The organism is Neorhizobium descurainiae (genome assembly GCF_051400715.1).
Classification (GTDB): domain Bacteria; phylum Pseudomonadota; class Alphaproteobacteria; order Rhizobiales; family Rhizobiaceae; genus Neorhizobium.
Window position 1 is genome coordinate 55666 of record NZ_JBLFFK010000016.1, and the last position, 56043, is coordinate 111708.

General features: G+C 62.8%; 53 protein-coding genes and 1 tRNA gene (2 of these 54 cut by a window edge). 21 read left to right on the forward strand and 33 right to left on the reverse strand.

Features of this window, described 5'->3' with window-relative positions; translation table 11 throughout:
* Positions 1-1422, forward strand: the 3' portion of a protein-coding gene (locus ACMGE0_RS23370; RefSeq protein ID WP_436818295.1) for an ASKHA domain-containing protein. It extends 615 nt beyond the left edge of the window; 1422 of the gene's 2037 nt are visible here — the last part of the coding sequence; its start codon lies off the left edge, out of view; its stop codon occupies positions 1420-1422.
* 4 nt (positions 1423-1426) lie between these two features.
* On the opposite strand, the gene ACMGE0_RS23375 is transcribed toward ACMGE0_RS23370, so the two are convergent.
* Positions 1427-2365, reverse strand: a complete 939-nt coding sequence (locus ACMGE0_RS23375; RefSeq protein ID WP_436818296.1) for a LysR family transcriptional regulator — start codon at positions 2363-2365, stop codon at positions 1427-1429.
* A 169-nt stretch (positions 2366-2534) separates the two neighbouring features.
* On the opposite strand from ACMGE0_RS23375, the gene ACMGE0_RS23380 reads away from it, so the two are divergent.
* Both ACMGE0_RS23380 and ACMGE0_RS23385 read left to right on the forward strand, forming a co-directional pair.
* Positions 2535-2744, forward strand: a complete 210-nt coding sequence (locus ACMGE0_RS23380; protein ID WP_436818297.1) for a hypothetical protein — start codon at positions 2535-2537, stop codon at positions 2742-2744.
* Between the two features lie 226 nt (positions 2745-2970).
* Positions 2971-3999 carry a GlxA family transcriptional regulator gene (locus ACMGE0_RS23385; RefSeq protein ID WP_436818298.1) on the forward strand — a complete coding sequence of 343 codons (1029 nt, stop codon included), beginning with the start codon at positions 2971-2973 and terminating at the stop codon, positions 3997-3999.
* A gap of 22 nt (positions 4000-4021) precedes the next feature.
* On the opposite strand, the gene ACMGE0_RS23390 is transcribed toward ACMGE0_RS23385, so the two are convergent.
* From ACMGE0_RS23390 to ACMGE0_RS23405, 4 genes are all read right to left on the reverse strand, one after another.
* A complete protein-coding gene (locus tag ACMGE0_RS23390) occupies positions 4022-4630 on the reverse strand; it encodes a GGDEF domain-containing protein (RefSeq protein WP_436818299.1) in 609 nt (202 codons plus the stop codon).
* 17 nt (positions 4631-4647) lie between these two features.
* Positions 4648-5496 carry a response regulator gene (locus ACMGE0_RS23395; RefSeq protein ID WP_436818300.1) on the reverse strand — a complete coding sequence of 283 codons (849 nt, stop codon included), beginning with the start codon at positions 5494-5496 and terminating at the stop codon, positions 4648-4650.
* A gap of 155 nt (positions 5497-5651) precedes the next feature.
* Complete coding sequence (locus ACMGE0_RS23400) at positions 5652-8165, reverse strand: GcvT family protein (protein WP_436818301.1); 2514 nt, start codon at positions 8163-8165, stop codon at positions 5652-5654.
* A 145-nt stretch (positions 8166-8310) separates the two neighbouring features.
* Positions 8311-10773, reverse strand: a complete 2463-nt coding sequence (locus tag ACMGE0_RS23405; RefSeq protein ID WP_436818302.1) for a mechanosensitive ion channel domain-containing protein — start codon at positions 10771-10773, stop codon at positions 8311-8313.
* A 164-nt stretch (positions 10774-10937) separates the two neighbouring features.
* Between ACMGE0_RS23405 and ACMGE0_RS23410 the strand changes: the two genes are divergently transcribed.
* Complete coding sequence (locus tag ACMGE0_RS23410; RefSeq protein WP_436818303.1) at positions 10938-11189, forward strand: GlsB/YeaQ/YmgE family stress response membrane protein; 252 nt, start codon at positions 10938-10940, stop codon at positions 11187-11189.
* Between the two features lie 12 nt (positions 11190-11201).
* On the opposite strand, the gene ACMGE0_RS23415 is transcribed toward ACMGE0_RS23410, so the two are convergent.
* The 6 genes from ACMGE0_RS23415 to ACMGE0_RS23440 all read right to left on the reverse strand — a co-directional run bounded on the left by ACMGE0_RS23415 (position 11202) and on the right by ACMGE0_RS23440 (position 15272).
* Positions 11202-11759, reverse strand: a complete 558-nt coding sequence (locus ACMGE0_RS23415) for a DUF924 family protein (RefSeq protein WP_436818304.1) — start codon at positions 11757-11759, stop codon at positions 11202-11204.
* Positions 11760-11769: 10 nt separating this feature from the next.
* Positions 11770-12261, reverse strand: coding sequence for a heme-degrading domain-containing protein (locus ACMGE0_RS23420; RefSeq protein WP_436818305.1), 492 nt, complete (start codon positions 12259-12261; stop codon positions 11770-11772).
* A gap of 71 nt (positions 12262-12332) precedes the next feature.
* Positions 12333-12884 (reverse strand): FMN reductase, encoded by a 552-nt coding sequence (gene msuE / locus ACMGE0_RS23425; RefSeq protein ID WP_436818306.1) that lies wholly within the window; start codon positions 12882-12884, stop codon positions 12333-12335.
* Between the two features lie 117 nt (positions 12885-13001).
* Entirely contained in the window at positions 13002-14387 is a 1386-nt protein-coding gene (locus tag ACMGE0_RS23430) for an FAD/NAD(P)-binding protein (RefSeq protein WP_436818307.1), read from the reverse strand.
* A gap of 149 nt (positions 14388-14536) precedes the next feature.
* Entirely contained in the window at positions 14537-14833 is a 297-nt protein-coding gene (locus tag ACMGE0_RS23435) for a hypothetical protein (protein WP_436818308.1), read from the reverse strand.
* A 76-nt stretch (positions 14834-14909) separates the two neighbouring features.
* Positions 14910-15272: a response regulator gene (locus ACMGE0_RS23440; RefSeq protein ID WP_436818309.1), complete on the reverse strand. Its 363-nt coding sequence runs from the start codon at positions 15270-15272 to the stop codon at positions 14910-14912.
* 308 nt (positions 15273-15580) lie between these two features.
* Here ACMGE0_RS23440 and ACMGE0_RS23445 point away from each other — a divergent pair, with 308 nt between their 5' ends.
* From ACMGE0_RS23445 to ACMGE0_RS23480, 8 genes are all read left to right on the forward strand, one after another.
* Positions 15581-16204 carry a TerC family protein gene (locus ACMGE0_RS23445; protein WP_436818378.1) on the forward strand — a complete coding sequence of 208 codons (624 nt, stop codon included), beginning with the start codon at positions 15581-15583 and terminating at the stop codon, positions 16202-16204.
* 165 nt (positions 16205-16369) lie between these two features.
* The gene (locus ACMGE0_RS23450; RefSeq protein ID WP_436818310.1) at positions 16370-17761 is read left to right on the forward strand and encodes a c-type cytochrome; all 1392 of its coding nucleotides are present in this window, start codon (positions 16370-16372) and stop codon (positions 17759-17761) included.
* A gap of 2 nt (positions 17762-17763) precedes the next feature.
* Positions 17764-18264: a (2Fe-2S)-binding protein gene (locus tag ACMGE0_RS23455; protein ID WP_436818311.1), complete on the forward strand. Its 501-nt coding sequence runs from the start codon at positions 17764-17766 to the stop codon at positions 18262-18264.
* Positions 18264-20516: a xanthine dehydrogenase family protein molybdopterin-binding subunit gene (locus ACMGE0_RS23460; protein WP_436818312.1), complete on the forward strand. Its 2253-nt coding sequence runs from the start codon at positions 18264-18266 to the stop codon at positions 20514-20516. The genes ACMGE0_RS23455 and ACMGE0_RS23460 overlap by 1 nt, the downstream gene beginning before the upstream one ends.
* A gap of 191 nt (positions 20517-20707) precedes the next feature.
* The gene (locus tag ACMGE0_RS23465; RefSeq protein ID WP_436818313.1) at positions 20708-21205 is read left to right on the forward strand and encodes a cupin domain-containing protein; all 498 of its coding nucleotides are present in this window, start codon (positions 20708-20710) and stop codon (positions 21203-21205) included.
* A gap of 237 nt (positions 21206-21442) precedes the next feature.
* Complete coding sequence (locus ACMGE0_RS23470) at positions 21443-21823, forward strand: hypothetical protein (protein ID WP_436818314.1); 381 nt, start codon at positions 21443-21445, stop codon at positions 21821-21823.
* Positions 21824-21911: 88 nt separating this feature from the next.
* Entirely contained in the window at positions 21912-24452 is a 2541-nt protein-coding gene (secD, locus tag ACMGE0_RS23475) for a protein translocase subunit SecD (RefSeq protein ID WP_436818315.1), read from the forward strand.
* Positions 24453-24526: 74 nt separating this feature from the next.
* A complete protein-coding gene (locus ACMGE0_RS23480) occupies positions 24527-24964 on the forward strand; it encodes a YqaA family protein (RefSeq protein WP_436818316.1) in 438 nt (145 codons plus the stop codon).
* On the opposite strand, the gene ACMGE0_RS23485 is transcribed toward ACMGE0_RS23480, so the two are convergent.
* Both ACMGE0_RS23485 and ACMGE0_RS23490 read right to left on the reverse strand, forming a co-directional pair.
* Complete coding sequence (locus ACMGE0_RS23485; RefSeq protein WP_436818317.1) at positions 24951-25604, reverse strand: TetR family transcriptional regulator; 654 nt, start codon at positions 25602-25604, stop codon at positions 24951-24953. The genes ACMGE0_RS23480 and ACMGE0_RS23485 overlap by 14 nt on opposite strands.
* A gap of 15 nt (positions 25605-25619) precedes the next feature.
* The gene (locus tag ACMGE0_RS23490; protein ID WP_436818318.1) at positions 25620-26285 is read right to left on the reverse strand and encodes a class I SAM-dependent methyltransferase; all 666 of its coding nucleotides are present in this window, start codon (positions 26283-26285) and stop codon (positions 25620-25622) included.
* 314 nt (positions 26286-26599) lie between these two features.
* Between ACMGE0_RS23490 and ACMGE0_RS23495 the strand changes: the two genes are divergently transcribed.
* Positions 26600-27961: an APC family permease gene (locus ACMGE0_RS23495; RefSeq protein WP_436818319.1), complete on the forward strand. Its 1362-nt coding sequence runs from the start codon at positions 26600-26602 to the stop codon at positions 27959-27961.
* Positions 27962-27964: 3 nt separating this feature from the next.
* Here the strand turns inward: ACMGE0_RS23495 and ACMGE0_RS23500 are convergent, their stop codons facing one another.
* Together ACMGE0_RS23500 and ACMGE0_RS23505 are read right to left on the reverse strand one after the other, a co-directional pair.
* Entirely contained in the window at positions 27965-28582 is a 618-nt protein-coding gene (locus ACMGE0_RS23500; protein ID WP_436818379.1) for an HAD-IA family hydrolase, read from the reverse strand.
* A 197-nt stretch (positions 28583-28779) separates the two neighbouring features.
* Positions 28780-28926 carry a glycine zipper domain-containing protein gene (locus tag ACMGE0_RS23505; protein ID WP_436818320.1) on the reverse strand — a complete coding sequence of 49 codons (147 nt, stop codon included), beginning with the start codon at positions 28924-28926 and terminating at the stop codon, positions 28780-28782.
* 105 nt (positions 28927-29031) lie between these two features.
* Between ACMGE0_RS23505 and ACMGE0_RS23510 the strand changes: the two genes are divergently transcribed.
* Positions 29032-29802 (forward strand): SDR family NAD(P)-dependent oxidoreductase, encoded by a 771-nt coding sequence (locus ACMGE0_RS23510; RefSeq protein WP_436818321.1) that lies wholly within the window; start codon positions 29032-29034, stop codon positions 29800-29802.
* A gap of 120 nt (positions 29803-29922) precedes the next feature.
* Here the strand turns inward: ACMGE0_RS23510 and ACMGE0_RS23515 are convergent, their stop codons facing one another.
* The 3 genes from ACMGE0_RS23515 to ACMGE0_RS23525 all read right to left on the reverse strand — a co-directional run bounded on the left by ACMGE0_RS23515 (position 29923) and on the right by ACMGE0_RS23525 (position 35270).
* Complete coding sequence (locus tag ACMGE0_RS23515) at positions 29923-33105, reverse strand: efflux RND transporter permease subunit (protein WP_436818322.1); 3183 nt, start codon at positions 33103-33105, stop codon at positions 29923-29925.
* Between the two features lie 128 nt (positions 33106-33233).
* On the reverse strand, positions 33234-34415 hold the full coding sequence (locus tag ACMGE0_RS23520; protein WP_436818323.1) for an efflux RND transporter periplasmic adaptor subunit: 1182 nt from the start codon (positions 34413-34415) through the stop codon (positions 33234-33236).
* A gap of 57 nt (positions 34416-34472) precedes the next feature.
* A complete protein-coding gene (locus ACMGE0_RS23525; protein ID WP_436818324.1) occupies positions 34473-35270 on the reverse strand; it encodes an alpha/beta hydrolase fold domain-containing protein in 798 nt (265 codons plus the stop codon).
* A gap of 155 nt (positions 35271-35425) precedes the next feature.
* Between ACMGE0_RS23525 and ACMGE0_RS23530 the strand changes: the two genes are divergently transcribed.
* From ACMGE0_RS23530 to ACMGE0_RS23540, 3 genes are all read left to right on the forward strand, one after another.
* The gene (locus tag ACMGE0_RS23530) at positions 35426-36361 is read left to right on the forward strand and encodes a LysR family transcriptional regulator (protein WP_436818325.1); all 936 of its coding nucleotides are present in this window, start codon (positions 35426-35428) and stop codon (positions 36359-36361) included.
* A gap of 109 nt (positions 36362-36470) precedes the next feature.
* A complete protein-coding gene (locus ACMGE0_RS23535; protein WP_436818326.1) occupies positions 36471-37667 on the forward strand; it encodes an MFS transporter in 1197 nt (398 codons plus the stop codon).
* Between the two features lie 60 nt (positions 37668-37727).
* Positions 37728-38693, forward strand: a complete 966-nt coding sequence (locus tag ACMGE0_RS23540; protein WP_436818380.1) for an acetamidase/formamidase family protein — start codon at positions 37728-37730, stop codon at positions 38691-38693.
* Here the strand turns inward: ACMGE0_RS23540 and ACMGE0_RS23545 are convergent.
* The 14 genes from ACMGE0_RS23545 to ACMGE0_RS23610 form a co-directional block, all read right to left on the reverse strand.
* The gene (locus tag ACMGE0_RS23545; protein ID WP_436818327.1) at positions 38679-39458 is read right to left on the reverse strand and encodes a BA14K family protein; all 780 of its coding nucleotides are present in this window, start codon (positions 39456-39458) and stop codon (positions 38679-38681) included. The genes ACMGE0_RS23540 and ACMGE0_RS23545 overlap by 15 nt on opposite strands.
* Before the next feature lie 139 nt (positions 39459-39597).
* Positions 39598-39673: transfer RNA gene (locus ACMGE0_RS23550), tRNA-Lys, on the reverse strand.
* Between the two features lie 231 nt (positions 39674-39904).
* A complete protein-coding gene (locus ACMGE0_RS23555) occupies positions 39905-40822 on the reverse strand; it encodes a PhzF family phenazine biosynthesis protein (protein ID WP_436818328.1) in 918 nt (305 codons plus the stop codon).
* 66 nt (positions 40823-40888) lie between these two features.
* On the reverse strand, positions 40889-41638 hold the full coding sequence (locus ACMGE0_RS23560; protein WP_436818329.1) for an NUDIX hydrolase: 750 nt from the start codon (positions 41636-41638) through the stop codon (positions 40889-40891).
* Entirely contained in the window at positions 41635-42744 is a 1110-nt protein-coding gene (locus ACMGE0_RS23565; protein ID WP_436818330.1) for an endonuclease/exonuclease/phosphatase family protein, read from the reverse strand. Before ACMGE0_RS23565 ends, ACMGE0_RS23560 begins: the two co-directional genes overlap by 4 nt.
* 51 nt (positions 42745-42795) lie before the next feature.
* On the reverse strand, positions 42796-43824 hold the full coding sequence (locus tag ACMGE0_RS23570) for an ABC transporter ATP-binding protein (protein ID WP_436818331.1): 1029 nt from the start codon (positions 43822-43824) through the stop codon (positions 42796-42798).
* Complete coding sequence (locus ACMGE0_RS23575) at positions 43812-45506, reverse strand: ABC transporter permease (protein ID WP_436818332.1); 1695 nt, start codon at positions 45504-45506, stop codon at positions 43812-43814. Before ACMGE0_RS23575 ends, ACMGE0_RS23570 begins: the two co-directional genes overlap by 13 nt.
* Positions 45507-45518: 12 nt before the next feature.
* Complete coding sequence (locus tag ACMGE0_RS23580; protein ID WP_436818333.1) at positions 45519-46502, reverse strand: ABC transporter substrate-binding protein; 984 nt, start codon at positions 46500-46502, stop codon at positions 45519-45521.
* Between the two features lie 151 nt (positions 46503-46653).
* A complete protein-coding gene (locus tag ACMGE0_RS23585; protein WP_436818334.1) occupies positions 46654-47877 on the reverse strand; it encodes an aminotransferase-like domain-containing protein in 1224 nt (407 codons plus the stop codon).
* A gap of 97 nt (positions 47878-47974) precedes the next feature.
* Positions 47975-48385 (reverse strand): type II toxin-antitoxin system VapC family toxin, encoded by a 411-nt coding sequence (locus tag ACMGE0_RS23590; protein WP_436818335.1) that lies wholly within the window; start codon positions 48383-48385, stop codon positions 47975-47977.
* A 6-nt stretch (positions 48386-48391) separates the two neighbouring features.
* Positions 48392-48652: a type II toxin-antitoxin system Phd/YefM family antitoxin gene (locus tag ACMGE0_RS23595; RefSeq protein WP_436818336.1), complete on the reverse strand. Its 261-nt coding sequence runs from the start codon at positions 48650-48652 to the stop codon at positions 48392-48394.
* A 114-nt stretch (positions 48653-48766) separates the two neighbouring features.
* Positions 48767-49786 (reverse strand): ketol-acid reductoisomerase, encoded by a 1020-nt coding sequence (ilvC, locus tag ACMGE0_RS23600; protein ID WP_436818337.1) that lies wholly within the window; start codon positions 49784-49786, stop codon positions 48767-48769.
* A 38-nt stretch (positions 49787-49824) separates the two neighbouring features.
* Entirely contained in the window at positions 49825-50463 is a 639-nt protein-coding gene (locus ACMGE0_RS23605) for a TetR/AcrR family transcriptional regulator C-terminal domain-containing protein (protein ID WP_436818381.1), read from the reverse strand.
* Between the two features lie 151 nt (positions 50464-50614).
* Positions 50615-51523: an AraC family transcriptional regulator gene (locus ACMGE0_RS23610; RefSeq protein ID WP_436818338.1), complete on the reverse strand. Its 909-nt coding sequence runs from the start codon at positions 51521-51523 to the stop codon at positions 50615-50617.
* A 203-nt stretch (positions 51524-51726) separates the two neighbouring features.
* On the opposite strand from ACMGE0_RS23610, the gene ACMGE0_RS23615 reads away from it, so the two are divergent.
* Together ACMGE0_RS23615 and ACMGE0_RS23620 are read left to right on the forward strand one after the other, a co-directional pair.
* Positions 51727-52773, forward strand: a complete 1047-nt coding sequence (locus tag ACMGE0_RS23615) for an NAD(P)-dependent alcohol dehydrogenase (protein ID WP_436818339.1) — start codon at positions 51727-51729, stop codon at positions 52771-52773.
* A 177-nt stretch (positions 52774-52950) separates the two neighbouring features.
* Positions 52951-53841, forward strand: coding sequence for an alpha/beta fold hydrolase (locus ACMGE0_RS23620; RefSeq protein WP_436818382.1), 891 nt, complete (start codon positions 52951-52953; stop codon positions 53839-53841).
* 26 nt (positions 53842-53867) lie between these two features.
* Here ACMGE0_RS23620 and ACMGE0_RS23625 read toward each other — a convergent pair whose 3' ends face one another.
* Positions 53868-54278 carry a winged helix-turn-helix transcriptional regulator gene (locus ACMGE0_RS23625; RefSeq protein WP_436818340.1) on the reverse strand — a complete coding sequence of 137 codons (411 nt, stop codon included), beginning with the start codon at positions 54276-54278 and terminating at the stop codon, positions 53868-53870.
* A 146-nt stretch (positions 54279-54424) separates the two neighbouring features.
* Here ACMGE0_RS23625 and ACMGE0_RS23630 point away from each other — a divergent pair, with 146 nt between their 5' ends.
* Together ACMGE0_RS23630 and ACMGE0_RS23635 are read left to right on the forward strand one after the other, a co-directional pair.
* On the forward strand, positions 54425-55309 hold the full coding sequence (locus tag ACMGE0_RS23630; protein ID WP_436818341.1) for an SDR family oxidoreductase: 885 nt from the start codon (positions 54425-54427) through the stop codon (positions 55307-55309).
* Positions 55310-55397: 88 nt separating this feature from the next.
* Positions 55398-56043, forward strand: partial view of an aspartate/glutamate racemase family protein gene (locus tag ACMGE0_RS23635; protein ID WP_436818342.1) — the 5' portion only. It continues 71 nt past the right edge of the window; 646 of the gene's 717 nt are visible here — the first part of the coding sequence; it begins with the start codon at positions 55398-55400; its stop codon lies off the right edge, out of view.

The following is a 56043-nucleotide window of genomic DNA, read 5'->3' on the forward strand; positions in this document are numbered from 1 at the left end:
ATCGCGCTCTATCCAGGCCTCAAGAACGAGGCCTATGGGATCGCCTGCGACATCGGCTCGACGACGATCGCCATGCATTTGTCGTCGCTGCTCTCCGGCCGCACCGTTGCGTCCGCCGGCACGTCCAACCCGCAGATCCGCTTCGGCGAAGACCTGATGAGCCGCGTCTCCTATGTGATGATGAACCCCGACGGCCGTGAGGCGATGACGGTTGCCGTGCGCGAGGCGCTGAACGGACTGATCGACAAGGTTTGCGCTGAAGGTGGCGTGTCGCGCGCGGACATCCTCGATAGCGTCTTCGTCGGCAATCCGATCATGCACCACCTCTTCCTCGGCATCGATCCGACCGAGCTCGGCGGCGCGCCCTTCGCGCTGGCTGTCTCCGGTGCCGTAGAGGTGAAGTCGTCCGAGATCGGTCTGTCGATGAACGAGGGCACTCGCACCTACGTGCTTCCCTGTATCGCCGGCCATGTGGGCGCTGATGCCGCGGCCGCGACGCTCTCCGAAGGCCCGCACCGTCAGGATGAAATGATGCTGCTGGTCGATATCGGCACCAACGCTGAAATCCTGCTCGGCAACAGGACCCGGGTCGTCGCCGCCTCCTCGCCGACCGGCCCGGCCTTCGAAGGCGCGGAGATTTCGTCCGGCCAGCGCGCAGCACCCGGCGCCATCGAACGCGTCCGCATCGATCCGGCAACGCTGGAGCCCCGCTTCCGGGTGATCGGCGTCGAGCAATGGTCTGACGAGCCGGGTTTTGCCGAAGCGGCGGCCGCGACCGGTGTCAACGGCATCTGCGGCTCCGGCATCATCGAGGTGATCGCCGAAATGTATCTCGCCGGCATCATTTCCGAGGACGGCGTGGTGGACGGTTCGCTCGCCGCGCGTTCGCCGCGCATCCTGCCGAACGGCCGCACCTTCTCCTATCTGCTGCACGACGGCGAGCCGCGCATCACGGTGACGCAGAACGACGTGCGCGCCATCCAGCTCGCCAAGGCGGCGCTTTATGCCGGCGTGAAGCTTTTGATGGACAAGCAGGGCGTCACCCAGATCGACCGGATCGGATTGGCAGGGGCCTTCGGCACTTTCATCGATCCGAAATATGCGATGGTATTGGGCCTCATTCCCGATTGCGACCTCTCCAAGGTCAAAGCCGTCGGCAATGCGGCCGGCACGGGCGCCCGCATGTGCCTGCTCAATCGCGGCTATCGCCGCGAAATCGAGGAAACCGTCCGGGAAATCGACAAGATAGAAACCGCCCTCGAACCGAGATTCCAGGAGCATTTCGTCGCCGCCATGGCGCTGCCGAACAAGGTCGATCCCTTCCCGAACCTTTCAGCGGCGGTGACGCTGCCGGAGCGCAAGGTGCTGGCGGATGCCACCGGCGAAGGCGGCGCCCGCAGGCGCCGTCGCTCGCGCGATTGAGGGATCAAGCTGCCGCGGCGACGAAGGAGCCGAAGGCTTCGCGAATGCTTTCGGCCACCGCCTTGGCCGGGTGGGAAAGCTGCGGCGCGGTCAGCAGGCGGATATCGAAGCTGATGAGTTCCGGCAGGCCTTCCTTGGGACCGAGGACCTGCATGTCCTCCGTGACATAGGACAGCGGGAAAGGCGCGATCGCAAGGTCGGAGACGACCGCCGCCCGCTGCGCCATGGTATGCGCGCTCGCATAAGCGATACGATAGGGCCGCTTGTGCTTCTCCAGTTGCGAAATCGCATCCTGCCGCCAGACGCAACCGTCTTCCCAGACGGAAATCGGCAGAGGGTCGCGCAGATAAGCCGTGCCGCACTTGGCGCCGGCCCAGACCAGCTTTTCGGTATGGATCACCTCGCCGACCGTCGGGAACGGCCGCGTCGCGCAATTGATGAGTGTCAGGTCGAGCCTCTGCTCCTCCAGGCGCTTGCGAAGCTGGATGCTCTGGTCGACCATGACATCCACCATGATCCCGGGAAATGCCTCGCCGAAATGCTTGAGCACCCGCGGCAGGATACGCTCGGCGATATCATCCGGCGCGCCGAGGCGCACCACGCCGGAAAGTTCCGGCATCACGAAACGGGAAACGGCCTCGTTCGACAGCGCCAGCATGCGCCGCGCGTAAGAGAGCAGCATCTCGCCATGCTGCGTCAGCGTCACGGAGCGGGCGTCGCGCAGGAAAAGCGTCGTCTTCAGCTGCTCCTCCAGCTTCTTGATCTGCATCGAAACCGCGGACGGCGTGCGCAGCACCGCATCGGCGGCGGTGGAGAAATTCCCCGTCTCGGCAATCGCGACGAACGTGCGCAGCACGTCATTGTCGAGTAACGGAAGCGGCGGACGGAACGCAACGGTCATGGCGGGCTCCATCAAAAAAACTGAACTTAAGGACCATATCATTTCGTTTGATTGAATGTCAAACCCGGAGCATACTCCAGAACATCGGAAGCGAGCGTCGATACCCAACAGAATTTCATGAGACGCATCATCCGCATCCGATTGATTGATGGATTGACAGTGCCCATGCTCCCGGTAGGCGCTGTCCCATGAACACCCAAGGAGAACCGTTATGACCATGATTACCTATCAGGGGAGCGAGCGCTCGCGGGTTCGTCCGTCATCGTTCGCCTCATTCATCCGCCCGGTCCTGCTGATCGCGCTGAAGCTTCGCGACGAATGGCGCCGCCGCAAGACCGAAAAAATGCTGGAAAGCCTTCCGACGGAGATTCGCAAGGACATCGGCTGGCCGACGTCCGATGCCCCGGCCAGCCGCCGATAAACCTCCCGGCATGGCCCGCTTTCGATAGAAGAAAGGGGGCCATGCCGTTTCCTGTGCCCACATCCGGCAAGCAGGCCCGAAACGATCACCGCTGCGACGCGGCCATGTCGCAAAAATATTACCGGCCTGTCGTCAAAAGCCCTTCTCCGCTACTTTCTTCCGTGCCAATGTCGCTTTTGAAGTAAAAGCGGGCCGCAACGTACGGCCACGGCAAGGGGAAGACGACATGGATATCACGAGTACACATCCGGCGAAGAAGCGTTCTCTCGTCTTTTTCCTCGTACCGCATTTTACCATGCTGCCCTTTTCGGCGGCGATCGAGACGCTTCGGATCGCCAACCGCATGCTCGGCTATTCCGCCTATACCTGGCGGCTCTGTTCCGCCGATGGCGAGAAGGTCTATTCCTCGAGCGGCATCGGCATCGAGGTCAATTCCTCGCTCGCGGACGAGCGGCGCTACCTTCCGGGGGAAAATCGCCCGAACATGGTGATCGTCTGCTCCGGCATTTATGTCGAGGAGTTCAACAACAAGTCGGTGAATGCATGGCTGCGCGAGACCTATAACCGCGGCATCGCGGTCGGCAGCCTCTGCACCGGCGCCCATGTGCTCGCCCAGGCCGGTTTGCTGAACGGCAAGCGCTGCGCCATCCACTGGGAAAACCTGCCCGGCTTCGCGGAGGCTTTCCCCCAGGCGGAGGTCTATGCGGATCTCTACGAGGTCGATTCGAACCTTTACACATGCGCCGGCGGCACGGCGTCGCTCGACATGATGCTGAATCTGATCGGCCAGGATTTCGGCGACAACCTCGTCAATCGCGTCTGCGAGCAGCAATTGACCGATCGCGTGCGCAATCCGCACGACCGCCAGCGCCTGCCGCTGCGCGCCCGCCTGGGTGTCCAGAACGCCAAGGTGCTCTCGATCATCGAGCTCATGGAGAACAACCTCTCCGAGCCGCTGTCTTTGGTGGAAATCGCCGACGATGCGGGCCTTTCCCGCCGCCAGATCGAGCGCCTGTTCCGCCAGGAAATGGGGCGCTCTCCGGCGCGCTATTACCTGGAGATAAGGCTTGATCGCGCCCGGCACCTGCTAGTGCAGTCCTCCATGCCGGTCGTGGAAGTGGCCGTCGCCTGCGGCTTCGTCTCCGCCTCGCATTTTTCGAAATGCTATCGCGAAGTCTACAACCGCTCGCCCCAGCAGGAGCGCGCCGAGCGCAAGCTCAACATGAATACGTCGCGCACCGGCGTGGTGGTTTGACCGTCAAACGGGCCGCAACCGGTCAGCCGGTCGCCTGCAGCACGACGGTGCGATCCGAAAAGACCTGATTGCGGCCGTGGTTCTTGGCCATGAACAGGAACTGCTCGGCGGCGTTGAGATAGTTGTCGAAGGTTTCCGGGCCGCAGATCTTTGCCAGCCCGATCGAAACGGTGATCGAGAAATCCGCAGCGCCGGCTTCGAACCGCATGGCGGCGATCTCAAGCCGGATCTCTTCGCAGAAATCCATTGTCGCGGCGCTATCGAGGCCGACCAGAAGCAGGCCGAACTCCTCGTCGCCCAAGCGTGCGAGAAGATGCCGGCTGCCGGTGCAGGCGGCGTCGAGCTTTGCGGCGAGCGCCTTGAGTATCCGGCTGATGGTTTCCTCGTCATGGGCAGCCTCCAAGCGCCGGAAATGGTCGATGTCGACGATGGCGGCGGCGCAGAATACCCTCTGCGAGAGGCATTCCTCCACCAGGGGCTGGCCGCGCCGATAAAATTCCGCAAGCGTCGGAAAGCGCGTCAGCGGATCGGCGGTGGGGGTGGCTGCGCCCGGCTGCGCCGCGGAAGGCGCCGACCAGCCGTAAGTCAGGCGCTCCGTCTCCCGGAAATGCTGGCTCTGAATATAGGGCATGCGAAGCTTCCTTACGGTCAGGCGACGCTCTTGACCGCCGGCTCCTTGCCCTTCGACTGCATCGACCAGATCTGGATGAGTGTATCGAGGTTCTGGTTGACGCGGCAGTAGAACTCCTCGTCGATGAACGGCCGCAGCATGAAGTCGTTGCCGCCCGCCTTCAGGAACCGCGCAGAAAGCAGCCGGTTCGAGGAGGACGAAACGCCGATGATCCTGAGTTCATGGGAGCCGCGCACCGAGCGGATACGGCGGGTGAGTTCGAAACCGTCGATGTCCGGCATGTTATAGTCGGTGACGACGAGACCGATATCCGGGTTCTTCTTGAGGATCTCCAGCGCCTTGGCGCCGCTCTCTGCGGTGCTGACGCGGAAATTGTAGCGCTTCAGGCGGCTCGACAGCAGAGCCCGCGCGGTCGGGCTGTCGTCGACGATCAATACGTGGTGACGATGGTTGGTCAGGAACCGGCAGACCGATTCCGCCAGCATTTCGACCGCGAAGACGTTGTCCTTCAGAATGTAGTCGACGATATCCTTGGTGAGCAGCTTGTCGCGGGTCTCTTCGTGGAACGTTCCCGTGAAGACGATGGTCGGGATCGAAAGGTCGATCAGATATTCCAGCGCCTCGCCGTTTTCCGCTCCCGGCAGGTTGATATTGGAGATCGCCAGCGTCACCGGCTCGGTGGAACGGTCATAGGCGAGCTGCAGTTCCTCGAAATTGCGGCAGACCTCGATTTCGATGCCGAACAACTCCTTGAGCCGGGTGCCGATCATCGAGGTGAAGACGTTGGAATCCTCCGCAAGCAGGATGCGGGAGTTTGCCAGAGATTGGCCGGAATACTGCATCCCGGAAATGCCGAGGAATGTCATGGCGCCCCTATCAATAAAATATTGTCCCCTATCCGATACCCTACTGCAAACGATTTGCAGAACCGTTAATCCGAGCACCGCTCCGATCCAGAAACGGTACGGGCGGCCCGAAAGCCGCCCGTTAATGTCAATGATTTCTTACTTTTAACCGTGCCTCAGGCCCTGAGTGCCGCATTGTCCGGATCGAACGGGCTCTCGGGAATGACGCTCGCGTTGTAGAGCGTGCCGAGGATCTTGATCTTGAGCCTGGTGCCCGTCTCCGCATAGCCGGGCCTGACCATGGCGAGCGCCAGCGACTTGCCGATCCGCCAGCCGTAGGCGCCGTTGGTGGCGCGGCCGATCAGCTCGCCGGCCTCGTTGTAGATCGCCTCGGACCCGCGGGCATCGACGTCGTTTGCGCCCTCCACCGCGAGCGTGCAGAAATTCCACTTGAGGCCTTTCTCCTTGTAGGAAAGAAGCCCCTGCCTGCCGAGGAAATCCTTGTCCGTCTTGATGAAGCGGTCGAGCCCGGATTCATAGGCATTGTATTCGATCGACATCTCGCGCGGGATGAGCCTGTAGGACTTCTCGACCGACATAGCCAGCATGGCGCGGATGCCGAAAGGCCTGATGCCGAACTCGGCACCCGCCTCCATCAGCTTGTCGAAGATGTAATTCTGCATCTCGATCGGGTGATGCAGTTCCCAGCCGAGCTCGCCGACGAAATTGACGCGCAGCGCATGGGCGCTGGCCGCGCCGACGGAAATCTCCTTGCCGGAAAGCCAGGGGAAATCCTTGTTCTCCAGGCTCGCGCGGGTGAGCTTCTTCAGCACCGCGCGGGATTTCGGACCGGCAAGAACCAGGACGCCGAACTTCTGGGTGATCTGGGTCAGTTTCACCGACCCGTCGGCCGGAGCAAGCTTGCGCAGATAGTCGTGGTCATGCGCCTCATAGGCGCCGGCGGAGACGAGATAGAAGCGTTCCGGCGCCCATTCGTAGACCGTGAACTCCGAACGCACCCCGCCGTCCTTTGTGAGCAGATGGCAGAGCGCGATGCGGCCGCGCTTCTTGGGGATCGCATTGGCGAAGACCGAGTCGAGGAAAGAACGCGCGCCGGGACCCGAAACCTCCATCTTGGCGAAGGCCGACATGTCGAGCACGCCGACGTTCTCGTGCACGTTTTTGATCTCGTTGCCGACATGGTCGAAATAGTTGGAGCGGCGGAACGACCATTTTTCGACGATCCGGCCATCTTCCAGCGGTGGCGCATGATTGTGGCTGGTGATGACGTCGGCACCGACGCCGAGTTCCTCCTTCGCCACCTCGTAGCCTTCCGGCGCAAACCAGTTGGCACGCTCCCAGCCATAGACGGAACCGAAAACGGCGCCCATTTTCTTCAACCGGTCATAGACCGGCGTGGTCTTCAGGGGACGCGCGGCAGCCCGCTCCTCGTCGGGATAATGCATCGTGAAAACATTGGCATAGGCCTCTTCGTTCTTCTCGATGAGATAGCCTTCCGTTGCGTAAGGTCCGAAGCGGCGGGGATCGACGCCCATCATGTCTACGGTGGGCTCGCCGTCGACGATCCATTCCGCGAGCTGCCAGCCGGCGCCGCCCGCGGCGGTGATGCCGAAGGAATGGCCCTCGTTGAGCCAGAAGTTCTTGAGACCCGGCGCCGGGCCGACGATCGGCGATCCGTCCGGCGTATAGGCGATGGCTCCGTTATAGACCTTCTTGATGCCGACTTCGCCGAAGGCGGGCACGCGGGTGATCGCGGTCTCGATATAGGGCATCAGCCGGTCGAGATCCTCGTTGAAAAGCTCGTATTCGCTCTCATCCGAGGGCCCGTCGACATAACAGACGGGCGCGCCGACTTCGTAAGGACCAAGGAGCAGGCCGCCGTTTTCCTCGCGCATGTACCAGGACGAATCCGCCTCGCGCAGCACGCCCATTTCCGGCAGGCCCCTGGTCTTGCGCTCCTGGATCGCCGGGTGCGGCTCGGTGACGATATACTGGTGCTCGACGGGAATGACCGGGATGTTGATGCCGACCATCTCGCCCGTCTTGCGGGCGAAATTGCCGGTACAGGAGATCACGTGTTCGGCGGTGATCTCGCCCTTGTCCGTCGTCACCTTCCAGAACCCGTCCGGCTGCTGTTCGATCGCGGTGACGGTCGTGTTGCGGTAGATCGTGGCGCCGCGGTCGCGCGCGCCCTTGGCGAGCGCCTGGGTGAGGTCGGCCGGCTGGATGTAGCCGTCGTCCGGATGCTGGATGGCGCCCAGGATGCCGTCGGTCTCGCAGAGCGGCCAGACCTCCCTCACCTCACCCGGCGTCAGGATATTGACCTTCACGCCGATCGTCTCGGCGATGCCGGCGTAGTACATAAACTCGTCCCAGCGGTCCTTGGTTCGGGCGAGGCGAATGTTCGAGACATTCGAAAAACCGACGTTCATGCCGGTTTCCTGCTGCAGTTCCTGATAGAACCGCACCGAATATTTATGAAGCTGGCCGACCGAATAGGAGAGGTTGAAGAGCGGCAGGAGGCCCGCCGCATGCCAGGTCGAACCGGAGGTCAGTTCCTTGCGCTCGATCAGGACCGCGTCGCTCCAGCCCTTCTTCGTCAGGTGATAGAGCGTTGAAACGCCGACCACGCCGCCGCCGATCACCACCGCCCGTGCATGTGTCTTCATGGAATGAACCCCTCTTCGGCTTCGCTTCGCCGCGTCGAACAATTTCGGCGACTATGGCAATTCCGGCAGGCAGCCCAAACGCCTGATTACGACATGGCGACATCCAGCCCGCGACGGCGGCTGCGATGACGCCGAGAGGGCGCCTTTAAGCACCTCCCCGCATGTCGCTCTCATCCGGCAGGATCGGCTTGCCGCGGTGGAAGACGATCTCCTGCTGCAGGAACGGAATGTCGATCCCCTCCTCCCGGAACCGCTTGAGAATGGCGATCCGCAGGTTGTTGCGGATCCTCAATCCCTCGCCCATGTCGGCGAGATGGAAGCGCAGTTCGAAATTCAGCGACGACGGTCCGAAGCTTAGGAATTCCACATGCGGTTCGGGATTGCGCAGCACCTCCGGCACCTGGTCGACCAGTTCGAGCAGGATGTCGATCACCTTCTGCGGCTCGGTATCGTAGCTGACCGAAACCGGGATTTCGGAACGGCCGATCTTGTTGCGGTGCGTCCAGTTGCCGACCGGCGAGTTGATGAGATCGGAATTCGGCACGATGATCGACTGCTTTCGGAAGGTTTCGATTTCGGTGGCGCGGACGGAGATGCGCTTGACGATGCCTTCCGTCGCTCCCGTCACCACGTGGTCGCCCACCTTGAACGGCCGCTCGACGAGCAGGATGAGGCCGGAAACGAAGTTCGACACGATGTTTTGCAGGCCGAAACCGATGCCGACCGAAAGAGCCGACGCGACGAGCGCGAAGCTCGACAGATCGATGCCGGCGGCCGAAACGCCGATAATCACCGCAAGACCGACGCCGAGATAGCCGATGCCGGTCCTGACCGAATTGCGGACGCCGAGATCGACCTGGCTGCGGGCGAGCACGTTGCCGTCGATCCATTTCTGCACCCAGCGGGTGACGATGAAACCGATGCCGAAGAGAAGCAGGCCGCCCAGTATGCCGGTGATCGAGATCGAAATGTTGCCGATGCGGATTTCGGTAAAGAAGTTGTAGATCCAGGCTTCGATATCGGCGATCTGGAAGCCCCAGGTGAGCAGGATCAGCGGGATGCCGAAGAGCAGCGCGAAAGCATAGATGCCGAGCCCCGCGACGAGCCCCGCCTGGTCAAGCGCCACCTCATTGAAGTTGAAGCGCTCGACAAGCCGTCGCCCGGCAGCCGTATCTGTGAAGGCGCCCTGTTTGGAGATCGCCTTGCCGGAGAGAAGCCCGATATAGATGAGGACGATAGCGGCGCCGGTCAGCACGATCTGGGTCGAGGCGAAGCGTGCCAGGCCCACGTAACCGGTCAGCACCGCAAGGATGAGCAGGCCACCCATGACGCGAAGCAGCAGCGAAAAGAAGCGCGGCCAGGCGCCTCCCAGCCCGTCGGGATTCTCGCCTTCGACAAGCCGCGGCCGAATGAAGGAGATGGCGATGAGGATCAGCCCCACGATGACGGAGGCGAACAGGCTCTTGACGATGGTCAGGACCAGCGGCGAACCGAGCGCCTCGCTTATGGCGCCGAGCAGATAGTCGAGCCCGTTGACGACCGCCATCGCGAGCACCGCGACGGTCAGGAAACGCGCACCCCGATTGGTGATCCGCACCAGCCGCCATTCCGGTTCGCCGGGAGCGAGAACGCCATAGGTGAGCTTCCAGACGAAATAGACGAACCAGACGAAGCCGAAGAAGGTCGCGATGATGGGCGCAACGTCGGGTCTCAGCACGTTGAAACCGTCAAGGAAAAGGAAAGAGGCGACGAGGAAAGCCGCGAGCGACACCGTCTGAATGACCGTCGACCAGAACGCGACGGAAAGCCTCCGGATATAGGACGGCGTCTCCTGCTCGTAGCGACGGATGAAGCGGCCGAACAGCCGGTAGCCTCCCGACAGGAACAGCATCGCCGCGGCGAACGACAGGGCGATCGCGCCGAGCAGTTGCAGCTTCTTGAACTTCCAGACGAAGCCGATCCAGCTTCCGAAGGTCGATCCGAAATTCCTCACTTCCGTGGCGAGGGCATCGCCCGCGTCGGCAAACAGTCCGCCCGAGAGCTCCGTATGGCGGAAGAGCGTCTGGGTGAAAAGCGTGCGGCGCAGACTGGTGATCGTGTTGGCGAGCTGTGTGGCGCTGTTCGACAGATTGCCGGCATCCTCGACGATGAGGTTGAGCTCCGAACGTTCGTTGAGGAGCCGGCTGCGTTCTTCCGCCACCGCCGGTGCCTCGGGCGGCTGGCCGGCGGCCGGAGGATCCCCGAGGCTCGCCAGACGCCCCTGGATCTGCTGGACGCGCGTGTTCATCGCATCGGCGATGGCCTGCATCGCGCCGACGATCTCCTCGGCCTGGACCCTCAGCTCGGCAAGCCGCGCATCGTCCTGGGCATCGCTTTCCACACGGCTGCGGAAAGTATTGAGCTGCTGGCGGATGGCTTCGATCTTGTTGCGCATATCCGCATTGATCGAATCGACCGTCACGTCCGAAGCGGCCTGCGGCTGTGTCTGCGCGACGGCGGGTGTGGGATGGATAAGCGGCGCGGCGACAACCGTGATCAGGAAAGCCGCAATGAACGCACGGGCGAGGCGCCAAACGGTGGAGGGGCCGGTCGTGAAAGTTTCTGCCAAGTTTCTGCTCTTTGTCTTTCGATCGGAATCGCTTGCGAAAGTAGAGTGACTTCTGGGCGAAGAAAAGGAAGGCCTCACCCGGATTGCATGAATTGGAACAATGGGCGGAACCTGGAACATTTTCCCGCGTTACCTTTTGCCAATATCAGACAGGAGGGCAAATCATGGAAGGCGCAGGGGTAGGCTGGATCGCAGCCATCATTATCGGCGGCATTGCCGGCTGGCTCGCAGAACAGTTCATGAAGAGCAATATGGGCGTCCTCATGAACATTCTTCTCGGCATTGTCGGAGCCATTATCGCCAATGCCATTCTCGGCCTTTTCGGCGTCGTGCTCGGCGGATGGATCGGCTATCTCATCGCCGGCTTCATCGGCGCCTGCATTCTGATTGCCGTCGGCCGGATGATCCGGCGTTAGCTGACCGATCTCTCAGAAACCGGCGCCGGGCTTGGAAAGATAGTCGAGCTCGGCGGCGGTGGATTCCCGTCCCAGCAGGATATTCCTGTGCGGAAAACGCCCGAACTGGCGGATCACCGCCCGGTGACGTTCGGCATAATCGAGATATTCCGCATCCCCGAGCAGCGTGAAGAGCTCGACCGAGCGGTCCTGCTCGGCAAGGTTTTCGGCATGCTCGAAGGGCAGATAGAAGAAGCAGCGCTGTTCCGCCGGGACCGCGATGTCGGCTCCGGCTTCGACGGCGAGCTTCGCCTCCCTCAGCGCCAGCCAGTCCGTCGCGAAGGCGAGCGGCGTGTCGCGATAGATGTTGCGCGAGAACTGGTCGAGCATGATGACGGCGGCAAGCCGGTTCTGCGGCGACGTCCGCCAGGCGTCGAGCTCGCCGCGCGCGAGCGAAAGATGCGTGGCGGCAAAGTGCTTGCGCATGGCCTCGTCCAGCGCTTCGTTCTTCTCGAACCAGTCCTTGCGTGTCAGTTCCTTGAACCAGAAGGAAAACACCTCTTCCGGCGTTTTGACGTCTGCTTGAGCCATGGGCATCTCCTCAGTCGAGGCGGAGCTTGGAAATATCCTTTCCGAGCATGCGGGCGAGTGCCTCCACGACCAGATTGTGGTCTTCGCGCTGCGGCAGGCCGGATACGGTGACCGCGCCGATGCAGCCGACACCCGCCACCGCGATCGGAAAACTGCCTCCATGCGCGGCATAGTCGGCAAAGGATAGCCCGAATTTCGTCTCCAGCGTTGCATCCTGCTGGGCAAGCTTGCGGCCGACCGCATAGCTCGACTGGAAGAAGCGCAGCACGAGATTGCGCTTGCGGCGCACCCAGCCCTCATTGTCCGCGGTGGAACCCGGCAGGGCCGCATAAAAGGCAGGCATGGAATGCAGCCGCACATCGATCGCCACGCCGAGCCCGCGCTCCGTCGCCATCCGGCGAAGCAGCAATCCCAATTCCCAGGCGGTGGTGAGATCGAAGCGGTCGAAGACGAGCGCTTTCTCCTGCTCGGCGATACGCTCGATATCCTGCTCGATGGCCATGCTTGTCATCCTCGCACAAAACAGCGCGGGCATTGATGACGGCAAAGAAGGCGAAAGTAAAGTTCGGCCGCCTATTCGGCGGCGGCAAGCGCCTGCTGGGGGAAGAAGGCGGCGAGTTCGTCGACGGCAAAACCGATCCGCTGCTGCAGCGCTTCGGAAACGACGCGGTAATCGGAAAAATCCCGGTCGGAGGCATAGACGGCGGTCGGCAAGGTATGGGCCATGAAGAAGCCGAAAAGCGGCCGGAGCTGGTGCTCGACCATCAGTGCGTGGCGGTCGCCGCCCCCGGTCGCCGTGATCAGGATCGGCTTGGCGCGAAGCTGTTCGGGATCGATCAGATCGATGAAATGCTTGAAAAGACCGGGATAGCTGCCTTTGTAGGTCGGCGAGCCGACGATCAGGAAATCGGCCTCGACCACGTCCGCCAGCACCCTTGCGGCATGGCTGTCGAGATCGTCCTGGCGCTGCGCCTGCCCGAGCGACGGTCCCACATCGGTCAAGTCATGGACCTGCGTCTCGAAACCATAGCGCTCGGCGGCGATCGCTGCGATATGATTGACCAGTGCAAAGGTCTTGGAGGGGCGATTGTAGCTGCCCGCGAGACCAACGAGTTTAAAGGCCATGCAAATTCCTTTCCGCGCAATGACTTGATTGAGATTAGCGCCGGCACCCGGACATGAAAGCAAGGAACCTGCCGCAGATGCGCGCGGAGGAGAAAATAATGCTAACGCCTCGCCCGATCACGCGATGCGCGCGTGCGGCGGAGCTCTCCGGGCGATCTCGCCCGCGACCGTTTCGGCAAGCGCCTTGGCCTGGACGCGGATATCCGGTACCGCGGTGATTTCCCAGAATTGACCCGCCGTCAGTGCGCCGGCGGCGAAAAGGCCGGGTTGCGGCCGTCCTTGCGGGTCGAGGACCCGGGACTGCGGATCGACGGAAATGCCGAGCCCCAATTCGTCCATGGCGATCATCCGCCGGGCGCTCATTGCCGTGAGCAATGGCGAATGGCCGATGCCGGCGCGCTCCATGCCCGTGCAGTTGACAATCCAGTCTGCATGGAAATTGGCAATATCCTGCCTGCCTCTCCTACGGTAGTGAACACTTGCGCGGCTGCCTTCCCTTTCGATCGATCGCAGATAGCCTGCATGCACCGTCACCGTGCCATCCTTCAAAAGCGCGTCGAAGCGGGTAAAAACTTCCGGCGCGATCCGGTGGCGGTGGATGTTCCACCAGGCAAGCGCATGACGCAGGAAGCGGGCACGCTGCTCCGTGCCAAAACTCTGCCAGAGCGCCTGCGTCTGCGGCCTTAGGCCATCGATCACCCCGCGCCAATCCGCGCCCTTGTCGACTTGCCGGCGGAGAGCGTGAAGGAGCGCGCTGATCTCGCGGCTTTCCGGCAGTTCCGGCGTCACGGGTGCCGCACGCCGCGCAGGATGCGGATGCGGCACCAGCCCGCGACGCGACAGGACATGGATGCGGCCGCGATGCCCCTGGGCGCGCAGCGACAGCACCTGGTCGATCATCGTCAGGCCGGAGCCGAAGATACAGATCTCATCGGTCCGTCCGACCCGCGAAAGCCAGCCGAGCCGCCACGGATTGTCGATGATGCGCGGACGAACCGCCTCATCGACACGATCCCTTGGCAAGGGCAGGTCGGCATTGCCCACACCGAGCGCCAGGATGACGTTGCGGGCCTGCAGTTCGCCCGTGTTGTCGAGGCAGAAGACGAGACCGTCGCGCTCGCATTGCACGCAGGCCGTCGCCTTGGCCTTGACGAAATCCACGCGCGCCCGCCGCTCGCGCGGCCTCAGGAGAGACGCCAGCGTGTCGCGCAGATAGAGCCCGTAGTCGCCGCGTGAGGCGAAATCCTCGGCGAAGACCGCCCTGCCCTGGCGGCGCAGCCATTCGACGAAATCGTCGGGACGGTCGGGAAACACGCTCATGCGCGCCGCCGGTACGTTGAGGCGATGCAGGTAGAATTCGGTACGGTACGCCGTGCCCCGTCCGAAGCCCGGATCGTCGCCGATCACGGCGACCGAGGCGGAAGAAGGCAGGAAGCGCAGGAGGTTGATGGTGAGGGCGATTGCGGAAAAACCCGAACCGACGATGGCGACATCATAGGTCATCAAGCACACACTCCCCGTCCGTTTTTGAAGGTTGGGCGAAAGGGTTGTCTTGGAAGCCCCGCAAGCAGATCGAATCCGCTTGCGGCAGTCGCTTCAATCTCGATCAGGTTACTAGAGATTGACGAAGAGTAAAGACGTTTTCGTTCGGCTCAATTGCAGGCCGGTTCCGGCCGTGGAAGCGTCGGCGTTCCGGCGCTCGGATTGGTATTGCTCGGCGTGCCGGGAGGCTGACAGTGATCCTCATGATCGATCGTCCCGGTCGTGCTGTTGGTGGTCATCGGATCCGTGACGCCCGGCGGCGGCGTCACTGTCGTCTTGCCGGAATCGGCATCCGGCGTCTTCGTTACTCCGGGCAGAGGTGTGTCGCTGCCCGACGTCTGCGAAAGCGCGGGTCCTGCTATCAGCGGCAGCGCGACGGCGGAAAGCGCGATAAGCCTCGTAAGCATCTCGGAAACTCCTCCGTTTGATCCAATGGATAACCGGAAGCCGCGGCACTTGGTTCCGCCGGATGCACCTCGGAATTCAGGGCATCAATTCATGGATGGAGGTGAGCAGCCGCTCGTGCTGATAAGGCTTCGGCAGGAAGACCGTATTGGCCGGCAGAAGCATGGGATCGAGGTTCACCACGCCCGATGTGATGATGATCCCGACGCTCGGGCGTATGGCGCGGATACGCCGGGCGAGCTGGATGCCGTCCATGGAGCCGGCCATGTTGACATCCGTGAAAACGATATCGATATCGGGCCGGTTGCGGAACAGCACCATCGCCTCGTCCGCATTGGCGGCCTCCAGCACCACATGCCCGACTTCCTCCAGCGCGTCGAGCGTGGTGAAGCGGATCAGCGGCTCATCTTCGACGATGAGCACAACGGCCTTTTGCGGCATGGATATCTCCTTGCAGATCGCGCCTGACGGTGTCCGGAAGAACCGGCCTGCCTTCGTCGAACGGCCATATAGGAGAGTGGCGGGATTGCGGCAAGCGGAAGTGAATGAAGGCAAGCCCGGGCCATTCCCGATATTTGAGATGTGTTTCGGTCATTCCCCCTATTGCACAATGGATAATGGCATTTGACAAAACGCAAATTTTCGCTTGCCAAGGCTGCTGAAATATCCTGTACCAATGCCCACGAAAATATGACTGGAAGAGAATCCCAGCCCCGCCATCCAACGTCTACTCAGGTTCACGCTCCATGATGGAACTCTTCACCGCGGCCGGCTTTGCGGCCCTTCTCGAGGTCATTGCCATCAATCTCGTCCTCTCCGGCGACAATGCCATCGTCATCGGCCTTGCGGCCGCCGGCCTTCCGCCTGCGTTGCGCAAGAAGGCGATCCTCTTCGGCATCTCCGCCGCGACCGTGCTGCGCATCGTCTTCGCGGCCATCACCTCCTACCTGCTGGGCATCGTCGGCCTTCAGCTCCTCGGCGGTCTGCTGCTCGCCTGGGTCTGCTGGAAGATGTGGAGCGAGCTTCGTGAAGGCGAAGGTAATGCAGACCATGCCGGCGCGGCGGAAGTCTCGGAAAACACGCCACAGAAGACGTTCTTTCAGGCCGCGACTCAGATCGTCGTCGCCGACGTCTCCATGTCGCTCGATAACGTGCTCGCCGTGGCGGGCGCCGCCCAGGAGCATTCGACCGTGCTCATCATCGGGCTCGTCATCTCGATCGCGCTGATGGGGGTTGCCGCCAATTTCGTCGCCAAGCTCCTCGCCCGCTTCCGCTGGGTCGCCTATCTCGGACTCGCGGTCATCGTCTACGTCGCGGCTACCATGATATACCACGGTCTCTTCGAGGTCCTGCCGCTCATCCAGCACGCCTGAACTCTTTTCCAATCCGCAGAAAAGGCCATTCAAACGGCTCAAGCCCTGCCTATGCCGACCGCATAGGCAGGGCTTTCTGTTTCTGCTGAAAAAACTTGCTTTTGATCAAGAATGGGAGGTGAATACCATCGGACCGTCATACGAGAGACCGAGGTTGAGTCTGGCATGCGATTTCTTCGAGCAATTTCCATCCTTCTGACATTGGTGGTTATCGCCGCCGTCGGATTTCTTCTCATCGGATGGCGTTCGGAGATTCCTCCGGATGATCAGGCAGCAAGCGCCCAATATCCTCCCGACCTCGTCGCCAAGGGCGCGCAGCTCGCCGCAGTCGGAAACTGTATCGCCTGTCATACCAAACCCGGCCAGGAAGCGTTCGCCGGCGGGCTTCCGGTTCCGACGCCATTCGGCACGCTCTATTCGACGAACATCACGCCGGATCCGGAAACCGGGATAGGCCGCTGGAGCGAGGCTGCCTTCGTCCGCGCCATGCGCGAAGGCGTCGACCGCGAGGGTAACCATCTCTATCCGGCCTTCCCCTACGATCATTTCACCTGGGTGACGGACGAGGACAACGAGGCCCTCTACGCCTTCCTGATGACGCGCGAGCCGGTCAAGGCAACCACGCCTGCGAACGATCTCGTCTTCCCGCTCCAATTCCGCCCGCTTCTCGTCGGCTGGAATCTGCTCTTCTTCCGCGAAGGGGGAATGCGGCCGGATACGTCTAAGAGCGAGGAGTGGAACCGCGGCCGCTATCTCGCCGAAGGGCTCGGGCACTGCGGAGCCTGTCATACGCCCCGAAACGCATTCGGGGCCGAAGACAGAAACCATCATTTCGGAGGCGGAGAAGCGGAAGGCTGGCAGGCCTATGCAATCAACGCCAGCTCCCATTCTCCGGTCCCCTGGACCGTCGACAGCATCGCCTTCTACCTGCGCAACGGCTGGCATGAACTGCACGGCGTCTCGCGGGGCCCCATGGCGGAAGTCACGGGCAATCTCGGCCTTCTGCCCGACAGCGATATCCGCGCCATTGCGACCTATGTCGCCTCTGTCATGGGCGAGCCATCGCCGGAGCGCAAGGAGAAGGGCGAACGCCTGAGCCAGAGCTTCGGCAATGGCGGCGCGAACATCACGACGGCGGCGTTCGATGAGAACAAGGCGTCCGCCGACCTCTCCGGACATCCGGGAGCCGCGATCTACGGCGCAGCCTGCGCCACCTGTCACGAGAGCGGCAGACCTCAGCCCTATGGCGGCCTGAACTTCGCGCTCTCCACCGCCGTCCATGCGCCCAACCCGCAGAACATCGTCAACGTCGTGATGTTCGGCCTGCCGCCCGGGGACGGACAGCCGAGCGCCGTGATGCCGGCCTTCGGCAACACGCTCAATGACCAGCAGGTCGCGGACCTCCTCGGCTATCTGCGTGACCGCTTCTCCGATCAGCCCGCCTGGACCGGACTGACCGATCTCGTCGCCAAAACCCGCTCCGGCGAATATCCAGTCACCGTGCTGGCCTCCGACGGCATTGAAAGAGCGCCGAAGAATGTCGGCGCCAAGGAGTAGACATGACCATCACGCTTAACGTCAACGGACAGAACCATCAGGTCGACGCGGAGCCGGATACGCCGCTCCTTTATGTCCTGCGCAACGATCTCGAGCTGAATGCCGCGAAATACGGCTGCGGCCTCGGCCAGTGTGGAGCCTGCACGATCATGATCGACGGCAAGGCGGCGCTCTCCTGCGTCACCCCGCTGCTGGTCGCCGAAGGTCGCGAGATCACCACCGTCGAAGGCCTCGGCACGATCGAAAATCCTGGCCCGATCCAGCAGGCCTTCATCGAAAAACAGTCGGCGCAGTGCGGCTATTGCATCGCCGGCATGATGATGAGCGCGGCAGCCCTTCTGAAGCACAACCCCAAACCGAGCGACGACGACATCCGCTCGGCGCTGCGCACCAATCTCTGTCGTTGCGGCACTCATATGCGCATCATGGCCGCCATCAAGCGCGCCAGTGAACTGATGGAACAGGCGGCCGTTCCGGCTGCCACGAACAGGAGTGCCGGCTGATGGATACGTTCAACAAAGCCGAAATCACCCGCCGCGGCCTGCTCGCAGGCACCGGCGCCCTCGTCGTCAGCTTCTCGGTGGCAAACGCGCTCGCGCAGCAGCCGGCGCAGCCACCCGCAGCCCCTGCCCCACCCAAGCCGCCCGCCCTTCCCGGCAGCCTCAACACCGACCGTTTCCTCGACAGCTGGATCCGCATCGACGCCGAAGGCCGTATCACCGTCTTCACCGGCAAGGTGGAACTCGGCCAGGGCATTCGCACGCCGCTGATCCAGGTAGCGGCCGAAGAGCTGAATGTGGAGCCGGGCGAGATCGAGCTCATCACCGCCGATACCGCCCGCACGCCGGACGAGGGTTTTACCGCCGGCAGCCAGTCAATGCAGAACAGCGGCACGGCGATCCGCAATGCCGCCGCCCAGGTGCGCGAACTGCTGGTCGCTCAGGCTGCCACCCAATGGAACCTGCCGGCGGACCAGCTCAAGGCCGAGAAGAAGGCGATCGTCGCACCGGACGGCCGCTCGATCGGCTATGGCGAACTCGTCGCCGGCCAGTTCCTGCATGTCGAAGCGCAACCGCAATCCAAGCTGAAGACGCCTGACCGGTTCAGCGTCATCGGCCGCGATCTGCAGCGCGCCGACATCCCCGGCAAGGTCACAGGCGGTGTCGCCTATATCCAGGACCTGAAACTCGACGGAATGCTACACGCCCGCGTCGTGCGCCCGCCGAGCTATAGCGCCACGCTGAAAAACCTCGACGCTTCCGCCGTCGAGGCGATGCCGGGCGTCATCTCGGTCGTCCGCGACGGCAGCTTCCTCGCGGTCGTCGCGGAGAAGGAATATCAGGCGATCAAGGCCATGCGCGCCCTCGAACAGGCGGCCGAGTGGGACGAGCCGGCCAACCTGCCGGATCAGACGATCCTTCCCGCCGAGCTGGTCGCCATGGAAGGCGATATCGGCACGGTCGCGGAATCGGGCGCGCCGGCCTTCCCCAACGGCCCCACGTTCGAGGCGACGTTTACGCGACCTTACATCATGCACGGCTCGATCGGCCCATCCTGCGGCATCGCGATCATGAAACCTGACGGCGCGATGGACGTCTGGTCGCATACGCAGGGCGTCTTTCCGGACCGCGAGGCGATCGCCCAGATGCTCGGCTTGCCGGAAGACAAGGTACGGGTCATCCACGTGGAAGGCTCCGGCTGCTACGGCCACAACGGCGCCGACGATGCCGCGGCGGATGCGGCCCTCATCGCCGCCAGGGTTCCGGGCCGTCCTATCCGCGTTCAATGGATGCGCGAACAGGAGCACATGTGGGAACCCTATGGCCCCGGCATGGTCACGAAGATCAAGGCGTCGGTCGGGCCGGACGGCAAGATCGACAACTGGGCCTATGACCTCTGGAGCAATTCCCACGGCACGCGGCCGGGCGATGCGGGCTCGCTGCTGGCGGGACGCACCAAAGGCAATGCGACGCCGCTCAAGCTGCCGAAGCTCAGCATCAGCCCGAACGGCAATGGCGACCGCAATGCCGATCCGCTCTATGCGATCCCGAACCGGAAGATCCTCTGGCACTTCCTGCCGGAGATGCCGCTGCGTGTCTCCGCGCTTCGCGGCCTCGGCGCCCAGCCGAACGTCTTCTCGATCGAAAGCACGATGGACGAACTGGCGATCGCCGCAAAGACAGATCCGGTCGAATTCCGGCTGAAGCACCTCACCGACAATCGGGCCGCCGATGTCGTGAAGCTTGCGGCGGAAAAATTCGGCTGGGGCAAGAACGAGGTGCCGCGCGACCACGGCGTCGGCTTCGCCTTCGCCCGTTACAAGAACCATGCAGCCTATCTGGCGATCGCACTGGAGCTGCGGGTCGAACGGGAGACCGGCCGCGTGCGGGTCATCCGCGCGGTCTCGGCGATCGACAGCGGCCAGGCGGTCAATCCGGACGGCATCAGGAACCAGACGGAGGGCGGCATCCTGCAGTCGATCAGCTGGACGCTCTACGAGGCGGTGACCTTCGACCGGACGCGCATCACCAGCACCGACTGGTCGAGCTATCCGATCATGCGTTTCGCAAGCGTGCCCGATACGGTCGAGGTGCATATCATCGACCGGCCCGGCACGCCGTTCCTCGGAACCGGCGAAGCGGCCCAGGGACCGACATCCGCGGCGGTCGCCAACGCCGTCCGCAACGCGATCGGCAAGCGGCTCTTCGACCTGCCGCTCACGCGGGACCGGGTGAAGGGTGCGATCGGCGCCTGACCGCTGCATCGAATTGGGACGCGAAGGTCAGCCTTTCGTCACCAAGACTTTGACTTTTGCCGGGTTCCCATTGAACATGCTCGCCGAGCAAAGCTACGTGGGCCCCCAGCCGGCATGACGCCGGTCAGGGGCTCGCGGACCCCCTACTCGAGAGAGTTGGTGAGCCCCGTCCTAGTCAATGAGAGCAGACCTTGAGCCATAGTCACGACGACCATCCTCACGATCATGACGATCACGCCCACGTCGACTGGCGCGAGCACGGCGTCAAGGTCATTCCCGGCAATTCGCTCGATCCGAACACGGCCCAGACGCCGGGCATGAACCGCGCGACAGCGATCAACAATGCGCGAGCGGGCGCCGAGAAGATCTGGGCCGGAACCGTGACGATCCATGCGAACGCCAAGACCGGCGCCCATCACCACGGCGACCTCGAAAGCATCATCTATGTGGTGAAGGGCAAGGCGCGCATGCGCTGGGGCGACAATCTGGAATTCGCCGCGGAAGCCGGTCCCGGCGATTTCATCTACGTGCCGCCCTATGTGCCGCATCAGGAGATCAACGCCAGCCGCGACGAGACGCTTGAATGCGTGCTGGTGCGCTCCGGGCAGGAGCCGGTGGTCGTCAATCTCGACATCGAGCCGGTCGAGAAGCCGGAAGAGGTTTTATGGAAGGACCCGATCCACAGGTGACCGTCAGGCATCGCTGGTGACAGCCCTGCTGCGGCGGCAAAGTGCCGATTTTCGGCTCGGAATGCCGCGAGCATCGGCAATGCCGCCGCAATCTGGATTTAGGTTCGCGCCGACTGGAGATTGACCGCCTTTAGGCTCTCCTTTAGAAGGCGGCATTCCGTTCCGAAGCAGATGCTTCGGAAATTTTGAAACGCTCCGGAGCTGATGCGGATGGCGCTGTTTCCGCAGGATAGGCGGATGAGAAGCGAACGTGGCGAGGATCACCTCCTGTCGCGCTGGCCGGTTCTTGCCGCCGCACTGCTGATCGCCGCGCTCTTCGGCCTGCTCTCCGGCGTCGTCAAGGACGGGCAGTTCCCGCGCGGCATCCAGTCTGCCGACAAGAGCACGGATGCGCCGCACCTCTCCAAGCGGGAGCCGCTGAGGGCCGTCGTCTCCGCCGACCGCAAGGATGCGACGGGCGCGCATTGGCAGGCGGGCGATGGCGCCCTCGCACCGCGCTCCGTCGAAATCGCCTTTCCGCACCATGCATCGGCCCTTGCGCCGAGACCGACTTCCGATCCTGCCGCCTTGTCCTTCTGGCCGGGATCGCTGCCGCGCGCACCGCCCGCCGCCGCCTGAAGACGGCGCGCTTCGGCGCTTTCACAATGAAGGCTTTTCCGCCCCTGACCGCCTGGAAGCGTGACGCGGGCTCAGCAGGATTAGAAACATGAGAAATTCCCCGTGGTTGGTGGCGAGCTATGCTCTCATCATCTTGATCGGCATTCTGGTGGCGTTGCCGAACGTCATCCCGCAATCGGCCCTCGACCGCCTTCCGTCCTGGCTGCCGCATAGCCGGGTTTCGCTCGGTCTCGACCTGCGCGGCGGCTCGCACCTGGTGCTCGAAGTCGATCGCGCCGACCTGATCAACGAACGCGTTCAGAGCCTGCTGCAGGACGCGCGCCGCGTTCTCCGCGACAAGAACATCAACACTTCGGCGATCCGCCGCTCCGGCGATACGATCACGGTGGCGCTTCGCGATCCTGCCCAGCGCGCCGCCGCCGTGACCGAACTGCAGACGCTCGCCAACCCGGTCGGCTTCGGCACGACGGTCGGCGGCACCGACCTTTCCATCACCACGCCCACCGACAACACGATCTCGATCGCCCAGACGGATGCGGGCATCAATTCGCATATCACCGCGGCCGTCGAACAGAGCCTTGAGATCATCCGCCAGCGCGTCGACCAGGTGGGCGTCGCCGAGCCGACGATCCAGCGTGTCGGCTCCGACCGCGTCCTCGTCCAGCTCCCGGGCGAGCAGGACCCGTCGCGTCTGCGCCAGCTTCTCGGCTCGACCGCGAAGATGAGCTTCCACCTGCTCGGACAGCAGGGCGAACCCGGCGTCACCATGCTCGCCGACGAGGGCGGCAACCAGTATCCGGTGCTCGACCGCGTCGAGCTTTCCGGCGACCGGCTGACGGATGCCCGCGCCGCCTTCGACCAGCAGACCAACGAGCCGGTCGTCAACTTCCGCTTCGACAGTGCCGGCGCCAACCGCTTCGCCCAGATCACCCAGCAGAATGTCGGCCGGCCTTTCGCGATCGTGCTCGACAACAAGGTGCTGAGCGCGCCGGTCATCCGCACGCCGATCACCGGCGGTTCGGGCCAGATTTCCGGCGGCTTCACCGTCGAGGAAGCCAACACGCTCGCCGCGCTGCTGCGGGCCGGCGCCCTGCCCGCCAAGCTTACCGTCATCGAGGAACGCACCGTCGGCGCCGATCTCGGAGCCGACGCCATCGAGATGGGCATCTTCACCGGCCTCATCGGTTTCGGCCTGGTCGTCGCCTTCATGTTCTTCCTCTACGGCGCATGGGGCATCCTTGCCAACGTCGCGCTCTTGATCAACGTCATCTTGACCTTCGCGGGTCTGACCCTGATCGGATCGACGCTCACCCTGCCGGGCATCGCCGGTATCGTGCTCGGCATCGGCCTTGCGGTGGATGCCAACGTTCTCATCAACGAGCGCATCAAAGAAGAAACCCGCAAGGGCCGCAGCGCCTTCGCCGCGATCGATGCGGGTTTCAAGCGTGCCTACTCCACCATCGTCGACAGTAACGTAACGGCGCTTATCGCGACCGTGCTGCTCTTCTGGTTCGGCACGGGCCCGGTCCGCGGCTTTGCGGTCACGATGGGTCTCGGCATCGGGATTTCCATGTTCACGGCCGTCTCGATCGTCCGCGTGGTGATGATCTTCATCGCCGCCCGGCACAAGCTGAAGAAGATCGACATCAAGCCGCTCCTGCCGATCAACCTCATACCCGACGGCACCCAGATCCAGTTCATGAAGGGTCGCTTCATCGGCATCGGGGTGTCGATCGTGCTGTCGCTTGCCTCGATCGTCCTCTTCATCACCCCTGGCCTGAATTACGGCGTCGATTTCCGCGGCGGTATCCAGATGGAGGTCGTCACCCAGCAGGAAGCCGATCTCGCGGCCTTCCGCTCCGGTCTCGGCGAGCTTGGCATGGGCGAAGTCGCGCTGCAGGAATTCGGCGGTAACGACCGCCTCCTAGTGCGCGTCGAACGCCAGCCGGGCGGCGAAGAAGCCCAGACGGCGGCGGTCGAGAAGCTGAAGGCGGAAGTGGTCAAGATCGACCCGAGCGCCAAGGTGGAACGCACCGAAGTCGTCGGGCCGAAGGTCAGCGGCGAGCTTGCCACCGCCGGCATCCTCGCCGTCGTGCTCGCCTCGCTCGCCATGCTCGTCTATATCTGGGCGCGGTTCGAATGGCCCTTCGCCGTCGGTGCGATCGCGACCCTCGTCCTCGACGTGACGAAGACGATCGGCTTCTTCGCGCTGACCGGGCTCGACTTCAACCTGACCGCCATCGCCGCGCTGCTGACGCTGGTCGGCTATTCGGTCAACGACAAGGTCGTGGTCTACGACCGCATGCGTGAAAACATGCGGCTCTACAAGAAGATGCCGCTGCGCGAGCTGATCGACCGGTCGATCAACGAGACGCTCGCCCGAAGCCTCTACACCTCCTGCACGGCCTTCCTCGCCATGCTGCCCATGGCGATCTGGGGTGGCAGCGCGGTGGAAAGCTTCGCGATCCCGATGGTGTTCGGCATCGTCATCGCGGCCTCCTCGTCGGTCTTCATCGCCGCGCCGATCCTGCTCTTCCTGGGCGACTGGCGCACGCGCCGCAAGGCGCATCAGGCCGAAGCTGCCGACGAAACCGTCGTCGACGAAGGCGAGCGCGCCAGCCGGGCCTGACCGTCGATTTCCTGGAATGCCGGAAGGGCGGACGCAAAGTCCGCCCTTTTCTTTCGCCTTGCCACAGGTCCATTATGCTCGATCTCGCCGCCTATATGGGGCTCTTCTCCGCAGCCTTCATCGCCGCGACGATCTTCCCGATGCAGTCGGAGGCGATCCTCGTCGGCCTGATCCTCACCGGGAAATATCCGCTTGCCGGATTGCTTCTGGTCGCCACGGTGGGAAACACGCTGGGCACCGCCGTCAACTGGTTCATCGGCCGCGGCGTCGAACAGTTCCGCGACCGGCGCTGGTTTCCGGTGACGCCCGAAAAGCTCGACAAGGCGCAAGCCTGGTACCGGAAATACGGGAAATGGTCTCTGCTTCTGAGCTGGCTGCCGGTCGGCGGCGATGCGATCACGGTTGCGGCCGGCGTTCTGAAGGAACCCCTTCCCGTCTTCCTGATCCTCGTCTTCATCGGCAAGGGAATACGCTATCTGGTAGTGGCTGCCGCCACGCTCAGTCTGTTCTAGGCCGTAACGACGATTTAATTCCGCTCCCTTCATCGCCGAAATCGGCCAGCGTCTTCCAGAAATCGGCAAAGAAACGATGTGCGAAGGCTTCGAGCGAGACGCCCGGCGGCTGTTCGGCCCAGCGTTCGCCGCCCACCCGCAGCGCTCCCATCACCACCGCCGCCAGAAGCCGCATGCGTTCCCGCTCCTCGTCGCTGCCGCTGCGGGCCCTCAGCGCCTCGGTGAGCTTCGCTTCCAGCTTGGCGTATTTGAGCTGGTCTCTGGCCCTAAGCGCCGGCGTGCACCGGATCAGTTCGCCGAGCCTCAGCGCCCTCTCGTCGGCGGCCGACACGACGGCGCTCACCAACCCGTATTGCACGGCCTGGACCGCCGGTTCGTCGGCCGGCCGCGAGGCTATCGCCGTCATCAGCTGATCCGCAAACCCGTCCTGCCAGGCAAAGACGACGTCTTCCTTGGAAGGGAAATAGTCGAAGAAGCTGCGCTTGGAGACATCCGCATGTGCGGCAATGTCCTCGATCGTCGTGGCGTCGAAACCCCGTTCGAGGAACAGGCTCATCGCCGCCTGTTCGATACGTTCTCGGGTCTGCCGGCGTTTTCGTTCGCGCCTGCCCTCGGTCTCCGTAACTCCTGCTTTCGTCATTCCACCCGTTTTCGCTTACTCATCCGTCCGGCCGGCATCCGGAATCGGGCCCGTCTCCGTCCCGCCGCCATATTTGGGGCGTTCGCGTGTCAGGTCGAGCGGTTTGCGGCGGGAAATCCTGTAGACGGCGGCCGGCGGAATATTGCGCACCGTGTGACCGATATGCGTTGCCTTGAGGCCGAGCCGGTCGAGGATCGGCCGCGGTACCGGGCAGCGCGGCCCGTAGGTGAACTGGTAGAAGGCGCCGCCCGGGCGAATATAGGTGAAGGCGCCGCCAAGGATCGCGGTTATCTTGCGCGGCGACATGGAAAGCAGCGGCAGGCCGCTGATCACCGCCCCCACCGGTTCGCCCTCGAAGAGATCGGCATGGCCGAGCTTCGCGGCGTCCATCTGCAGCACCCGCGCCTGCGGGAAACGCCGCTGAAGGCCGGGGACGAATTCCGCACCGTATTCGATCAGCGTCAGATCGGATTCGGCAATGCCGCGGGCAAGCAATGCGCGGGTGAAGACGCCTGTCCCCGGCCCCAGCTCGATGATCGGCCCATCGACCGGGGCGATCTCCTGGGTCATGAGCCGCGCAAGGGAATCGCCGGAGGGGGCGACCGCGGCAACACGCAGAGGATTGCTGATCCAGGAACGGAAGAAATGCACGAAATCGGAGAAGGCGGCGTCGGCTGTCATGGTCAGAGACTCACCATTTTGAAAATGCGATCGAGTATTCCGCCGAGCTTGACAGCCTGCATGGCAATTCCAAGGCATAAACAACCTCCGTTTTGAAAAATGCCCCCGGTCGGATGCAAATATTTGCTGACGTGACCCGCCGATGAAGCTGTACCTAGTGAATTCTTGCATCAAGTGCAAGATTATCACGAAAATGTGCCCTGAACCGCGACTTGTCTGCAGCGGCGAAAATCTCCGCCTTCTTCCAGGGAACTCCGGGCGTCTATTCCCATTGAAGGAAATGCGGGACGAAAATCATTGCAGGAGGAGTCTTCATGAAAAAACCGGTCGCAGAATTAGGCGAACAGGAGACGGAACTCAACCGGATCATGGGACCGGGCCTACTGCTCCTCTTCATCGTGGGCGATATTCTCGGCACGGGCATCTACGCCCTGACGGGCCAGGTGGCGGTGCAGGTGGGTGGCGTCGTCTGGCTCCCCTTCTTCATCGCTTTCGTCGTCGCGCTGCTGACGGCCTGCAGCTATCTCGAACTCGTCACCAAATACCCGCGCGCCGCAGGCGCCGCACTCTACACGCACAAGGCCTTCGGCATCCATTTCATCACCTTCCTGGTAGCCTTCGCAGTCATGTCGTCGGGGATCACCTCGGCAGCCACGGCATCGCGTGCCTTCGCCGCGAATTTCGCGACTTCGCTCGGCATGGACGCTGGCGCCTGGGGCGTGCCCTTGCTTGCCATCGGCTTCATAACCCTGGTCGGTGCGATCAATTTCCGCGGTGTCGGCGAGAGCGTGAAGATGAACGTGCTCCTGACCGTCGTCGAACTGACCGGCCTTCTGATCATCATCGGCATCGGCTTCTGGGCGATCGCCGGCGGCCAGGGCGACGTCTCGCGCGCCTGGACCTTCGCGACGCCGGAAGGGAGCGGCGTCTTCTGGCCGGTGATTGCGGCGACCACGCTCGCCTTCTTCGCCATGGTCGGCTTCGAGGACTCGGTCAACATGGCCGAGGAATCCAAGGAACCGAGCCGTATGTTTCCGAAAGTGCTGCTGTCCGGCCTCGCCATCACCGGCCTGATCTACGTGCTGGTGGCGATCTCCGCCATCACGCTTGTCCCGGCCAACGAGCTCGGCCAGGGCGAAACGCCGCTGCTCAAGGTGATCCAGGCCGGAGCGCCGGGCTTCCCGATCGGCATCTTCGCCGTCATCACCATGTTCGCGGTCGCCAATTCGGCGCTGATCAACATGATGATGGCGAGCCGGCTGATCTACGGCATGAGCCGCGAAGGCGTGCTGCCGGGTGTCCTCGGCAAGGTGCATGCGGCCCGCCGCACGCCCCATGTGGCGATCCTCTTCACATCGCTGCTCGCGGTTGCGCTCATTCTCTTTGCCGGCGGCGTGCCGGCGCTCGGCGGCACGACGGCGCTGCTGCTGCTCTGCGTCTTCACGATCGTCAACATCGCGGTGCTGGTGCTGCGCAAGGACAGGGTCGAGCACAGGCATTTCCGCACGCCGACCATCCTGCCGGTGCTCGGCGCCATCTCCTGCGCCTTCCTCGCCGGCCCCTGGACCGGCCGCGATCCGGTGCAATATGTGATCGCCGCCTGCCTCGTCGGCCTCGGCGTCGTGCTCTGGCTGGCTACGATCGGCATCATGCGCGCAGCAGGCCAGACGGCCTGAGCATCATGCCTTGAGACGGACCGACAGCCGTCCGTCTCCGGCGATATGCGGCACCACGTCGAGATAGTCGGGTATCTTCGGATGCCGGGTTTCGATCGGATGGGAATGGGTCGCGGTGATCACCATCACGTCCGCGCCGGCCGTTTCGCCCGCCTGAATGCCGGCGAGCACGTCCTCGAAGACCAGCACGTCCGACGGACTGACGCCGAGCCTTTCGGAGCCCAGGATATAACCCTGTGGATTGGGCTTTCCGACGGTGACGTCCTCGGCCGTTACCATGTAGCGCGGTTCGGGAATGCCGGCAGCACCGAGCCGGCGTTTTGCCAGTTCGATCGGCGAGGACGTGACGATCGCCCAGCGCTCCGGCGGCAGGGCCGAGAGGAACTCCACCGCGCCCGGGATCGGCACGACGCCCTCCACGTCCTCGATCTCGCCGCGCAGGATCACCTCCGCTTCGGCCACTGGATCGATCCCCGGCAGGTGCAGCGCACTGATCGTGTCGATGCCGCGCTTGCCGTGCATGGTCGGCAGGAATTTTTCCACGTCGAGCCCCATCGCGGCCGCCCAGCGGCCCCAGACCCTTTCGGCCGCGGCGATCGAGTTCAGGATCGTTCCGTCCATGTCGAACAGAAAAGCGGCATAGGTCTTTTCGGGAAGAGAAAGTGCGGTGGCGCGGGGAGGCACGGAAAATTCCTTTGTCGTCGGGCTCCGACTCGGAAAATGGTCGGAAGAACTGCGTCTCTCCGAGTAAATGCTGTCACGTCGAAAGGTAAATCCCCGCAAACGGAGTGACCCTGTGAAAGGCCGTGCAGAAGCGATTATTTCATTCGCGAATGCAGGAATTGCGAAACGGCAACGCCGATCGCGATGCCGACCGCGATGCCGATTCCGATATTGTCGAAGATCGCCGTACCGAGCACCGTACCAAGCCCGACGCCCACGGCTATTCCCGTCGCAATGGTCATGACCCGACTATGCCGTCAGCCGATGGCGAGACTTTGGCAGGCATTCTTGTCTTCGTGCATTGAAGCGGTAGAACTGGCAGACCAACGCAATCAAGGGAGAAGGACTTGGCCGAAGTCTCTGCTCGTCATACGGATCTTGCCGATCGCGGCGTGCTGATAACCGGGGGCGGATCAGGCATTGGCGCGGCCCTGGTGGAAGGCTTTGCCGCGCAAGGCGCCAGGGTCGCCTTCATCGACATTGCCGATGACGTCAGCCTCGATCTTGCGGCACGCGTTTCGGAAAAAGCCCGCCATCCCGTTCACTACCTGAAAGCCGATCTGCGCGATGTCGCCGCGGCGAAAGCGGCGGTCGATCGCGCAGCGGAGGCAATCGGTTCGCTGTCCGTGCTGGTCAACAACGCCGGCTGGGACGACCGGCACGATCTGGAGGCCGTTACGGAGGACTATTGGGATGAAGCCCAGGCAATCAATCTGAAACAGATGTTCTTCGTCTCGCAGGCCGCCGTCCCGCATCTGCGCAAGGCCGGCAGCGGCGCGATCGTCAATTTCTCGTCGATCGCCTACCTGCTCAATATGGGCGAGATGCCAGCATACACCACTGCCAAGGCCGGTATCGTCGGACTGACCAAAAGTCTTGCGGGAAAGCTCGGGCCCGAAAACATCCGCGTCAACGCCATCCTGCCCGGCATGATCGTCACCGAACGCCAGAAGAAGTTGTGGCTGAAGGAAGAGGACATCGCAGCGATGATCGCCCGCCAGTGCCTGAAGCGGGTCCTGGTGGCCGAGGACCTTGTCGGCCCCTGCCTGTTTCTCGCTTCAAACGTCTCCGCCGCCATGACGGCCCAGACGGTCGTCATTGACGGCGGAGCGCTCTAAAGCAATTCCAGGGAGAGTGTGTAGCGGTTTTCCGTCCGGAATTGCGTAAAACAAAGCGATGGAAACGGAGTTGCCGCGCGGGTCCCCGGTGGAAAGAACCCGCGCGGCCTGGAGGCCAGCTTACTCCGCTGGAGAGAGAGCGGGCGCCGCCTCCGTGCCGTGCTGCCGCAGGGGGCGGCTGCCGGTAAGCAAACGTGCCAGCATATAGAAGACCGGCGTCATGAAGATGCCGAAGAAGGTCACCCCGATCATGCCGGAGAAGACCGCGATGCCCATGGCGACGCGCATCTCGGCACCCGCACCGGTCGAGACGACGAGCGGCACGACGCCCATGATGAAGGCCATCGACGTCATCAGGATCGGGCGCAGGCGCAGCCGGCTCGCTTCGACCGCCGCCTGGAAGGGCGTTCGGCCTTCGAACTCCAGCTCGCGGGCGAATTCCACGATCAGGATCGCGTTCTTCGCCGATAGCCCCACCAGCACCACGAGCCCGATCTGGGTGAAGATGTTGTTGTCTCCACCTGTCAGCCAGACGCCCGTCAAGGCGGCGAGCACGCCCATCGGCACGATCATGATGATCGCCAGCGGCAGTGTCAGGCTCTCATATTGAGCCGCGAGCACGAGATAGACGAGCAGCAGCGCCAGCGGGAAGACGACGATGCTCGAATTGCCGGCAAGGATCTGCTGGTAGGTCAGGTCCGTCCACTCGAAGTCGATGCCGGGCGGCAGCGTCTCGTCGAGGATCTGGGTGATCGCCGCTTCCGCCTGGCCGGACGAGAAGCCCGGAGCCGGACCGCCGTTGATATCGGCGGAGAGGAAGCCGTTGTACCGGGTGGCACGTTCCGGACCGGTCTGCGCATCCACCTTGAGCAGAGCCGACAGCGGGATCATCTGGCCGGACTGCGAACGGACCTTCAACTGACCGATATCCTCCGGCTTGGCGCGGAATTTCGCGTCGGCCTGAACCCGGACGCTGTAGGTGCGGCCGAAGGCGTTGAAGTCGTTCACATAAAGCGAACCGAGATAGATCTGCAGCGTTTCGAAGACGTCCGTCACCGATACGCCGAGCTGTTCGGCCTTGGCGCGGTCGAGATCGGCATAGAGCTGCGGCACGTTGATCTGGAAGCTCGAGAAGATGCCGGCGAGTTCCGGCGTCTGGTAGGCCTTGGCAAGAACCGCCTTGGTCGCTTCGTCGAGCGCCTGGTTGCCGAGCCCGGCCCGATCCTCGATCTGCAGCTTGAACCCGCCCGTCTGGCCGAGGCCGTTGACCGGCGGCGGCGGGAACATGGCAATGAACGCGTCCTGGATGCCGGCATATTTCTGGTTCAGCGCCATGGCGATGGCGCCGCCCGAAAGGTCCGGCGTCTTGCGGTTCTCGAAGTCGTCGAGGACGGCGAAGACGATGCCGGCATTGGAGCCGATCGTGAAGCCGTTGATCGACAGACCGGGAAAAGCGATCGCATGCTCGACGCCCGGCTGCTCCATGGCGATGTCGCTCATCTGCTTGATCACCTGTTCTGTGCGGTCGAGCGTGGCGCCGTCCGGAAGCTGGGCGAAGCCGATCAGGTACTGCTTGTCCTGCGCCGGCACGAAACCGCCCGGTACCGCGTTGAACATGCTGTAGGTCGCCCCCACCAGCGCCAGGTAGATGATCATCACCAGGCTCTTGCGGGAGAGCAATCCGCCGACCGTCCGGCCGTAGCCGTTGGAAGCGGCCCCGAAGGCGCGGTTGAAGCCGCGGAAGAACCAGCCGAAGATGGCGTCCATGAACCGCGTCAGCCAGTCCTTCGGCGCGTGATGATCCTTCAGAAGAAGGGCGGCGAGCGCGGGCGACAGCGTCAGCGAGTTGATAGCCGAGATGACGGTCGAGATCGCGATCGTCAGTGCGAACTGCCGGTAGAACTGTCCCGACAGGCCGCTGATGAAGGCGAGCGGCACGAAGACCGCGACGAGCACGAGGGCGATCGCGATGATCGGGCCGGAGACTTCCTTCATGGCGCGATAGGTCGCGTCGCGCGGACTGAGCCCGTTCTCGATATTGCGCTCGACATTCTCCACCACGACGATCGCGTCGTCGACCACGATGCCGATCGCCAGCACGAGGCCGAAGAGCGTCAACGCGTTGATCGAGAAGCCGAAGGCGTACATGACAGCGAACGTGCCGATGATCGACACGGGAACCGCGATCAGCGGGATGATCGAGGCGCGCCAGGTCTGCAGGAAGAGGATGACGACGAGGACGACGAGCGCGACCGCTTCGAGCAAGGTATCGACGACCTTCTCGATCGAGGAGCGCACGAACTTGGTCGTGTCATAGACGATCTCGTACTTGACGCCCTGGGGCATCGCCTGCTGCAGCTGGTCCATGGTGGCGCGGACGTTGTCGGCGATTTCGATCGCGTTGGAACCCGGTGCCTGGAGAACCGCCACGGCAACGGCCGGACGGCCGTCGAGCAGGGAACGCAGCGTGTAATCGGCAGCGCCGAGCTCGATGCGGGCGACGTCGCGCAGCCTGGTGATTTCGCCGTTTTCGCCGCTCTTGACGATGATGTTGCCGAATTCCTCCGGCGTCCTCAGACGTCCCTGGGCGTTCACGTTGAGCTGCAGGTCTACGCCCGGCTGGCTCGGCGATGCGCCGATGATGCCGGCTGCGGCCTGCACGTTCTGCGACCGGATCGCGTTCGAGACGTCGCTGGCGGCAAGCGAATGCTCGGCCGCCTTCTGCGGATCGATCCAGACGCGCATGGAATAGTCGCCGGCGCCGAAGACCTGAACCTGGCCGACGCCCTCGATGCGGGCGAGCCGGTCCTTGACGTTGAGCGTCGCGTAGTTGCGCAGGTACGTGATGTCGTAGTCGCCGGCCTCCGACACGAGGTTCACGACCATGATGAAGTCCGGCGAGCTCTTGACCGTCGTGATACCGAGAGCGCGAACCTCCGCCGGCAGGCGCGGTTCGGCCTGGGAGACGCGGTTCTGCACGAGCTGCTGGGCCTTGTCCGGGTCGGTGCCGAGCTTGAACGTGACCGTCACGTTCAGCACGCCGTCGGACGTCGCCTGGCTGGACATGTAGAGCATGTCCTCGACGCCGTTGATCTGCTCTTCCAGCGGCGTCGCCACTGTTTCGGCAATTACGGTCGGGTTTGCGCCGGGATAGCTGGCGCGCACGACGATCGACGGCGGCACGACCTCGGGATATTCGGAAATCGGCAGTGCGCGCATGCCGATGAGGCCCGCCACCACGATGAGGATCGACAACACGGCCGCGAAGACGGGCCTGTCGACGAAAAACCTGGATATATTCATGTCAAAGCCCTCTCTCCGGGGTTGAACAAGAAACGGAAAGCCCCCGTCCCGCAGCCGGACGGCTGCAGGCGACAAAGGCGATTGATGTCTGTCTTGCGAAAGCTGGCCGGCAAGAGCCGGTCAGCGGATTACTTCGTTGCCACTTTGGCTTCGTCCTGCGGCTCCACCACCGCGCCGGGACGGATCCGCTGCAGGCCGTTGACGACGATGCGGTCGCCCGGGTTCAGGCCCTTTTCGACGATCCGCTGCCCATCGACCGCCGAACCCAGCTCCACCTGCCGGTAGGCGACGGTGTTGTTGGCATCGACCACGAAGACGAACTTCTTGTCCTGGTCGGTGCCGACGGCGCGCTCGCTGATCATCAGGTGGTCCTGAGCCTTCGGCTGGCCCATGCGGACCCGCACGAACTGGCCGGGGATCAGGCGACCGCCGGGATTGTCGAAGACGGCGCGGACGCGGATCGTGCCGCTCGAAGCGTTCACCTCGTTGTCGATGAGCTGAAGCTTGCCGCGGATCGGCGTGCCGTTGTCGGCGAGCGTGCTGACTTCAACCGGCACCTGTTCGATCGCCGGAACGCCGTTCTCGGCCGGAAGATCGGCGAGCGCCCGGGTCACCAGCTCTTCGCTGGCATCGAAGCTCGCATAGATCGGATCGGCCGAAACCAGCGTCGTCAGCACGGCGGACTCCGAACCTGCCGCCACGAGATTGCCGACGGTGATCTCCAGCCTGCCGACCCGGCCCGAGATCGGCGCGCGGATCTGCGTGTAATCGAGGTTGAGCTGCGCCACCTTCAGCGCCGCCTGGGCGGACTGGAGATTGGCGAGCGCCTCGCTGCGGGTGCTCTGGCGCTGGGCGAGATCGCTCTGCGAGATGGTGTTCTTGGCCGCGAGATTCTTGCCGCGCTCGAGTTCGGTCTGAGCGAGCTCGACCCTGGCTTCGGCGGAGGCCACCTGGCCCTGAGCCTGCGCCACCGCCGCCTGATAAGGATCGGGATCGATGGTGACGAGCAGGTCGCCCTGCTTCACCAGTCCACCCTCGCGGAAATGCACCGATTGAATGATGCCGGCGACCCGCGGGCGGATCTGCACGCGATCGACGGCTTCCAGCCGGCCGGAGAATTCCTGCCAGGTGGTGACGTTGCGCGGCTCGACGGTGGCGACCGTCACGGGAACGGCCGGAGCCGCGGCTGCAGCTGCCGGCGCCGCATTGGCGCCCTGCGGCAGGTCGAGATAGACCGAGGCGCCTGCGATGAGCGCAGCCGTGCCCAGTCCGGTGCCCCACAGGGCCCAGTTCTTGATCTTGGATGTCATCGATACTCTCCTTACGGCCTTGGGAGGAGACCGTTAGCTTCCTTCAAATACAATATGTTACGCACTTAATTTCTGGACGAAGCCGGTGAACTCGGCGCAGAGCGTCCTCATCCATGTCCCGTTGCCGTCCTTGTATATGCCCGTCCAGCCGCAGCTCGCCGGGAAAATCTTCTTTCTGACCGACACGCCCGAAGCGGCAAGCCGTTCGGCGTAAGCGATCGTCTCGTCGCGCAGCGGATCGTCCTCCGATGTCACGACGAGCGCCGGTGCGACACCCGAAAGCCGCGAACAGAGACACGGCGCGGCATAAGGGTGCTGGAACACGCAGGCGGTACGCAGGTAATGGCTCCAGCCGTCCGACCAGCGCTCCCGCATGCCGATCTCGTCGGCCTTGCGGAAGGACGTCGTCGCCATCATCGGATCGATCATCGGCGACAACAGGATCTGGCCGCTGAGCTCACCGGGCATTTGGTCGCGCGCCTTGAGCGCCACCCCGGCGGCGACATTGCCGCCCGCCTCGTCGCCGGCGATGAAAAGCTGCGATTTCGCGCTGCCGAACTGCTTGCGACGGCTGGCGAGGCAGTTGAGCGCCATGAAGGCGCATTCCATTGCCTGCGGAAACACGTTGTGCGAAACGCTGCTGTAGTCCGCTTCAAGGACCACGGCTCCGGTTTCCGCAAGCGCCTTGCCGATCGGCCGTTCGCTTTCGGTCCTGCCTTCTTCCAGAAACGCGCCGCCACGCAGGTAAAGTACCAGCGGCGGCGCCTTGCCCGCGGCCGCACCCTCGTAAAGACGCATGGGTACAGGCGGCTTCACCGACCTGTCGAATGCGATATTTTCCCAGTGCGCCGTCATTGAAAAATCCCATGCCGCACCCCTATTGAGGAAGGGTGCTTGCCGTCGATCTTGAACCTGATATTATTATTCGATCGAAATCCCACAAGTTCACGGCATTCGACAACACTGTTCCAAATTTCAGAATAATGCCGCAATGCAGCGAGGGCGCTCAGATGGACCAGCTTTCAGCGATGCGCGTTTTCGTCCGCGTGGTGGAAACCGGCAACTTCACCCGTGCCGCCGCGACGCTCAATATGCCGAAGACGACGGTCACCAATCTCGTTCAAAGCCTCGAGGCGCATCTGCGCACGACGCTTCTCAACCGCACGACACGCCGGGTGATGGTGACGACCGACGGCGCGCTCTATTACGAGCGGGCGACGCAGATCCTCTCCGAACTCGATGAGCTCGACGGCAGCATGTCGAATTCCCAGACACAGCCGTCCGGACGATTGCGTGTGGAAATGGCAGGCGCCTTTGCGGATCTGCTGGTCGTTCCGTCGCTCTGCGATTTCTACACACGCTATCCGCAGATCCGGCTGGATATAGGCGTCGGCGACCGACTGGTCGATTATATCGCCGAAAACGTCGACTGCGCATTGCGGGCCGGGACCCCGACAGACCAGTCGCTGATCGCCCGCAAGGTCGGCGAACTCGGCATGCATGCCTACGCAGCCCCTCTCTACGTCCGCAACGTAGGAGTACCGGAACATCCGAAGGACTTGGAGGAGGACCATTTTTCCGTCGGATACCTGAACGCCCAATCAGGACGCGTGAGGACGCTGGAATTCCGCCGCGGCGATGAAGAGCTGGAGATTACGCCGCGTTATATCGTCTCCGTCAACGATGCCCGATCCTATGTAAACGCGGCGGTCTCCGGCATGGGCATCGTGCAATCGCCGCGTTTCATGGTGCGGGAAGCCGTGGAGAAAGGCGATCTCGTCGAGGTGCTTTCCGACTGGCGCTGCGAATCCCTCCCCCTTTACATCGTCTATCCGCAGACCCGGCATTTGAGCAACAAGGTGCGCGTCTTTGTCGATTGGCTCGCCAAGCTCGTGCAGAATTTGAAGGTCGAGGACAATCGAGAGCAGATCCGCAAGGCGAGCTGAGACCGCTGCGGGCCGAGAAATCATGCGTTCCGCCCAGGAATTTATGCCTCGACTCGTGCGGGGGTGATAAAGCGTTGCTTGAGAATTTTGCAATCGGAATATTCTGAGCATGACACGTTGGGGACATGTCGCAATCGCCGTGCTGGGCGGCATCGCAGCCGCTCTGCATGTCGGCAAGGTACCGCCCGCCATCCCCCTGCTGCGCTCCGAACTCGGCATGGATCTGGTGGCTGCCGGCTGGCTGATGGGGCTGGTGAGCGCGCTCGGAGCCGCCTGCGGCTTCGTCGTCGGCCGTTTCACCGACTACCTGACCCACCGCCGATCCATGATCCTCGGCCTGGCGCTTCTCATTGCCGGCAGCCTGATCGGCGCCGCGACGCTTTCCGAACCGGTGCTCTTTGCAAGCCGCGCTCTGGAAAGCGTCGGCCTCATCATGGTTTCCGTTGCGGCACCAGGCCTGATCGCCTCCTCGATCGATCCGCGCGACACCGGCCTCGCCCTGGCGCTCTGGGGCGTGTGGATGCCGGTCGGCGTTGCGGTCATGATGATGTTCTCCCCCTTCCTTCTGCCGAGTTTCGGCTGGCAGGGCTCATGGGTCTTCGCCGCGATCCTGAGCCTCATCCCCATGCTTGCGCTGCTGACGATGAAAACGGCGCAACCGCAGACCACTGGCCAGCCATCGACATCGCTGCCGGCGTCCGTCAGGCTCACCGCGTCCCGGCCCGTTTCCTGGATCCTCTCAGGCATTTTCGTCGCCTACAGCGCGAGCTTCATGTCCGTCTTCGGCTTCCTGCCGACGCTGCTGATCGAGGAGATGGGGATCGGTCTGACGGCCGCGTCCATCATGACCGCGCTCGCCGTGCTGGCGAACGGCGTGGGCAACGTGCTCGGCGGCGTCTTGGCCCGCTGGGGCGCGCCTCGCTGGATCCTGATCGCCGGTCCCTGCGTGATGCTGACGCTGACGGCCTTCGTGGTCTTCGGCCATGGCTTCCCGCTCTGGATGCGCTATGCCTCATCGGTGCTCTACGCCGTTTCGGGCGGTGTCCTGCCGGCGACGATCATGGGCTCGCTGCCGGTCTACGCGCCGCGCCGCGACCTTGTCGGCACGTTCAGCGGCTTCGTCATGCAGGGCTCCAATATAGGCCAGGTCTTCGGACCGATGCTGCTCGCCTCGATCGTCGCCGCTTCAGGCTGGCAGGGTGCGCCCTATTACATCGCCGGCGCAACCGGACTTGGCTTCGTGCTGGCGCTCCTTCTGCGCCAGACGGAACGCCGGATCGCCGCAGCGCATCCCAAGACGGCATGAGACGGGCTGGCTTGCACTGCAAAATCCGTTAGTCTCCCTTGGCCAAACAAGGGGAAGCAGATCATGAAACATCACGTCGCCGCGTCTTCAAAAACCTGCGCCTGGGGTTATTTCGACCCCACGCGCGAGCCCGTGCTGACCATCGATAGCGGCGATACGGTGGTGATCGAGACCGTCTCAGGTCCGCCGGAGGTGCTGCCGAAGGAAGGATTTACCATCCTTCCCGAACATTTCGAAATCCATGAGAATTGCCGGCCGATCATGCAAGGCCATATCCTGACCGGCCCGGTTGCCGTGCGCGGCGCCAAGCCCGGCCAGGTGCTGGAGGTCAAGATTGTCGATATCGAGCTGCGTCAGGACTGGGGCTACAACGTCATCCGGCCGCTTGCCGGCACCCTGCCCTACGATTTCGAGAATACGCGGCTGCTGACCATCCCGCTCGACCAGGAAAAGAATGTCGGCCGCCTGCCCTGGGGCCTCGACCTGCCGCTTGCACCCTTCTTCGGCGTCATGGGCGTCGCACCGCCGCCGAACTGGGGCCGCATCACCTCGATCATGCCGCGCGCCCATGCCGGCAATATCGACAACAAGGAACTCGTCGCCGGCACGACGCTCTATCTGCCGATCTTCAACGAGGGCGCGCTCTTCTCCTGCGGTGACGGCCATGGCGCCCAGGGCGATGGCGAGGTCTGCATCACCGCGATCGAAACGGCATTGCGCGGCACGTTCCAGCTCACGGTGCGCGACGACCTCGATTTCGTCTATCCCCGCGCCGAAACGCCCACCCACTACATCACCATGGGCATGGACCCGGACCTCGACCAATGCGCCGTCATGGCGCTGCGCGACATGATCGTGCTGTTGGGGGAAAAGGGCGGCCTGTCGCGCGAGGATGCCTACACGCTTTGCAGCCTTGCCGGCGATCTCAGGATCACCCAGACGGTCAATGTCTGCAAGGGCGTCCACATGATGATGGCGAAGAACCTCGTCCACGCTGCGCAAGCGGGCGCATCAGCCGTAAGGTGATTGGCACTGCCGGCGCGGACTTCCGTCGAAGGGCTGGCAACTGTTGTCCTCGACGCGGTAGGAGCGGTAGCGGACAAAACACCATTCCTCATGCGCTCCGACAGGCGCGTCGCCCCCGATCGTCCGCGGTTCTGCATAATCGGCGAAGTCGTCAGCGGGCATTTCCTCGTCCGGAACCGCCCGCAATTCGCGCTGCTGCGGATCTTCCGATGATACGGCCGCGACATCCGGGCGCGTGCCTGGCGGGCGACACTGACGGCGCAGGCCGTTATAGGGCTGATAACTGTTGTCCTCCACCCGGTAGGAACGGTAGCGGGCGTAACACCACTCGGCATGCGCGGGACTCACCATAGGAGCAGGCTGCGGCGGATTGCCGATATCGGCGGCCCGCGCGTCCATGCGCGCCGGTGGTTTCGGATCGACCGACCCCGTAACGATGTCGTCGATCTCCGTGTTCTCTGCTCCGGCATTCGGCGCCGCGGCCGCGCTCTGCGGGGCGGGAGCTTGCCCGGGCATCTGAGCATCCGGCTTCCTCTCAGCGTCGGCGGCAATGGATGCCGAAGGCGTTCCCGGCGGAACTCGCTCATAATGCTGTTTGGACGTGTCGATTGGTTTCGGTTTGGACGTCCAGAGGTCCGGCGTATCCATATTGGCAAGTCGGTGCGGTTCCGGTTCGGCGATCACATTGGCGGTGATGACGACGCCGCTCAAGAAGACCAGCACCACCAGCACAAGACTCGCCAAAAGCAGAAGGACAGGCTTCACGACCACGCTCCGCATTTCGCAGTCAAATGCCGATGACGTCCCCGAAGTTCCCGGCGAAAGGGTGAAAGCCGTCCGGCTCATAATCACGAATGGTTGCAGCCCGACACTTGTCGAGCGGCGTATGGTAACGGAAGGAAAGTGGTGGGTGATGTAGGGCTCGAACCTACGACCCGCTGATTAAGAGTCAGCTGCTCTACCAACTGAGCTAATCACCCAAGAACCGTCTGCGGCGAGGCGTGCTCGCCAGCGGTGTGAGGGGCGTATAAAGGGGATCGTCCGGCTTGTCCAGCGGCTCGGCGAAAATTATTTGCCTACCCGGTCAAAAAATCCGCCAAGGTGAATTGCACGACGGCACGGATCTGGGCGCCATCCGCCTGCGAGGCGCAAAGGATCGTTGTTTCAACGGCTTAATGCGTCACAATATGGCAATCTTGGAGGGAACGGACTTAGAGATCGAGCGTGCCTTCCGCAAGCTTGACCGCCTGCCCGCCGATGCGGGCTCTGGCGATCTCCGCATCCTTCACGTCGATATGCAGGTAGATGAAGGACGGCCGCCCGATCTCGACGCCCTGCTCCACCAGGACCGGATGATGGCCGTCGGGCAGCGCATCGAAATGGCGGATCGCGCCGGAGAGCGCCGCGACCGCGGCCCCGGTCGCCGGGTCTTCGGAAATCCCCATGTCCGGAGAGAACATGCGCGCATGGAATTTCGCCTGATGATGCACCCCGCCCCGGCAATAGACGTAAGCGGAAGCCAGCGAGCCCTCCACGAAAGGCGCCGCCTTCACCCACAGGCTCGGATCGAATTCCAGGTTCTGTACGGTTGCGAGATTGTGCAGCGGAATCATCAGGAAAGGCACGCCGGCGCTCCAGATCGAAGCCACGTGATTCTCGAAGCCGATATGGCTCGCCTTGACGCTCAACGCATCGGCGATGCCCTGCCGGTCGAGAGGAAGGTCGATCCGCGCCGGCTTTCTCGGCAGGTCGAATTCGGCAAATCCTGCCTCGCCTTTCCGAAGCCGCACGGCGCAGCGCACCGGCCCGACATTCTCCTCCAGCACGCAGACCAGATCCATGTTCGCTTCGCGTGCGCCGTAATCGCGTTCCGCGAGCGCCACCGCCGTGCCGACCGTCGGATGTCCTGCAAAGGGCAGTTCCCTGCCGGGCGTGAAGATGCGCAGCCGCGCCGCATAGGCGGAATTCGTCGGGGATTGAATGAAAACCGTCTCAGAGAGGTTCATCTCCCTGGCGATCGCCTGCATGGCCTCATCGGTAAGGCTGCCACCGTCGAAGATCACCGCCAGCGGATTGCCGGAAAGTTTTTTGTCGGTGAAGACATCATAGATGCAGTAGCGACGGGCCAACGGCACCTCCCCCGTAATTTTCGATGGCGCCAAACTGCCCGAGCGGCCCGTCTGGCGCAACCCCGTTCATCGCGGTTTTTGCCCATCGCCGAAATACCAGTCCAGGACAGGCAGCATGCCGACATTGTAGGGATAGGCGGTGTGATCGGCCGAGCGGATCGCCACCGCGCCGGCGATCTCCTTGTCCTCCGCCACGTGCATATGCTGCTCGATCCGGGCGATCATCTGCTCCGCCGTCAGCTCGAACCGGAAGAGACGGAACAGCGTTACGGCACGCCGGAAGTGGGCGACGTAATATCCGTCGCTGGCGATAGCGTCGCGCAGGTCTATCCCCGTCTCCTCCAGCACTTCGCGCCGCATGTTGCGTTCCGGGTCGCAATAGCCGTCAGCGACGTCCTCGGGTTCGAAGGAGCCGCAGGCGAAATAGACCATGCCCGCATTGGCCGTGTGCGCTCCCATCCGGATCGCGACGAGGGCGCCATCGCAGGATTCGAGCACGGGATAGGCATAGATATGCAGGCCGCCATGCCGCTCCGGCTGCTTTCGCCACCAGAGGAAGGTGGAAAACGGAATGACATGGCCTTCGCTGAATATCCCGTCCCGGGCCAGGCCGATCCGCCTCTGAAGGATCATCCGGCCGTCGAACAGGGCGGGATTGGCGGCAATCTCGTCTTTCCAGTTCTCGGCGATGGCCTCCCGTTCGGCCAGATGGAGCGGATGTTCGCCCGGCAGGATGCGCATCTTCACCCGGTCGACGTGAAAGACGGTCTTCTCCGGCGGCCAGCCGGAAAAATCCTCCGAAAGGTCGACGGTCATTTCAGCTCCAGGGACATGACGACGGGGCAGTGGTCCGACGCCTTCGGCCGGTCCCAGCCGATGCGTGGAAACCGCTCGACCTCCTGCCCCGGTGGAAAGACGGTGCGGTAGGGCTGCCCGGCGCGGATGATCTCCGGAACGCTCTCCGGATTGTGCCCGGCGAGCGCCGGGGACAGCCAGATGTAATCGAGCTGGCAGAGATGCTGCTCCTCCGGCCCGCGGGCGTGGTAGAGCGTCCAGCGGTCCATCACGTCGCGGCGCTCGGCCGGGTTCACGACAAACCCGTCATGCGAAAACACGTCCAGCGCGCTCGCCTCTTCCCGTCTCGGCTCGAAGCGATAGCCTTCGCGCCGCGTGCCGATCACCTGCACCTTCTCCTGATAGTCGTTCATGTCGCCGCAGATGGCGAAGTTCTTGTCCGCCGTCCGGCCCTTGCCGAACCGGCGCTCGACGATGTGCCGCACCGCCTTGGCCTCCGCGATCCGGATCGCCATCGTGCCCGTCCGGCCATCGCCGCCCTCGCGGCCGTTGGTCATCGACTTGAAATGCACGACATAGAGCGAGAACGGTCTGCCGCCGATCTTCAGGTCGAGTTCCAGGCAATCGCGCTTGAAGATCTTGTCATGCGGCTGGCCGATGAGCGCCAGCTCCTCGTTGAACAGGCCTAGATCCCGGTAGGTCAGCATGGCATGGCTGCGAACGTCGAGCACCTCGATCTTCTCGCCGCTGCGGGTCTCCTCGCGCATCAGCACCGCGACGTCGATGCCGCGGGAATCGTTGCCCTCGACGAGATATTTCTGGCGGTAGCCATTGCCGACCATGCGGTAGAGGTAACCGTATTCGAAGGCCTGCAGCGCCGGCATGCTATCGACCTCCTGCAGGCAGAGGATGTCGGCATCGGCTTCCGCGATGGCGAGCGCCGAAAGCTGCCGCGTATCGTCGGTCTCGGCGATCATGCGGGCCTGTTCGAGCTGCTGATAGATCGCCTTGTCCTGGACGTCGTAGAGCCTCAGCACACGGTCCTGCCGGAGCTGGTTGCGCCAGCCGGAGAAATCGAAACGCGTCATCAGGTTTTCGATGTTGAAGGTGGCAAGGCGCAGCGGCATTCGACGTTTCCCTGTTTTGGCCGGCACCATAACCGGCACGCGGCGGCGTGGCTACAATCTCCAGGCGGAACGGATGACGATCGAAAGCGCATCTCCGGCCTTGACCGGCCGGCGGCTGAAGGCGCGCAGCGCCTGCCCGTCCGGGAGCGAAAGCCGCAGCGCGTAACGCTCGCCTTCGAAGAGCACGGAAAGCACGGCGACGGGCACGCCTTCAGCCGCGATCTCCACGTCCTGCGGGCGCACGAGGATATCGGCGCGCGGCGTATCTCCCTCCGAGGTCAGCAGCCTCTGCATCGCCGGCCAGTCGAGAAGCCTCTTGTCACCTTCCGGCGACGGAAGCGAAAGGATCGCTCCCTGCCCGACAAGCCCGCCGACCAGCCGGCCTTCGGGATGCGCATAGATCTCTTCCGGCGTCGCGACCTGCAGCAGCCGGCCTTCGGACATCACGGCAACGTCGGTCGCAAGCGCCATCGCCTCCGCCTGATCGTGGGTGACATAGATCATCGTCGCACCGGAGCGGGCATGGAACTCGCGAAAGGTCTCCTCCATCTCCTGGCGCAGATGCCGGTCGAGATTGGCGAGCGGTTCGTCGAGCAGCACCACGTCCGGTTCGGTGACGAGACAGCGGGCGAGCGCCACGCGCTGGCGCTGACCGCCCGAAAGATCGGCCGGACGCCGGTCGGCGAAACTTTCGAGCCTCACGGCAGAAAGGGCCTCCTTCACCTTCCGCTGCCGTTTCTCGCCGGAAATACCGCGCACCTTCAGCGGATAGCCGACATTCTCGGCAACGCTCATATGCGGCCAGAGCGCGTAGGACTGGAAGACCATCGCCATGTTGCGGTGCTCCGGCGCCACCATGTCGCCCGCATCGGCAAGCAGCCGCTCGCCGAGCAGGATCGAACCGTCCGTCGGCTGTTCGAAGCCGGCGATCATCCTCAGCACCGTCGTCTTGCCGCAGCCGGAAGGCCCGAGCAGAGCCAGGAAGCCGCCTTCCCGCACCGTGAGCGACACGTGGTTGACCGCCGGCCTGCCGCCGAGATCAAACGTCTTGGAAAGGCGGTTGAGAATCAGCTTCGCCACGGCACCACACCTTTCGGCAATCGTTTCGCCATCAGTTCCAGCGCCAGCATCATCACCACGACCATGATGACGACGAGCACGGAAAGGGCTGCGGCGAGATTGAAACTGCCGCTGTCGTCGAGATTGTAGATCGCCACGCCGAGCGTCTGGGTGCCGGCCGACCAGAGGAGCGCCGAAACGGTGAGCTCGTTGCAGGCGATCAGGAAGACGAGGATCACCGAGGCGCCCGCCGCAGGCGCCACCAGCGGCACGAGGATATCCGCAAGCCGCCGGCCGAAACCGGCGCCGGAAAGCCTGGCCGCCTCTTCCAGCGACGGATCGAGCTGCCGGAAGGCGCTGACCACAGGTTTCAGGCTGACGGCGAAGAAACTGGAAAAATAGGCGATCAGAATGATCCAGATCGTCCCGTAGATCGAAATGCCGATGATCGGAATGGGCGCCGCGAAGAGCAGGATGAAGGCGACCGCCAGCACGATGCCCGGCAATGCATAAGGGATTTCGGCAAGCGCCGAAATGACCGGCGCAAACCGGCTTCTGCCGCGCACCAGGAAATAGCCCGTCAGCACGGTCACCACCAGGAGGCCGAACGCGGTGGCGAGCGACAGCGTGATGGAATTGGTAAACGCGGTCCGCGTCACCGCCTGCCGGAAGAGGATTTCCTCATAGGCCTTGATCGTCACGGTCGAAGGGCTGAGCGGCACGCCATAGGCAGGTGCCAACGAGCTTGCGACAAGGGCGATGAGCGGCATGACGAGGATCGCGAAGATCGTCAGCCAAAGCGCGATCTCCGTCAGCCATCGCCAAGCGCCCAGCCGGAATACCGCCACCTGCCCCGAAAGTCCGATGACTCGATAGTCCCGGCCGCGCAGGACCCTCTCCTCCACGGTGAGCCCGATGATCGACAGGATGGCGATCAATCCCGAAAGCAGCGAGACATCCGCAAAGGTCCCCGGACCGAAGGCCGCGAATTTCGCATAGATCAGCGTCGGCAGCGTGTAGATCGAGGCCGGAATGCCGAGTATTGCCGGAATGCCGAAATTGCCGACGCAGGAGACGAAGGCGATCGCCGCACCCGCGGCAAGACCCGGCAGGGAAAGCGGCAGGATGACGTCCTTCAGCACTTGGCCAGACGAGGCGCCGGAAAGCCGCGCCGCCTCCACCGCATCGCGCGGCAGCGCCAGGAGCCCCGCCCTGAGCGAAAGATAGACGAGCGGCGCATTCTGCACGCCGTAGAGCAGCGCAATGCCGCCGATGGAATAGAGCGGCTGGGGCGAACCAAGCGGCGGCGCCATGCCCAGCGCCTTCAAAAGTGCGCTCGACGGCCCGGTCATGCCGATCCAGGCAAGCGCCGTCACCTGCGGCGGAATCATCGTCGGCAGCATGAAGAGGAAACCGAGCGCCGTCTTGCCGCGGATGTCGAAGAGCGTCAGCAGCAGCGCGAAACCGCCGCCGAGCACGATCGCCGCGATCATGCCGAAGAAGGAGGTGGTCAACGTATTGTAAACTGCCTGCCAGAGCGCCGGATCGGAGAGAAGCTGACGCGCACCGCCCTGCATGGCGGACGCGATGCCGGTCGCCGCGAGCCGCCCGAGCGGCAGAGCGCTCAGACAAAAGATCACCGTTACCACAAAGGGAAACAGCCAGCGCGGCTGGCTGTTTCCCCGATTTCCGGATTGTGCCATGAGGCGCTTATATCAGCCTTTGATGCCGAAGATATCCGCGAAGGTCTTGACGTCCTTTTCGGAGCTCTTGAGCGCTTCCGAAGCGTTGATCGGCAGGACCTTGATCTGGTCGCGAGCCGGATAGCCGGCCGGCAGATCGATGCCCTTGCGGGCCGGGATATAGCCGAGCTTCGCCGCGACCTTCTGGCCGTTCTCGGACAGGAGATAGTCGATGAACTTCTTGGCAGTGTCCGCATGCTTGGTGGAGGCGAGGATCGCGGCCGGCTCGGTGACGGCGGAAACGCCTTCCGTCGGGAAGACGAACTCGACCGGCGCGCCCTTGGCCTTCTCGCGGAGCGGCATGTAATCGACGACGACGCCGTAAGCCTTCTCGCCCGAGGCGACGGATTTCAGCACGGCGCCGTTGCCGCCGGAAGCGACGGCACCATTGGCTTTCAGGTTCTTGTAGTAATCCCAGCCGAGGCTCGAAACGCCGGCAAGCGTCTGGGCGTGGATGAGTGCGGCACCCGAAGCAAGCGGGCTCGGCATGGTGACGAGGCCCTTGGCTTCCGGCTTGGCGAGATCCGACCAGCTCGTCGGCTTCATCCCAGCCTGGGTATTGTACATGATGCCGGTGGTTATCAGCTTGGTGGAATAATAATAGCCGTCGGCGTCATAGAGCGCGGCGTCGAAATTGGCGGCTTCCGGCGACTTGTAGGCCAGGAGCTGGCCGGCTTGCTTCATCCGCTCCAGCGTCACCGTGTCGGCGATCAGGAGAACGTCGGCGACCGGATTGCCGGCCTGGATCTCCGCGTTCAGCTTGGCCATGATCTGCGGCGTCCCGTCGCGAACCCACTGCACGTCGAGGCCGGGATTGAGGGCCTTGAAGCCGTCTACGGTGGCCTGCGCATCCTCGTTCGGCTGGCTGGTATAGAGCACGAGGTCGGCGGCCTCAGCGGCGCCGGCGATCATGCCGAAGGCCACGAGGGCGGTGAAAGCGGAGAGAAGGTTCTTCATCGGAGGTCCTTTCGAGAACGTATGGTCCGCTTAAACACAGTCACCTAACAGGTATATGACAGCGGAAAGCTCTCCACAGGCACCTGTAAGCAAGGGGAAAGGCTCCTGTCCCCGGGCGGAGACAGGAGCCCTGGCTCTGGTCTCGCTGGCGTCAGGCCGCAGCCGGAACGGCATTGGCGATCAGCCGGCCGAGACGCTGGATGCCCTCGTTGATCATCGCCTCGTCGGCACAGGAGAAGGAAAGGCGCAGCGTGTTGGCGCCCGAGCGGTCGGCGAAGAAAGCCTGGCCCGGCACGAAGGCCACCTTCTCCGTCTCGATCGAACGGGCGAGCAGGTCGGCGCCGTCCATGCCGGCGGGCAGCGTCACCCAGACGAACATGCCGCCTTCCGGCTTCGTCCAACTCGTGCCCTTCGGCATGTATTTGGCAAGCGCGGCCAGCATCGCATCGCGGCGCTTGCTGTAGGCGGCCCTGATCTTTGCGACCTGGGCGTCGAAACCGCGCGAGGCGACATGTTCGATGGCGATCTGGTTGATCGTCGAGGAATGCAGGTCGGCCGCCTGCTTCATCAGCACGAGCTTGCGGATGACCGGCATGGCGGCGACCACGAAACCGACGCGCAAGCCCGGCGCCAGCGTCTTCGAGAAACTGCCGCTGTAGATCGTGCGGGTGTTCTCGATGCCGCCCTTGCGGGCAATGTCGAGCGCCAGGATCGGCGGAACCGCCTCGCCGTCGTAACGCAGGTGCTGATAGGCCGCGTCTTCGAGGATCGCGATGTCGAGCTCGTCGGCAAGGTCGAGCAGCTTTTCACGGCTGGCCCGATCGACGGTCTCGCCGGTCGGATTGGCGAAGTCGGCCGAAAGATAGGCGAATTTCACGGCGCCGCCGGCCTTGGCCGCCGTCTCGCGATAGGCGTCCGGCGTGCGGTTGCCGAAGGAGAGCTGGTCGTAATTCGGCTCATAGGCGTTGAAGGCCTGCAGCGCGCCGAGATAGGTCGGCCAGGTGACGAGTGCCGTATCCTTCGGCGACAGGAAGAGCTTGCCGAGATAGTCGAGCGCCTGCTGCGAGCCGGAGGTGATGAAGACGTTCTCGACCTCGCATGGGATGCCGATCTTGACGATCTCGCCGCGGATCCATTCGCGCAGCGGCTTGTAGCCCTCGCTCACCGAATATTGCAGGGCAGAATTCACCTGTGCGCCGGAGAAAATGTCCGAGTAGGCCTCTTTGAACGCCTGGTCCGGAAAGAGCGCCGGATCGGGAATGCCGCCGGCGAACGAGATGATGTCCGGCCGCTCCAAAAGCTTCAGGAGTTCGCGGATTTCGGAAGCGCGCATGCGGCCGGAGCGCGTCGCGAAGATATGTTCCCAATCAAGCACGGAATGTTTCCTCTTATTTCAATTTTCTATGCCCGATCTTTACCGAAAGATCGACAGGTCAGCAATACTGACCTATTGGTTTGCTCCCTGTTTTTGATCACGTTTTGTGTTCGAAAGGATTGAGGACGGGGACCGACAAATCCTCGAAATCCCTGACATTACGGGTCACGACTATCATCCTGTGAACGACAGCCGTTGCGGCAATCAGGCAATCCTCAATCATGTGATCCGAACGACCGTGCATCAGGCGGGCCCATTCTCTGAACACGTCGGCATTGGCGTCGAGACAAGTGACCGAGGCAATGATCGCATCCAGCCATTGCTCTATCTCTTCGGCCTTTTGGGGATCGTTCCTCCGCGTCATTTCGATACCGGCCTGGATCTCTCCGGCGGAAATGCTGGCAAAATAAAGTGACGAACTTGGGACAGATGCAAGCCACGCCAAGACTGCCCCATGCGGCTTGCGCCGTCGAAACTCGGAAAGAATGTTGGTATCCAATATGTACATGGAGTGTCATTCGTCGAGATCGGGAATAGAACGACGCTTCAAGCGGCCTCGCGGCAAGGGCTCCAGATCAAATCGCGGTCCCGGCCCGAGAAGCAGTTCCTTCAAATCCGGCTTGGCCCGCTTTTTGAGACTCTCCCACTCATCGAGCGAAACGAGAACCGCCTTCGGCTCTCCTCGCTTGGAAACCAACTGAGGTCCTTGCTCCAGAGAGGCATCGAGCATTTCGCTGAAGCGAGCCTTCGCATCCTGAACCGGCCATTGACGCATTTAAAGCTCCATCTGACTAGTCAGGAGTCTAGTCAGATTCCAATCGGAAAGCAAACGAAAGAAGGCCGGAACTTGGTGCTCCGGCCTCCAAAAATGTTCGGCTGTCCCGAAAGCTTAGTTGACGGTCTTGTCGACCAGCTTGTTCTTGCCGATCCAGGGCATCATGCCACGCAGCTTGGCGCCGACCTCCTCGATCTGGTGGGCGTCGTTGTTGCGGCGGATGCCCTTGAAGCGGGCCATGCCGGAACGGTATTCCTGCATCCACTCGGAGGTGAACTTGCCGGTCTGGATGTCCTTCAGCACGCGCTTCATCTCGGCCTTGGTCTCTTCCGTGATGATGCGCGGACCGGTGACGTATTCGCCCCACTCGGCCGTGTTGGAGATCGAGTAGTTCATGTTGGCGATGCCGCCTTCATAGATCAGGTCGACGATCAGCTTCACTTCGTGCAGGCATTCGAAATAGGCCATTTCCGGCGCGTAGCCGGCTTCCACCAGCGTCTCGAAACCGGCGCGGATGAGCTCGACGAGACCGCCGCAGAGAACGACCTGTTCGCCGAAGAGGTCGGTTTCGCACTCTTCCTTGAAGTTGGTCTCGATAATGCCCGAACGGCCGCCGCCGACGCCGCAGGCATAGGAGAGCGCGAGCTCAAGCGCATTGCCGGATGCGTTCTGGTGAACGGCGACGAGGCAGGGAACGCCGCCGCCCTTCTGGTATTCGCCGCGCACCGTATGGCCGGGGCCTTTCGGCGCGATCATCACGACGTCGACCGATGCCTTCGGTTCGATGAGGCCGAAATGGACGTTGAGACCATGCGCGAAGGCGATCGCGGCGCCGTCGCGGATGTTCGGAGCGATTTCCGACTTGTAGATGTCGGCCTGCAGTTCGTCCGGGGTCGCCATCATCATCAGGTCGGCCCACTTGGCGGCTTCGGCGACGGTCATCACCTTGAAGCCGTCGGCTTCTGCCTTCTTGGCGGTCGCGGAACCCGCCTTCAGCGCGATCGCGACGTTCTTGGCGCCGGAATCCTTCAGGTTCAGCGCATGCGCGCGGCCCTGCGAGCCATAGCCGATGATGGCGACGTTCTTCGCCTTGATGAGGTTGATGTCGGCATCCCGATCATAATAAACGCGCATCGTTTTTCCTTCCCTATGCGTGTGTCCGTTGGTGTCTTTCACCGTCCAGCGAAAGCGCTCAGCGCATCCGCCGATTGCTTCTGCGTGCCGTGCAGCGTCAGGAAGGCTTCCACAGCCCTCTCGGCCTGGCGCGCATTGTCCTTGAGGCCGGGCTCGCCGAGCAGCATGCGCACATGCAGGTCGGAAACGATCAGGCCGTAAAGCGTGTGATAGGCGGCGTCCGCATTATCGAAACGCAGGAGCCCTGCCCGCTTGCCCTGTTCGATCAGCGCGATCGCGCGCCGGTCGATCTGCCGGCGGCCATGCTCGAGCAGCAGCTTGCCGAGCTTGGACCCTTCGCGGCTGGACTGGCCCACCGCCAGCCGGTTGAGCGCCAGCGATACGTCGCCGGCCAGGACCTCCAGCAGATCGCGGGCAAAAAGTTCGAGATGTTCGCGCAGGAGGTCCGCTGTCAGCCGTTCGCCGGGACGCTCATGGGTGCGCACCTTGCTCGCCTGGTAGGCGATCATCGCGGACAAAAGGCCGTCGCGGTCGCCGAACCACTTGTAGAGGCTTTCCTTGGAGCAGTTGGCGGCGCGCGCCAGGCCGGAGGTCGTCAGCGCCTTTTCCCCGCCCTGCACGAGCAGCCGAAGCGCCTGCTCCAGAACGGCGTTCTGGCGGGGCGAAAATTCGGGCATATCGGCGGCGTCGGGTCTCACAGCGGCATCCTCTTGCGTACCGTACGGTACGGTTCTGCTCGTATAAAGCATTCGATGCCGCCGTCAAGCCTGTTTTTGACGTGCCGTTTTATCTTCGGTGGACGAAAATATTTCGCAGGAGCAACGAACGTTATTCCGCTGCGGCGCTGTCGCGGATCGCTTCCGTATCCCGCGCCGGCGACAGGCCATAGAGGCGGCTGTATTCGCGGCTGAACTGCGACGGGCTCTGGTAGCCGACGCGGTGGCCGGCATTGCCGGCATCGAGCCTTTCCACCAGCATCAGGCGGCGGGCCTCGTGAAGCCTGAGGCGCTTCTGGTACTGAACCGGGGTCATGGCGGTGATCGTCTTGAAGTGATGATGGAAGGAGGACACGCTCATGCCGACCTGTTCCGCAATATCCTCGATACGCAGCGGCTGAGCGAAATTTTCCCGAAGCCAGGCAATGGCGCGCGCGATTCTGTTGCCTTGCTTGTCGGCGACGGCAATGTTGATCAGCTGGCCTCCGGCCGGCCCCGTGAGGAGGCGATAAAGAATTTCCTGCTCGATCAGCGGCGCCATCGCCGCGATGTCTCCTGGATTATCGAGCAAGCGCAGCAACCGCACCGCAGCGTCAAGAAGCTCCGGCGTCGCATGGTTGACGGCGATCCCGCGCTGGCTGACGGCAGACGCGGACGGCCGCTCCATATGGTCAAGGCTGAGCAGATTGAGCAGCCTTTCGCTATTGATGGCGAGCGTCAGGCAGAAATGCGGCGTCTCCGGGCTCGCCTCGACGACGCGCCAGACCACGGGAAGGTCAAGCGATGTCAGGAGGTAGTGGCCTGGCCCGTAATCGATCGTATCCGTTCCAAGCTCCACGCTTTTCGAGCCTTGGATGACCATGGCCAGACAGGGACGGTAGCTGCCATGGCAAGGCACGCTCGGCGTGGAGCGGCGGCTGATCGCGAGGCCTTCGATAGCCGTCTGATATTCGCCGTCGCCCGACGTGTAGCGGGCTGCGATCGAAGCTATTTCCTGATAGGGGGTGAATGGCAAGGTCATGGGAAACCCCTTCTCTGCAGGCGGCACGGCTTTATGCCGCTGCTATCTAAAATGCCTTTGTCCGTCCGCAAATAGCCGGCCCGCTCACTTTTGCAGGATCGTGCAAGAAGATCGCAGGATCGATCTAACGCCCTTGCCCGTCGCGGAGGCATAGTCCGCCTCGTCCAATTCCCTCCCGAACCAACAGATGAATGGAGCTCTCCATGGCTATTGCTAGAGGCTATGCAGCAACCGACGCGTCGAAACCCTTGACGCCCTTCACCTTCGAGCGCCGCGAACCGAATGCCGACGACGTGGTCATTTCGATCGAGTATTGCGGCGTCTGCCACTCCGACATCCACCAGGCGCGCAACGAATGGGGCATGTCGAAATATCCGATGGTCCCGGGTCACGAGATCGTCGGCACAGTGACGGCTGTCGGCTCGTCGGCGACCAAATTCAAGATCGGCGACCGGGTCGGCGTCGGTTGCTTCGTCGATTCCTGCACCCAGTGCGCCGCCCGCGATCTCGACTACGAGCAGTATCTGCCCGGCCTCGTGCAGACCTACAACGATGTCGAGGCCGATGGAAAGACGCCGACCCTTGGTGGCTATTCCGACTCGATCGTCGTCAAGGAAGGCTACGTCCTGTCGATCCCGGACAACCTGCCGCTCGAAGCCGCAGCCCCCCTGCTCTGCGCCGGCATCACGCTTTATTCGCCCCTTCGCCACTGGAATGCCGGTCCCAGCAAGAAGATCGCGATCGTCGGCATGGGCGGGCTCGGCCACATGGGCGTCAAGCTGGGCTCTGCGATGGGTGCCGATATCACAGTGCTTTCCCAGACGCTCTCGAAGAAGGAAGATGGCCTGAAGCTCGGCGCCAGGGAATATTACGCGACCGGCGATGCCGAGACCTTCACGAAGCTCGCCGGCACCTTCGACCTGATCATCTGCACGGTCGGCGTGGCGATCGATTGGAACGCCTATCTCGGTCTTCTGAAATTCGACGGCTCGATGGTCCTGGTGGGCGTTCCGGAACATGCCGTGCCCGTGCATGCCTTTTCCGTCATCGCCGGCCGCAAGAGCCTGTCCGGTTCGATGATCGGCTCGATCAAGGAAACCCAGGAGATGTTGGATTTCTGCGGCCGGCACGACATTGTCTCCGAAATCGAGAAGATCGCCATCCAGGACGTCAACGAAGCCTATGAGCGCGTGCTGAAGAGCGACGTCCGCTACCGCTTCGTCATCGACATGGCCTCGCTTGCGGCCTGATAAAACCGAAGAGTAACGCGCGGGCCGTCCTGGCTGAAATGTGGAGGAGCCGCTTGCAGGAACCCGCTGCAAGCGGCTCTCTTCTTTTCGGAGACCTGCCGAATTCGATTGCCGCAAAAGTATGGTTTTGCGATCCTGTCAACAGTCACTTTCATCGACATCGAAGCGAGATCGGCTATGAAAACGGTAACTGCCGGCGTTCTGGAAGTCGCATACTTTGAAACAGGACCCAGGAATGGATTACCGACCATTCTTCTTCATGGTTTTCCCTATGATGCCCATGCGTATGACGACGTTGTCCAACGCCTGGCATCCCTGGGCCATAGATGCATTGTCCCCTTTCTCAGAGGCTTTGGACCGACACGCTTCCTTTCGGCCGAAACTCCCCGTTCCGGTGAGCAAGCGGCTCTGGGCGCGGATCTACTCGCACTGATGGATGCGCTCTCGATCGGAAACGCCGTTCTTGGAGGATATGACTGGGGCGGCCGTGCCGCCTGCATCGTCGCCGCTCTCTGGCCGGAGCGCGTACGCGGCCTGGTCAGTTGCGGCACCGGTTACAACATCCAGAATATCGCGCGCGCGGGAAACCCGGTCCCGCCGGAGGAAGAGGCTCGATACTGGTACCAATATTATTTCCATTCGGAGCGCGGCAGAAAGGCATTACAGCAAAATCGCCGCGATCTCTGCCATTTCATTTGGAAACTGTGGTCTCCGACATGGGCTTTTGACAGCGAAACCTTTGATCGCACTGCCGCGGCTTTCGACAATCCCGACTTTGTCGAGATCGTCATTCATTCCTATCGCCATCGCTTTGGGGGCATTCCAGGGGACCCCGCCTTACAGGCGATAGAGGCCGGTCTGGCGAAGCAGCCGCGCATTGCAATACCGGCTATCGTCATGCAGGGCGCCGATGACGGGGTCGATCCGCCCACTCCCGTCGATCATGATGCGGAGCATTTCACTGCTTCATATGAGCGGCGGATCGTTGCCGGTGTGGGCCATAACCTGCCGCAGGAAGCTCCCGGCGAATTTGCAACCGCGCTGCATTCTCTAGCGAAGAGTTTCTGAGCAATCCTCCGGACCGCCGCTTCACATCACGAGAGCTCGCCCTCGTCGAACTTTTGACGCGCGGCCTTTACGGCCGGGTGGTTTTCCTCGGCCCATTTCAAAACCTTGGAAAGCGGTTCGAAGAGCGAATGGCCGAGCGCCGTCATCCGGTATTCGACGCTCGGCGGCTTGGTCGGAAAGACTTGCCTGTCGATATAGCCGTCGCGCTGCAGGTCGCGCAGCGTCTGGGTCAGCATCCGCTGGGAGATGTCCGGCACCAGCCGGCGCAGCTCTCCGAAGCGATAGGGCTGGCGCGCCAGGGCCTCCAGAAGCAGCGTCGACCATTTGCCGGCGATCCGGTCGATCACGTTGCGGACCGGGCAATTTCCCGCGTCCCAACCGCTCGTGCCGCATTCCTTTTCATTGAGGCGAGGCTTCTCTGCCGTATGCAGGACCATGGGTGGTTCCCTCGAAGTAACGATCTCCCTAAAAACTGCCTCCTTTACAGCACGGCGTCAATTCCTATTCTAGCGCTGGTCTCTTTTTGAGACTAATATTCAGTACCGCGCTAACGCGCCGGTCCAATGGTTGAAAGGAAATGCTCATGACCAGACTTCTCGTCACCGGCGCCACGGGAAAACTCGGCCGCGCGGTCCTGCGTCACCTTCTGGAGACGTCGAAGGTCGCGCCCGGGAACCTCGTTGCCGCCAGCCGCGATCCTCAAAAGCTTTCGGAATTCGCGGCCAAAGGCATCGAGACGCGCGCTACCGATTTCGACGACGAAGCTGGTCTGGTGAAGGCTTTCACGGGCATCGATCGCGTGCTGATCATCTCGACGGACGAGCTGGCGACTCCCGGCAAGCGTATCGCGCAGCACAAGACAGCCGTTTCCGCGGCGGCCAAGGCCGGCGTCAGGCACATCGTCTACACATCCATGCCGAACCCGGACAGATCGCTGGTCAGCTTCGCTCCGGACCATCTTGGCACCGAGGAAGCGATCAAAGCGAGCGGCACGTCCTACACGATCCTGCGCAACTCCTGGTACGACGACAACTACCTGATGTCGATGCCGCACAATCTAAAGGTCGGCACCTGGTATACGGCCATGGGAACGGGCAAGGTCGCCAACATCACCCGGGACGACTGCGCCCGCGCGGCTGCGGCGGCGCTCGCCGATCCGCCGGCCGGCAATCAGATACTCACCCTCACAGGTCCCGAATCGCTCAACGCGGAAGAGATCGCGGCACGCGTCTCCAAAGCCGCCGGCAAGCCGCTCGACGTCGTGCATGTCACCGACGAGCAGCTCACCCAGGGCCTGACCGGCGCGGGCCTGCCGGATTTCGTGGCCAAGATGCTGGTTTCGGCCGATGCCAACATCCGTGCGGGCAACTTCGATCTGGTGACCGGCGATTTCGAAAAGCTGACCGGTGCAAAGCCGCAGGCCCTCGCCGCCTACCTCGAAACGCAGAAAGCGGCGCTGACCGCCTGACGCAGGCCGCCAATCGCCGGATTGCAAATCTAAAGAATCCGATGTAATTAGATCAATAATCTAATTTTTATCAAAATCGGAGAAAATGATGCGCAAGATCGGTCTGATCGGTGGGATGAGTTTCGAAAGCACTTCCGTCTACTACCGCCTGATCAACGAAATGGTGCGGGACCGCCTCGGCGGTCTCGCCTCCGCCGATCTTCTCCTTCATTCCGTCAATTTCGCCGAAGTGGTCGAAATGCAGAAGGCCGGCCGCTGGGACAAGGCGGCAAGGCATCTCGCCAGAAGCGCCGTGAGCCTTGAAGCCGCCGGCGCCGAATGCGTGCTGATCTGCACCAACACCATGCATCTCGTCGCTTCCGAGGTCCAGGCCGCCGTCGATATTCCCCTCGTCCATATCATCGACGAGACGGCCAGGGCGCTGCAATCCCGGGGGCTGAGGCGCCCGCTCCTGCTCGCCACCCGCTATACGATGGAGCACGGGTTTTATACCGAGCGGATGAAGACGCTCGGTATCGACGTCATGGTGCCGGATCCCGATGACCGCACCGACATCCACAACGTCATCTTCGGCGAACTCTGCGCCGGCACGGTGCTCGATGCGTCGCGGGCCCGGGCGATCGCCATGATCGAGAAGGCCAAGGCCGAAGGTGCCGACAGCATCATCCTCGGCTGCACGGAAATCTGCCTTCTGCTCGACCCGGAAAACCTGCCGCTCCCCTGCGCCGATTCGA

What these genes read in the sequence shown, in the direction of transcription:
- ACMGE0_RS23375 (WP_436818296.1), bottom strand. Translation starts at nt 2,365, where the DNA reads ATGATATGGTCCTTAAGTTCAGTTTTTTTGATGGAGCCCGCCATGACC.
- ACMGE0_RS23380 (WP_436818297.1), top strand. Translation starts at nt 2,535, where the DNA reads ATGACCATGATTACCTATCAGGGGAGCGAGCGCTCGCGGGTTCGTCCG.
- ACMGE0_RS23385 (WP_436818298.1), top strand. Translation starts at nt 2,971, where the DNA reads ATGGATATCACGAGTACACATCCGGCGAAGAAGCGTTCTCTCGTCTTT.
- ACMGE0_RS23390 (WP_436818299.1), bottom strand. Translation starts at nt 4,630, where the DNA reads ATGCCCTATATTCAGAGCCAGCATTTCCGGGAGACGGAGCGCCTGACT.
- ACMGE0_RS23395 (WP_436818300.1), bottom strand. Translation starts at nt 5,496, where the DNA reads ATGACATTCCTCGGCATTTCCGGGATGCAGTATTCCGGCCAATCTCTG.
- ACMGE0_RS23400 (WP_436818301.1), bottom strand. Translation starts at nt 8,165, where the DNA reads ATGAAGACACATGCACGGGCGGTGGTGATCGGCGGCGGCGTGGTCGGC.
- ACMGE0_RS23410 (WP_436818303.1), top strand. Translation starts at nt 10,938, where the DNA reads ATGGAAGGCGCAGGGGTAGGCTGGATCGCAGCCATCATTATCGGCGGC.
- ACMGE0_RS23415 (WP_436818304.1), bottom strand. Translation starts at nt 11,759, where the DNA reads ATGGCTCAAGCAGACGTCAAAACGCCGGAAGAGGTGTTTTCCTTCTGG.
- ACMGE0_RS23420 (WP_436818305.1), bottom strand. Translation starts at nt 12,261, where the DNA reads ATGGCCATCGAGCAGGATATCGAGCGTATCGCCGAGCAGGAGAAAGCG.
- msuE (WP_436818306.1), bottom strand. Translation starts at nt 12,884, where the DNA reads ATGGCCTTTAAACTCGTTGGTCTCGCGGGCAGCTACAATCGCCCCTCC.
- ACMGE0_RS23430 (WP_436818307.1), bottom strand. Translation starts at nt 14,387, where the DNA reads ATGACCTATGATGTCGCCATCGTCGGTTCGGGTTTTTCCGCAATCGCC.
- ACMGE0_RS23435 (WP_436818308.1), bottom strand. Translation starts at nt 14,833, where the DNA reads ATGCTTACGAGGCTTATCGCGCTTTCCGCCGTCGCGCTGCCGCTGATA.
- ACMGE0_RS23440 (WP_436818309.1), bottom strand. Translation starts at nt 15,272, where the DNA reads ATGCCGCAAAAGGCCGTTGTGCTCATCGTCGAAGATGAGCCGCTGATC.
- ACMGE0_RS23445 (WP_436818378.1), top strand. Translation starts at nt 15,581, where the DNA reads ATGGAACTCTTCACCGCGGCCGGCTTTGCGGCCCTTCTCGAGGTCATT.
- ACMGE0_RS23450 (WP_436818310.1), top strand. Translation starts at nt 16,370, where the DNA reads ATGCGATTTCTTCGAGCAATTTCCATCCTTCTGACATTGGTGGTTATC.
- ACMGE0_RS23455 (WP_436818311.1), top strand. Translation starts at nt 17,764, where the DNA reads ATGACCATCACGCTTAACGTCAACGGACAGAACCATCAGGTCGACGCG.
- ACMGE0_RS23460 (WP_436818312.1), top strand. Translation starts at nt 18,264, where the DNA reads ATGGATACGTTCAACAAAGCCGAAATCACCCGCCGCGGCCTGCTCGCA.
- ACMGE0_RS23470 (WP_436818314.1), top strand. Translation starts at nt 21,443, where the DNA reads ATGAGAAGCGAACGTGGCGAGGATCACCTCCTGTCGCGCTGGCCGGTT.
- secD (WP_436818315.1), top strand. Translation starts at nt 21,912, where the DNA reads ATGAGAAATTCCCCGTGGTTGGTGGCGAGCTATGCTCTCATCATCTTG.
- ACMGE0_RS23480 (WP_436818316.1), top strand. Translation starts at nt 24,527, where the DNA reads ATGCTCGATCTCGCCGCCTATATGGGGCTCTTCTCCGCAGCCTTCATC.
- ACMGE0_RS23485 (WP_436818317.1), bottom strand. Translation starts at nt 25,604, where the DNA reads ATGACGAAAGCAGGAGTTACGGAGACCGAGGGCAGGCGCGAACGAAAA.
- ACMGE0_RS23490 (WP_436818318.1), bottom strand. Translation starts at nt 26,285, where the DNA reads ATGACAGCCGACGCCGCCTTCTCCGATTTCGTGCATTTCTTCCGTTCC.
- ACMGE0_RS23495 (WP_436818319.1), top strand. Translation starts at nt 26,600, where the DNA reads ATGAAAAAACCGGTCGCAGAATTAGGCGAACAGGAGACGGAACTCAAC.
- ACMGE0_RS23500 (WP_436818379.1), bottom strand. Translation starts at nt 28,582, where the DNA reads ATGGACGGAACGATCCTGAACTCGATCGCCGCGGCCGAAAGGGTCTGG.
- ACMGE0_RS23505 (WP_436818320.1), bottom strand. Translation starts at nt 28,926, where the DNA reads ATGACCATTGCGACGGGAATAGCCGTGGGCGTCGGGCTTGGTACGGTG.
- ACMGE0_RS23515 (WP_436818322.1), bottom strand. Translation starts at nt 33,105, where the DNA reads ATGAATATATCCAGGTTTTTCGTCGACAGGCCCGTCTTCGCGGCCGTG.
- ACMGE0_RS23520 (WP_436818323.1), bottom strand. Translation starts at nt 34,415, where the DNA reads ATGACATCCAAGATCAAGAACTGGGCCCTGTGGGGCACCGGACTGGGC.
- ACMGE0_RS23525 (WP_436818324.1), bottom strand. Translation starts at nt 35,270, where the DNA reads ATGACGGCGCACTGGGAAAATATCGCATTCGACAGGTCGGTGAAGCCG.
- ACMGE0_RS23530 (WP_436818325.1), top strand. Translation starts at nt 35,426, where the DNA reads ATGGACCAGCTTTCAGCGATGCGCGTTTTCGTCCGCGTGGTGGAAACC.
- ACMGE0_RS23535 (WP_436818326.1), top strand. Translation starts at nt 36,471, where the DNA reads ATGACACGTTGGGGACATGTCGCAATCGCCGTGCTGGGCGGCATCGCA.
- ACMGE0_RS23560 (WP_436818329.1), bottom strand. Translation starts at nt 41,638, where the DNA reads ATGACCGTCGACCTTTCGGAGGATTTTTCCGGCTGGCCGCCGGAGAAG.
- ACMGE0_RS23565 (WP_436818330.1), bottom strand. Translation starts at nt 42,744, where the DNA reads ATGCCGCTGCGCCTTGCCACCTTCAACATCGAAAACCTGATGACGCGT.
- ACMGE0_RS23575 (WP_436818332.1), bottom strand. Translation starts at nt 45,506, where the DNA reads ATGGCACAATCCGGAAATCGGGGAAACAGCCAGCCGCGCTGGCTGTTT.
- ACMGE0_RS23580 (WP_436818333.1), bottom strand. Translation starts at nt 46,502, where the DNA reads ATGAAGAACCTTCTCTCCGCTTTCACCGCCCTCGTGGCCTTCGGCATG.
- ACMGE0_RS23590 (WP_436818335.1), bottom strand. Translation starts at nt 48,385, where the DNA reads ATGTACATATTGGATACCAACATTCTTTCCGAGTTTCGACGGCGCAAG.
- ACMGE0_RS23595 (WP_436818336.1), bottom strand. Translation starts at nt 48,652, where the DNA reads ATGCGTCAATGGCCGGTTCAGGATGCGAAGGCTCGCTTCAGCGAAATG.
- ilvC (WP_436818337.1), bottom strand. Translation starts at nt 49,786, where the DNA reads ATGCGCGTTTATTATGATCGGGATGCCGACATCAACCTCATCAAGGCG.
- ACMGE0_RS23605 (WP_436818381.1), bottom strand. Translation starts at nt 50,463, where the DNA reads ATGCCCGAATTTTCGCCCCGCCAGAACGCCGTTCTGGAGCAGGCGCTT.
- ACMGE0_RS23610 (WP_436818338.1), bottom strand. Translation starts at nt 51,523, where the DNA reads ATGACCTTGCCATTCACCCCCTATCAGGAAATAGCTTCGATCGCAGCC.
- ACMGE0_RS23615 (WP_436818339.1), top strand. Translation starts at nt 51,727, where the DNA reads ATGGCTATTGCTAGAGGCTATGCAGCAACCGACGCGTCGAAACCCTTG.
- ACMGE0_RS23620 (WP_436818382.1), top strand. Translation starts at nt 52,951, where the DNA reads ATGAAAACGGTAACTGCCGGCGTTCTGGAAGTCGCATACTTTGAAACA.
- ACMGE0_RS23625 (WP_436818340.1), bottom strand. Translation starts at nt 54,278, where the DNA reads ATGGTCCTGCATACGGCAGAGAAGCCTCGCCTCAATGAAAAGGAATGC.
- ACMGE0_RS23630 (WP_436818341.1), top strand. Translation starts at nt 54,425, where the DNA reads ATGACCAGACTTCTCGTCACCGGCGCCACGGGAAAACTCGGCCGCGCG.